Raw genomic sequence first — 55697 nt, 5'->3', positions numbered from 1 at the left:
TCCAGCCTCCGCAGTGACCTGATGCTCTCGCTCGCTCGGTCGGCAGACTCATGAGCCCCCTCTGTGACGCACAGAGGGGGCTCATGTTCAACGACGGAGCATGAGCCCCCTCGACGGGTTAGCTGTAACTGATACGGACCCAGCCATTGCCAGCCGTAACAACGGTGCCATTGGTTTGTGCTCCTGCGTTGTTGGCGAGAGAATCTGAGCTTGCCGCTGCATAGGTGGCATTGACGAACGAACCGCCACCGCCTCCACCGGCGGAATAACCCTCGTAAGCGAACGCCTGACCGCTATAGATCGCGGTTGCTCCCCCGGCTCCGCCACCGCCGTAGCCGCCCCCGCCGCCTCCGCTACTGGACGGATAGAACGTGCTACTAGATGGCGCTGGCTCGACACCGTCGCCGCCATTACGAGTATCACCGGCAGAGCCGGGCGCGATGCCAGACCCTCCCGCACCCCCCACGCCATTGGTTCCGGGCTGTCCGCCAGTGTTTGCAGGGTTTCCTGGATAGCTCCCCCGGAGCGCCTGCCCGCCAGGCATGCCAGCGTCTCCGCCTGGCGCGTTCTTCGGTTGCTCCGCCTGATACCCGGTTGCCACGCCCATACCTCCGCCACCCCCGGCGACAGCGAGCGGAGTATCGCCCAGCAGAATCGCAGAACCTCCTCCACCGGCGCCGCCACTCGAGCGGCGCGATGAGGAACTTCCCCCATTCCCATATCCCCTGCCACCGACAGAAGTCTGTTGCGGCAAGGGATACATCGCGCCGCTGCCGCCCCCGGCACCGGCGACCAAGGTGAGAGTCTGCCCCACGACTCCGATGAGCTCTCCCACGATCAACGCACCGGAACCACCGCGCGAACCGCCCCCGGTGATATCTGCTCCGCCGAGAGGCGCGCTTCCGCCGCCGCCAGCGATCTCGAAGGTCACCTTCTTCGCACAAGCCGGGATCGTGAACGTCTGCTCCGAGTAGCCGTCCAGGAAGATTTCCCCGGGGGCACAAGCCTCCGAAGCCGCGTAGGCCGGCACAGCGACGGCGGTCGCGATCACCGGGATCGACCATGCGGCTCCCCTGACGACCATCCGGCGTGTGACGCCGTCTGCTCCCGTGCTGACCGTGCCGGTCAAATGCTCGTCGTTGTTCAAAACATCCCCCTGTTCCGTGGCTGTGTACGCGGGACCACGTAGGTGCTCCGCTCGCCTGTTTGGCGTCATCCATGGGACCCCAGGAGGCGTCGTTTCTCGGTCGATCGCGGTGACTCTGGCCAGATCATGGCGGGGTTCAGGCCAGATCGTGCGTCGCGGATAAGAGGTCTGCGTGGAGGCGCTTCTCTCAGGCGCGAGGCTCTTCCGTAACTCCTCGCCGAACCCGATATGACGATGCCCCGAGTCCCCCCGCCTGGCGCGCCAGCGAGACAGCCGTCGCTGAGCTCGCTGGCTTGGGCTGTCCGCTCTGCGGACCCCGCCCGGTTCTCGGTGGAGATCGCACGAGGGATGACCTGGACGGTGGCGCGCCTGTGGACAACGCCCGTCATCGCGGAGGCACTGCCGCTTCCTCGTGACACGACCCGTGTCATCGTCGGCGTCGACGGGGTCGGGACCCTGCGCATCGGCATGGATGAGATGCAGGTCCGCCCCATGGACATGGTCCTGCTCCAGGGGGACGCTCGTGTCACCGCGGAATGCACCTCCCTGTGGGCGCGAACGGAGTGGCAGCTGGCGTCGCCCGCACTTCGGCAGGCGCGCTTCGCCGCGCATCTCTCCCGCTCCATCCCTCTCCGGGAGGAGCACTACACGCTTCTCACCGCGATGACCAACGTGATCAGCACGAGCGAGCGCATCGGTCACGGGAGCGGTGCGGGTGCGATGCTCGAGACGCTCGCCGGAGTGGCGATGGCGGCGGTCATCGACGCGACGGACGAGCACCCCTGGCTGCCGCCGTCCCGAGCTGCGATCGTCAGGCGTGCTCGCGAGGCGATCGACCGACGACACACGGACCCCGGCTTCGGCCTCACCGAGCTCGCCGCCGAGCTTCACGTCTCCGTCCGCAGTCTCACGCGAGCGTTCGCGGCGACGGGGACGACCGCGCGCGAGGCGATCGAGCGGCGCCGTCTGGCGACGGTCGACTCCCTCGCCGTCGTCAACGCGGGCTGGGCTCTCGGCGACAAGGACGCCCTGGCGCAGGCCGCGGGATTCTCGTCTGCCCGGCATCTCGAGCTCACGCAACGCCGGCATCGCTGACCGGAACGGCGTCGAGCGGGTCTCACGGGTCGGCGGCTCGTCGCCGGGCGGCCGCTCCGGCTGCTAGTGTGGCGCGGCCACGAAGGGGTACACCGATGGGGGATGCATGAAGAGGAGATCCGTCCGGCACATCGTCGCCGCTCTCGTCGCAGGATCGCTGGCGTTCGGCACCGCGCCTGTCGCGACGGCGGCGACCACGCCGGACCTCGGCGTGCCGACAGCGGGGCCGGTCGCAGCGCCAGGACGGATCGGCGCCACCCATCTCGATCCGTACTCGGTCTTCAATGCGTCGAGCGCTCGACTCGACGCCCTTTTCCGGGCGCAGAAGGCTGCCGGCATCGACACCGTCATCGTCCAGTGGACCGGTGCCCTGACCGCCTCGGGTGTGGTTACCACGTACCCCGCCAGCGCCTCCACGGGGTTCGGGGCGTGGGACACGGTTCTTCCTCGGCTGCTCGCATCGGCGAAGCAGAACGGGGTCACGGTGTGGCTCGGCCTCGTCCTGAAGTCGTCGCTGCTCGACCTTCCGGGGACACGGGCAGACGCCGCCCTGCTCGATCGGATCGCTCGCGACGACGTCACTCTCGCCGCCGATCTCCTGTCGAAGTACCCGGGTCAGTTCGCTGGCTGGTACATCCCCACCGAGCCGGGATATGCGACCATCGCGGATCCCGCTCTGACGGCACTGCACTCGCAGCACCTGAAGAAGATCGTCGACGGACTCGACGCGCTCCCCTCGACGCTCGATGTGATGGTCTCGCCCTCGGTGCCGCGTGCCATCGAAGGAGGTCTGTCCGGAGTGGAGTTCGTGTCGCGCCTGGCACCGCTCATCGAAGACACGGGTGTCGACGTGTGGAACCTCCAAGACGGGTACAAGATGACGGCATGGACGCCCGCGCAGAACAGGGCGCTCATCGAGAAGGGGAAGGAGCTCGCCGCTCCGGCGGGGGCCGAGGTCTGGGCCACGATCTACACCCCGGGGCCTGGCGAGGCGAACGGTCCCGTCGACCCTGTCGGGTTCTTCGAAGACCTGGACACCGTCTCCGCGACCGGCGCTCCCGTGACGATCTGGACCTTCGTCTCGGCGATGGATCCCGACCCGACGCGGTCTCATGCCGTGTCCCGCCAGATCCTCTACGGCCAGTACCGCACACACATCGATCCGCCCGCTCCGTAGACAGGGAGACGACCGGTTGAGCAGTCCGCGCCAGAAGACCAGGAAGCCGTCACGGGGAATCGTCGTGGTCGTCGTGACGGTGCTGATCGCGATCGTCGCCTATGTCACGACGGTCTCGCTGTATGCCGCCGACCTGTCGGCGGCGGAGACGCGATCGGTTCGTTTGGGCGACGGCGGCGCCGACCTCGCACTGGTCATCAAGCCTCGTGCCCTGGAGCCGGACAAGCAGGAGTTCGCTCTGCAGCTCGAGGTCGACGAAGGGAGCGTGCTGGTCGGCGCCGACGGCACGGGACTCGTCTCCGAGGTGCGCGTGCAGCTGCGCGATGGGAGGGAGGGCAACACCACCAAGACGATCTCGTTCGGTGCGGACTCGCTGTCGTCCGCCGTGGTCCTCAACCTGCTGACGCCGGAGAGGCGGCTGGAGACGTGGCCGTTCGATCGCTACGCAGCGGATCTGATCTTCTCCGTCGAGAAGGAGGAGGCGGACGGCGGATACATGCCCCTCTCGGTCGACCTGCTGGTCGACGGCGGCGTCCCCGGCTGGGAGATCGTGCCGGAGGGTGACGACGGAGACTCGACGAGTGCGGTCTTCGACACCTCGCTCACCATCACCCGCTCCTTCAGCACGCTCGCGTTCGGAGCCGTTCTCGTGGCCCTGATGATCGTGATGGCGACGATCGCGCTCACCGTCTCGATCAACGTCGTCCGGGGGCGCCGTCCCCTGGAGATGGCGTTCCTGTCCTGGATCGCCGGGATGCTGTTCGCCGTCCCCGCCCTGAGGAACTTCTTCCCCGGGCAGCCGCCGATCGGCTCCTGGGTGGACTTCCTCATCGTCCTCTGGGTCATCGTCGCGCTGGTGGTCTCGCTCGCCTTGCTCGTCATCTCCTGGCTCCACGACGCCCGCCCCATCAGGCGTTCCCCGGCGGCGCAATACACTCGAACGTAGATCGGCAGGACTAGGGGGGGCTGCGCACATCGACAGGAAGCGATGGCCGTCTCAGCGGCGGTCGTGGAATCCGTGGATCACCGACGGCCTCGTCGCCGGTGCCTACTTTCTTCTCGCCGCATTCCTGTTCACCCAGGCCGAGATCTTGGAGGCGCTTGACGACGCTGCTTCCGTTCTTCGTGCCGCGGCGGCCCTTATCGGCACGACGATCGCCGTGCTGCTGCGCCGGCGATGGACCGTGACGACGAGCATCGTCGTCCTGGTGGTGGGTCTGTTCTCGATGTTCCATGGGGCAAGCGCTGATTTCGTCGCGATCCCCATCATGCTGTTCAGTCTCGCCGTGTATCGCTCGATACGCCTCGCGGTGATGTTCTTCGCGCTTTTCATCGCTGAGGCCCTGGTGGTGTCCTTCCCGCCGTGGGCGCTTCCCGGGGCTGTCGACGATGAGTTCGATGTCCTCCTTCTGGCCTTCTGCGCGGCGATCGGACTGCTCATCGGCATCGCGACGCACAGCCGGCGAGCCCACATCGCCTCACTGCTGGAGCAAGCGGCACAGAGCGAGGAGCTCGCAGCGACATACGAGCGGACGAGGATCGCTCGCGAGATGCACGACATCGTCTCCCACACCCTCACCGTCGTGATCCTGCTGGCAGACGGCGCCGTCGCCTCCCCGGACGAGGCCCTCGCGCGGTCCGCGATGAAGAACGCCGCCGAGGCCGCTCGCGGAGCGCTCTCCGAACTGCGAATCCTGCTGGGAGCGCTCCGGGACGTGGGAAACGGATCGCCGTCTTCACAGCTGACGGCTCAGGAGCTGCCCGATCTCGTCGACGCCTTCGTCCAGGCGGGACTTCCTGCGCGTCTGAGGATCATCGGTGTGCCCAACGGCAACTCCGCCGTAAGATTGGCCATCCATCGGATCGTCCAGGAGGGTTTCACGAACGCACTTCGGTACAGCAGGGAGGCCACACGGGTCGAGGCCACCGTGAGCTATTCGGACGACGGTGTGGAGGTCGTCGTGGAGAACGACGGCGCGGTCGAGAACGCACCGTCCGTCGGAGCGAGGCAGGGGCTGCGTGGACTCCGGGAGCGGACCGACCTGCTCGGTGGACGGATTCAGAGCGCATTCGTCGGCGACGGCGTCTGGCGTCTGCGCGCATGGATGCCTTATGAGGCGGGGAGTGGGGGCGTGGAAGGATGACCGGCGAGCCGATCCGTGTCCTGATCGTGGATGATCAGGAGCTCGTTCGCATGGGGTTGCGACTCATAGTGGACGCCGAAGAGGACATGGAGGTGGTGGCGGAGGCCGAGAGCGGCGAGAAGGCGATCACCTGCGTCGACGAGGACAAGCCCGACATCGTCCTTATGGACGTGCACATGCCCGGCGTCGACGGCATCGCGGCGACACGAACCATCGTCGATACCCGTGCGGACACCCGCGTCCTTATTCTGACCACGTTCGACGTCGACAAGTACGCTTTCAGCGCGCTCAAGGCCGGCGCAAGCGGATTCCTTCTCAAGGACGCGGGTCCCCGACAGCTGACCGACGCCATCCGCGCGGTTCATGAGGGCGATGCCATCATCTCCCCGCGGGTGACCCGCCGCATGCTTGACCTGTTCGCGGACAAGATCCCGGATGACGTTGCCCGCCCGACCGTCGATGTCCTCACTCCCCGTGAGACCGAGATCCTCATTGCGATCGGGGAGGGGCTGAACAACGACGAGCTGTCCTCTCGCTTCTTTCTCACGGAGTCGACGGTCAAGACGCATATCGGTCGCATCCTCATGAAACTGCAACTGCGCGACCGGGTGCAGGCCGTGCTCTTCGCGCACCGCAACAACCTCATCTGAGGAGCGGATCCGTGGTTCAGGTCCGCGGGGGCGCTGGGCTGCCGGTCGGCTCATGACTCGGGGCAAAACGGATGGACGCCGCCCCCGTCTTGCGACGGGACGGCGTCCATCGGTCATCTGTCAGCGGTCAGCCGACCTTCTTCCAGAGGGAGAGGGCGGTGATCCAGGTGGGGTCGCCGTGGCCCTGGTAGGACTGGACGGCCTCGTAGATCGCACCGTTGTGGGAAACACGGTCGCCCTTGGCGTAGGCCGCCCTGGCGTCCCAGGGCTTGACCGAGGGGTCGACTGGACCGGAGTCGGCCTTCGTCGTGACGGTGAAGACCTCGCTGGGGGCGGAGGCGTTGCCGGCGGCGTCGAAAGCGATGACGCGGTACTCGTAGGCGGTGCTGGCGGTCAGACCGGTGTCGAGGTATGACGTCTTGGCGGTGGTGCCGACGGTCGCGAACTCGCCGCCCTTCAGGGCGCGCTGGACCTCATAGCGGTCCACTCCGACGTTGTCCTCGGACTCGGTCCACATCAGGTCGACGCTGTTCGCGGTCGTCTTCATGGAGTGCACGCCGCTCGGCGCGGTCGGAGCTTCGGTGTCAGGACCCACGGCCTCGTCCTTCGTGGTGACGGAGAAGGTGCCGGGTTCGGACGTGTTGCCCGCACCGTCGATGGCCACGACGCGGTAGTCATATGCCGTCGAAGCGGTCAGTCCGGTGTCCTTGAACGAGGTGCCGGCGGTCGTGCCGACCGTCTGGAACGGGCCGCCCTTCAGAGCGCGCTGGATCTCGTAGCGGTCCACGCCGACGTTGTCGGTCGACGCGTTCCACATCAGGTCGACCGAGTGGGAGGTCACCTTCATGGCGTGCACGTTCGAGGGGGCGGACGGTGCGACGGTGTCCGGCTTCTCCGGCTGCGCCTCGCCGTCGATGTGGATGTCGATCGCGTTGTAGAACGCATTGGCGGTGTCTGCGACGTCCCAGACGGCGAGGATCACATGATCGCCCGTGTGGTCCGCGGGCAGCTTGATCTTCTGGACGGCTCCGTTCGTGTTCGGCTTGGCAGCGGCAGCCGTGCCGTCCCACGTGACCGTCTGCAGCAGCTGGAGCTTGTCACGAGTGAGCGGGGAGTTCTGGTCCCAGCCGTTCTTGGTGATGTAGTAGTGCCACTTCGAGGTCTTGTGCGGGGCGGTGTAGTACCAGCTCAGGTCGATCGTCTGACCGACCTCGACCTCGTTCTCGATCCACCGGTCCGGGGACTGTGCGTCCAGCTCGCTGAACTGCTTGTTGCCGCCCGAGGCGAGCTGCCCGTCAGCGGGGCCGCCCGTTGCCGGGTCCAGGCTGAACCCCTTCGGGCCTTCGATGGACTGGGTGTCGTACTGGACCGCGCCGAGGTTCGCGTTCGGCATCGCCTGGCGTGCGGTCACCTCCGACACTCCGTCGCCGCCCTTGAGGCCGTTGCCCACGAGGCCGTGGGCGTTGGCCGCCACGGCGCCGCCGAAGACGATCGCGCCAACGAGGGCCGTGCAGGTGCTGAGCTTCGCAACCTTTCTCATAGAGATACTCCTAATCCGTTCTGCGAGTGGTCGTTGTCGGAACTTTGCCGATGACTCAATCCTCTGTGCATCGCAGGTCCTCGGAATCAGTCCACAGTGCGAACCTGTCCCTCGTACCAGGGTGCGACACCCAGATCTTCCAGGGTCGACCACCCCGCGGCGCTCTGGCCTCCTCTCCGTCCGGGAGCGCTCAGGCCTTCTGGGGGGCCCAGAGGTCAGGGCCGAAGATCTCGTAGTGGATCCGGTCGGCGGGGACGCCCCGGGCGAGGAGGGTGGAGCGCATCGTCTGCATGAACGGGAGCGGCCCGCACATGAAGACGCGGGCGTCGTCCGGAAGGTCGGCGTCGCTGAGGTCCATCCGTCCTGCGCGCGCGGGGTGCAGCGTCGGCGCGCTCTCGGCCCCGTGCTCATACCAGTTCTGTGCGCGGGCGTCCGGCATCGCCAGGACCTGACGGCGGAGGGAGGCGTAGAGCGGGTGGGTCTCGTGGGAGGAGTCTGCGTGGTAGAGCCGGACCGTTCGGGCGTGCTGGCGGCGGGAGACGTCCTCGAGGATCGCCGCGATCGGGGTGATGCCGATGCCGGCGGAGATGAGCACGAGCGGCTGGGCGGAGTCGTCCAGGACGACGTCGCCCGCGGGCTGCGAGAGGTCCAGCTCGGTGCCGGGGGCGGCGTGCGCGTGCAGCCATGTGGAGACCTGCCCCGCAGGCGTGGTGCCGGTTCCCCGCACGCGCTTGATCGTCACGCGCAGGGAGTCGCCGCGGGGGCCGGACGAGATCGTGTACTGGCGGGCCTGCCGGCGCCCGTCGGGGAGGTCCACGGCGATCGAGACGTACTGGCCCGTCGCGTGCTCCGGCGCGTTGCCCTCCGCCGGGGCGAGGACGAGGGAGAACACGTCCTCGGACTCCTCGAACCGTTCGACGACGCGGTAGCGTCGCCATGGCGTGGACGGGTCGGTGCCGCCTCGGCTGTAGAGCCTGGCCTCCTCGGCGATGAGCCCGCTGGCGAAGAGCCAGTAGACCTCGTCCCATGCGGAGCGGACCTCCGGCGTCACCGCGTCGCCGAGCACCGTGCCGATCGCGTCGAGAAGGTGGCGCTGGACGATGAGATAGTCCGCGGCGGCGATCCCCAGCGAGACGTGCTTGTGCGCGATGCGACGCAGGGTCGGCGTGAAGTCCGGTGCCGCCGGGTCGATGAGCTGCGTCGCGAACGCCACGATGGAGCGGGCGAGTGCCTTCGGCTGCTCGCCGACCGCCTGGTTCGCCTGGTTGAAGACGTCGAGGAGCTCGGGATGGGCCGCGAACATCGACGGGTAGAACACCTGAGTGATCTCGTCCGCATGGGCGGCGACGATCGAAGCCGTGCGGCGGACGACGGACTCGGACGCGGGAGACAGACGCATGATGATTCCCTTCGGGAGTGAGGACGGAGGACGGGTCGATCCTCGGCGATCGCTCGGCGTCTCGCCTGCGCGGTGACCGGTTCTATTCGTCGCCCGACCTTCGCGGAGCGTCGGCCCTCGCTCGGGGGAATCCCGTAGACGGGGCGGAGCGGGGCCTCGTGGAGACGCCGGCAAGGCCGCCATGCCAGCCCTCTTCCAGACTTCCCGCGCCAATCGCTGTCACTCTTCTCGCGCCCCCTGCGGGCCTGGCGACGCCGGGAGCACGGGGGCATGACCCTGACGAAGCCGACGCACACTCCTGGGGGAGACATGGGCAATCCGCGCTCACTGAACGTCCGACGGGGCGACATCTTCCACGGCGCTGACGGAAGCCTGTGGCGAGCGGCCAACGGGTACACGCTGTACGAGATCGACCGGCACGGCGGGCGGATGCCGCGGACGAGCCCGCTCACGGTCGCATTCGTCCAGGAGCGGTACGGGCCGTTGACGCCGGTCGGCTGAGGGCGTCGCCGAGCGCTTACACTGCTGGCGTGCCCCGCCGCGCTCATGCCTACCGCTCCATCTCCCAGCCGACTCGGCTGCGGCTGCTCCACGAGGTTCAGCGGCGCCCGGGCCTCTTCGCCCAGGATCTTGCTGCTCGACTCTCTGTCCCCCTCAACACCGTGCGCGATCATCTGGCCGTGCTCGCCGCGGAGGGGCTGATCGTCGGTGAGCCGCAGCACCGCGCGAGCCGCGGAAGGCCTGCGATCGCCTATCGTCCTGTCGTGGACAGGGACGAGAGCCCCAAGGCTGCGAAGAGGATCGCGGACGCGGAACGCCGTGGCGCGCTTCTGCGGGCGGCCATCGGCGAGCCTTCGCGTTCCTCGGCGAACGACGAAGGGGCCATCCGTCAGCTCGACGTCCTCTACGAGCATCTCGACGAGGTGGGTCTGCAGCCCCGCGTCGACGAGGACGCTCTCGCCATCGAGCTCGCTCCCTGTGCGCTCTACGCCGCCGGCGACGACTACGAGACGGCGTGTCAGGTCCACGCCTGCCTCGTGAAGGATCTCCTGCGCCAGACGTCCGGCCCTCTCTCCCTTGACAGGGTCGAGCCCTTCGTCACCCCGTCACAGTGTCGTCTCACTCTCCGACGCGCTGAGGCCGGGGGAGCCCCGACCTCAAGCGGACCTCGTGCCGGCGGAGGGATGCCGCACGACCAGCTCGTCGTTCAGCGGGGAGCCGGCGCGGAGGAGGCCACGGGCTGATCGAGCAGGTCGAGTGCGGTGTCGATGCTGCGCGCGGACTGCGCGGCATCGACACGCGCGAGCGAGAACGCGGCGATCACGAGACCGGTCATGGCCTCCGCCCGGCGGGACGCCCGGGATCCGTCCAGCTCGGGGTGACGGGCGCGGACACCGCGCTCCAGCGCGTCACGGAGCTCCGAGAGGTAATCCACGATGACGCGCGAGACATCCGGGTCGTAGGCGATGGGGGACTGCGCCGTGTTCACGAGAAGGCACCCGTGGGACGACGGCGTCGTGCGGTGCCCGCGGAACATCGTGCGCAGGCCGATGAGGTAGGCCTCGATCGCATCGGAGGCGACAGGTTCGGAGGTCAGCGGCCGCAGACGAGGGCGGACGACCTCGGTGAGGTAGCTCTGCACGGCCTCGTCGAACAGGCCCCGCTTGGAGCCGAACGTGTTGTAGACGCTCGAACGGCTCAGGCCCGTGGCTGCCTCGATCTCGGCGATGGAGGCATTCTCGAACCCCGTCGTCCAGAACAGGGTGCGGGCGGCGCGGACGGCCGCCTCGCGGTCGAAGCCCTGCGTGCGCGCCATGCTGCTCCTTGTATCTGGAACGACCTGTCCAGTATAGTTTGAAACGGTCATTACAGAATCGTCTCTGAGGGGAACATCACATCATGGTCATCGCGGGATTGGTCATCGCCGTCGTGGCGGCGCTCCTCCACGTCTACATCTTCTACATGGAGTCGATCGCCTGGACGAGCGCGCGGGTGCGCGCGACGTTCGGCACGACGGAGGAGGAAGCGCTCGCCACGAAGGAACTGGCCTTCAACCAGGGGTTCTACAACCTCTTCCTCGCGATCGCGGTCTTCGTCGGCGTGATCCTCTACGCCGTGGGGAGCACCGCCATCGGCGCGACGCTGATCCTCACGGGCATCGGTTCGATGGCTGCCGCTGCTCTGGTCCTCTTCGCCTCGAGCCCGGGCAAGCGAGGCGCGGCGCTGAAGCAGGGAGTGATCCCGGTGCTGGGCGTCATCGTTCTGGCGATCGGTCTCGTCCTCTGACGCCGATCGTCTGACGGGTGCCGGCGGCGTCGCGGGTTCGTCCCGTCGTGTCAGTCGGTGCCGCTGTCGAAAGCGGCGCCCTCGGAGGCGGCGTCGACGGCCTCGGCCAGCGCCTCGTCCGTCTCGGCGAGGGAGCCTTCGACCGTGCCGGCGATCTCGGACGCCTCGCCGGCGGTCACCCGGCCGACGAGCTCGCCGGTCGCGCCCCCCACGAGACCGAGCCCGGCGTACTGCTCCAGGCGGGAGCGCGAGTCCGCGATGTCGAGGTTGCGCATCGTGAGCTGGCCGATCCGGTCGACCGGGCCGAACGCGGCGTCGCCGACGCGCTCCATCGAGAGCTTCTCCGGGCCGTAGGAGAGGTTCGGCGAGACGGTGTCGAGGATCGTCCAGTCGTCTCCCCGGCGCAGACGGATCGTCACGGTGCCCGAGATGGTCGACCCGACCCAGCGCTGGATCGACTCGCGCAGCATGAGCGACTGCGGCTCGAGCCAGCGCCCTTCGTACATGAGGCGGCCGAGGCGGCGGCCCTGCTCGTGGTAGGTCGCCAGAGTGTCCTCGTTGAGGATGCCGTTGACGAGCCGTTCGTAGGCGATGAACAGCAGCGCCATGGCGGGCGCCTCGTAGATTCCGCGTGACTTGGCCTCGATGATGCGGTTCTCGATCTGATCGCTCATGCCGAGGCCGTGACGGCCGCCGATCGCGTTCGCCTCCTGCACGAGCGCGACGGGGTCGGCGTACTCCACCCCGTTGATCGCGACGGGGCGGCCGCCGTCGAACGTCACCGACACGTCCTCGGTCTCGATGGCGACGGAGGGGTCCCAGAACCGCACGCCCATGATCGGGTCGACGGTCTCGAGCGAGACGTCGAGGTGCTCCAGGGTCTTGGCCTCGTGCGTGGCCCCCCAGATGTTCGCGTCGGTCGAATAGGCCTTCTCGGCCGAGTCGCGGTACGGGAATCCGTGCGCGACCAGCCACTCGCTCATCTCCTGACGGCCGCCGAGCTCGGTGACGAAGTCGGCGTCGAGCCACGGCTTATAGATGCGCAGGCGGGGGTTGGCGAGCAGGCCATAGCGGTAGAACCGCTCGATGTCGTTGCCCTTGTAGGTGGAGCCGTCGCCCCAGATGTCGACCCCGTCCTCCTTCATCGCGCGTACCAGCAGCGTGCCGGTCACCGCGCGGCCGAGGGGCGTCGTGTTGAAGTACGTCTTGCCGCCCGAGCGGATGTGGAACGCGCCGCAGGAGAGCGCGACGAGCCCCTCCTCGACGAGAGCGGTCTTGCAGTCGATCAGTCGCGAGGCCTCGGCGCCGTACTCGAGCGCACGGCCGGGGATCGAGGCGATGTCGTCCTCGTCGTACTGCCCGAGATCGCCGGTGTAGGTGTACGGCACCGCGCCCTTGTCGCGCATCCAGGCGACGGCGACCGAGGTGTCGAGGCCACCGGAGAAGGCGATGCCGACGCGCTCGCCGACGGGGAGGGACTGGAGGACCTTGGACATGCTCTCAGCCTATCGGGACGGCACTCCGTCCCACGGCTGCGGACGGCCCAGACGGGTCGTGAAACCCTCGACCTCCGTCTAGGAGGAAGCGACGAAAGTCCGATGTCGGGAGGGGAGCTCGCTGGCTAGCTTGGCCGTGACAAACCGCGAGGCGTCATCGGCGTTCGCGGGAGACACACGGAGGAGGCACCTATGCGCAAGGAGCGCGGATGGTCGATCGCCCTCGGAGCTCTGCTTCTCGGGATCGCGGCGTTCACGATGATCCGGTCCGAGGGGCGCTTCGAGGCCTACGTCAGCGGCGGGGGCTGCCTCCTGGCCGGGATCGTCCTCCTCGTGGTCGCCGTGCGGCGCCCGACGCGGTGATCCCGGGAGGGGACATGGCGAACGAAACGATGACCGGCGTCGTCCCGGTCGAGGGGGCGGCCTCCCCGGCCCGTGAGATCTCCTCCGCCGTCTTCCACTGGGCGACGGGAACGCGCGGGACGGGGCAGGGGCGCGTCCTGTTCGGCGAGACCCGCGAGCATCTGCACGAGCTGACCCGGCTCTCGGCAAGGGGCGACGCCGTCCTCACCCCCGCCGCGGCAGAGCCCGGCGCGGAGGACCTCTCCTCCGGCGCCCGCCTGCTGACCTATCAGGGCGCCTTGACCGAGCCGGGGGACCTCATGCACATCGGTCGTGGCTACGAGATCGAGATGCAGGACTACCTCTCCCTCCCGTTCCTCCCGATCACCCGCCCCATGGTCGTCCGTTGCCTCTCGGAGCGGAGCTGGGACGCCTTCATCGCCGATGCCGACGAGGCCCGGTCGACGGGACGGTTCATCCCGCAGCTGGCCGGGTCGTCCGTCGCTCTCGCCGACCGGGCGGTCATCGAGGCGACCGTCGATCGCTCTCCGGTCGCTGTCACCGGTCTCACGGTGGACCGCGACGGGGAGGCCCGGTACGGCGCGGCTGCGCCCTCTGTCGGATCGGTCGCCGATCTGCACGCCCTTGCGACCGAGCTGGATGCCCTGACCTTTCTCGACGGTGTCGGGGGACGAAGGATCGAGGGGAGGCTGGCAGAGAGGGGGTGGCTGCGCGCCTATCTGACGGCGCTGCGGGTCGTCGGACGCGAGGGCGGCGAGACGTGGAGGATCTCTGGGTTCGGAGGCACGCTGACCGGCGAGGATCCCGCCCCGGACGCCCTCCGCACCGACAACCTGGTCATCTGGCGCGATGACGAGCATCAGTTCGTCGTGGGCGGGTCCGGACGCCGCTTCGCCCTCGGCCGCGACACGGCGATCGTCGTCGAGATCCTCCTCGCCTCGTCCTCTCTCGACGCGGCGAGGAGCGCCATCGTCGCCGCGGGTCTCGACCGCGTCGGTCTCGATCAGGACATCGCGGATCTCCTGCGTCGGTTCGCCGACCGTGGCGTCACGATCAGCCCCGGTGCGGTGACGGCATGACGAGGAGGATGCCGGAGAGGGCCTGGACCTCTCTCGTGCGGCCGAGCGAGAGCCCGGGGCGCGAGCGGTGGGCGCTTTCCGCCCAGGGGACCCGGGTGCGTTTCGCCGACGGTGTCGACGCGTACTGCGCGACCAGCGGCCTCTGGAACGTCCCCCTCGGCTACGGCCGCCAGGAGATCGCCGACGCCGTGGCCCGTGCGCTCCGCGACGCCTCCTATCTGACGCTCTTCCGGCGCAGCCATCCGTTGGCGGAGGCCGCCGCCGAGAGGGTGCTCGACTTCACAGGGATGCCGTTCTCCCGGCTGATCTACTCGACGTCCGGCAGCGCCGCGAACGACGTCGGGATGAAGCTCGTCCGTCAGTTCTGGGCCCTCTCGGGGCAGCCGCAGCGCCGGATCGTCGTCGGCCTCCGGGGCAGCTATCACGGGCTGACCTATGGTGCTCACGCGCTGAGCGGGGACGATCTCGGACAGGCCCTCTACGGGGTCGACCGGCGGGACATCCGCCACGTCCCCTTCGATGACGGGGGTGAGGCGTTGGCGACTCTGCTGGCGCGTGAGGGCGGACGTGTGGCGGCCATCGTCCTCGAGCCTGTGCTCGGCACGGGGGCGGTCGTCGTGCCCGCTCCATTCCTCGCCGCCGTCCGGACGCTCCGTGAGGAGCATGGCTTCCTCGTCGTCGCGGACGAGGTGGCGACGGGATTCGGGAGGACGGGGCGCAGGTTCGCCTCCGCGGGATGGGACCCTGACGCTCTGCTGCTGTCCAAGGCGCTCACCAACGGCACGTGCGCAGCGGCGGTCGTGGCCGTGGGGGAGCGGATCGCGTCGGCGTTCGACAGGGCCGACGCTCCCTTCGTCCACGGTGAGACGCAGGCCGGCGCTCCGGCGACCTGCGCGGCGATCCTCGCCACGATCGATCTCTACGAGTCCCTTGATCTCGACACCCGGTTTCGAGAGGTCGCCGCGCATCTGGATGCCGTGGTCTCGCGGCTCCGCACGCATCCGCGGATCTCTGGAGCGCGGGGTGCGGGCGCCTTTCGCGCGGTGACCGTGGCGCCGGATCCCACGGCAGGGCCGCTCGACGTGATCGACCTCGTCGAACGGATCAGGAGAAAGGGCGTCATCGTCCATCCGGCACCGTCCGGGATCCAGTTCATCCCGCCGGCCGTCTCGACGCCGGCGGACGTGGAGCTCATCGCCGTGGCCGTCGAGGGCGCGTTGGACGAGCAGGAGGCCTCATGAGGGGAACGCCTCCTCTTGCCGCCCTGGCCGTTCACGAGGGGACGAACCCGGTGGTGATCGGCGCGGGCGCAGCGACGAGCTCGCTGCCGCGGCTCGGCGTCGACAAGAGGTCCCTGATCATCGCCGACGGCCGGCTGCTCGACCTGCATCCGCTCCTGACGTCTCGCTTTCGCCACGTCGTCAGGGCGGATGTCGAGAAGGAGACGCAGGAGGGCCTGCTCGAGAGGGCGAGAGGTTCGATCGAGCGATCGGCGGAGGCGCCCAGCGCCGTCGTCGGCATCGGAGGCGGGTCCGTCATGGACGCGGCGAAGCTGACACGGCTTCTCCTGAGGGGAGACTCGGGGTTCCAGTCGATGAGGCGGAGCGCGGGGAGGCTCGGGGTGGCGTTGCTTCCTCCCACGTCTGGCGCCGACGTTCCTCCGCTCATCCTGGTCCCGACGACCCTGGGGACGGGATCGGAGGCGAGCTCTGTCGCCTGCCTCGACGGCGGAGGGTCGCGTCTTCTGGTCGCGGGGGCCGCGATGAAGGCCGACTTCGCCGTCCTCGACCCGGAGCTCACCCGCTCCCTCCCCGCCGCCGCCATCCTCGAAGGGGCTGCCGAGATCCTTCTCCGTGTCCTCGGCGTCTGGGCGGGAAGCAGGAGGGCTGAGCTTCAGGACGCCGTGGCCACGGACCTCGTCCGAACCGTGTGTCGGACGGTTCGGGACGCAGCGGCCGGACCGTTCGACGACCGTCATCGGCTCCGCCTGGCCGTGGCCAGCGCCGATACCCATCGAGGGTGGGCGCTCGTCGGCCGCAACCCGTACGGGGCGAAGCACTGGTACCTGGCGAACGAGCTCTCCGCGGCGTCAGGGCATCGGAAAGTGCCCGTCACCTTCCGGCTTCTCCCCGGCATCTGGAGGCGGGCGACGGAGGGGGATGCGCGGTTCGGCGACGGGCAGCGGCTCGTGCGGATCTGGCGCGTCGTCGCCGAGGAGCTGTCGCTGCCTTCCGAGCCTGTTCAGGGGTGCCGGGAATGGGCATCCGCCTGGGGTGTGCCCGAGCCGCCTTTCTCGCCCGCCGATGCGGCCGTCGCCGCCCGTCGCTGCGCCGCGCTCTGGGGCGGTGATCGCCCCGCGTTACGCGGCCTCTGGGAGACCGACATCGCGGAGGTCTACGCGGAGGCCTCGGAGGGGGCGAACGATGACGTTCCGATGACGGTGAGGAGGTGAGAAATGACCATGGCAGAGATGAGCGGATTCGCCTTTGAGGAGGTCGAGGCCGCGGATGCACCGGACGAGCAGTCCTTCTGGTGGGGGATGTGGCTGGGCGTCGGCTACGTGAGCACGGTCGTCGCGCTCGTCACCTGAGCCGGCCCGGCACGGAGAACAGGAAGGAGGTGACGGATGGAACTCTCACCGCAACTGCGTTTCGAGGAGATCGAGGGCATGGAAGCCCCCGACTCGGACATGTACGTGGGCTTCAAGCTCGCGGTCGTCCTCGGGCTCATCGCGCTCGCCGCGACGTGACCTGAGGCATCGAACAGCACCGGAAGGGGGTGAGGACATGCGCACGATCCACGGAGATCTCTGGTTCGAGGAGGTCGATCAGGCCGATGCGCCGATGAGCGCCGAGGAATGGCTGTTCAACATCGGCACGTTCGGGTTCGCTCTCGTCCTGCTCGCCACCTGAGCAGATGGGCGGTCAGGACCCTGACCGCCCATCTGTCGATACCCCGCCGTCCCCAACGAGAGAAGCACACCGTGTCATCGTCCACCCGCCCGACCGATCCGGCGCGTCCTGCCGCCGTTCTCGCCTCGCTCCTGGCGCCGGGCGATCCGGAGGACCTCTACTCGCCGGCGGGCGCCCGCCTCTACGAGAGGCTCGCCGCCTTCGACACCAGCGAGCAGGCGGCGCTGCTGCGGCTTCTCTCCGAGGACGACGGCGAGATCCTCGAGCTCGCCTGCGGAGGCGGGCGCCTCGCGCTTCCTTTGCTCTCGCTCGGCCGTCCGGTGACGGGCATCGACCTCTCGCCGGAGATGATACGACTCCTCCTCCGCCGGTACGACGGGCTGCCGACTTCGCGGAGGCCGGCGCCGCTGACGGCGATCGTCGGCGACATGCGGGACTTCTCCCTCGGGCGGACGTTCGGCTCGATCGTCCTCGGCACCACGTCCCTCCTGCTCTTGGACCGCAAGGACCGAGCACGCCTCTACGGTGTCGTCCGGCGGCACCTCGGACCGCAGGGGAGGTTTCTCGTGTCCGTCCACGCGTCGGCTCCTCGTCCCGGAGCGACCTCCACCAGGATCGTGCCTCTCGTCGATGGCGAGGCCGAGGCAGCCGTGATCAGCGACGAGGTCACCCGGGACGGGCGGACACGGCACGTCTCGATCCTGCACGTCGCTCGTGAGCGGGGCGGCGTCCTCGAAGCCGCCGAATACGCCTCCACCGTCGCGGTGCTGACCGCGGACGAGGTGGATCATGAACTGGTCGACGCGGGCTTCTCCCGTGTCGAGAGCGTCGCCGCCGGAGCCGGCGCAGCCGGATCCGAGGGGCTGCTGATCCGGGCGTACACGGCATGAACGGCCCGGCTGGCGTGCGCTCCTGGGAGGAGCAGCATCCGAAGCTGGGCGACCGCGTCGGCATCGATCCGCCGATGGGCGAGGGCGCACCGTGGATCATCTCCGTCGCCGGCGTACCTCGGGCCAGGGTCGGAGCGGATTTCGCCCTGATGGCGTCGTTCCTCGACGGGCGTCGTTCGCTGAAGGACGCGGTCCGGCTCGCCGGTCTCGACGTGGACGGACCACAGGCGCTCGCCGCCCTGGACGCGTTGGCCTCGGCGGGGCTGCTCGAGGTCGGCAAGGGGCGGAGCCCCTCCCGCCGACGGTTCGTCTATCGGCGGCCGCTGACGTTCCAATGGACGCTGTTCGACCCGTCCCCGCTCGCCGCTGTTCTCTCCCGACCCTTCCGAGGCAGGAGGGCGAGAGGCGGTGTGCTGCTGGCGACGCTCTCCGCTCTCGTCCTGCTGGCTGCCGTCTCGGTCGCGGCGAACGGCTCTCTCGTCCTCTCCCTGCTCAGCAGCCCGCTTCCCCTCGACATGACGGGCGCGCTCCTGCTCGCGATCCTCGTGACGGGGTGCGCGCATGAGATCGCCCACGCGGTGGCCCTCTCCGCGTTCGGCGGCAGGCCCACCCGGATGGGGTTCATGCTGCTGTACTTCCTCCCTGCCTTCTTCTGCGATGTGACGGACGGATGGCGCATACGCGAACGATCGCGGCGGGCGGTCGTGGCTCTGGCGGGACCTGCGCTGCACCTGGCCGTCGGATGCCTGGCGCTCGCGCTCGTGTCCCTTGTCGCCGGCGACGGGGCGCGTCGCTTCCTCATCGTCTTCGGGGCGGCCTGTCTGCTCGCCGTCGCCGCGAACCTCCTCCCCTTCCTCAAGCTCGACGGGTATCTGGCCCTCGTGGCCGTCACCGACACGCCCCACCTTCGTGCCCGTGCCATCGACAGGGCGGGAAGGATCCTCTCGCGCATCGCCTTCGGCGTCGTCCCCCGTCAGGCCGGCGGCTCTGATCGAGGGCCTGAGAGCGAGCCGCTCGGGTCCTCGTGGGCCCTCGGGCTCTTCGGAGCCCTCTGCGCGGTGTTCCCCGCCCTGCTCTTCCTCTGGGCCGCCGTACGGCTGCAGCCGGTCCTGATCGCCCTCGGCCCGTGGACGGCGACGCTCTTTCTCCTCCTCGTCCTCGCTTTCGTGGTCTCCGTCCTCCGCAAGGTCTTCCGCTTCCTCTTCGCTGTGTTCCGGGCGCGCCCGCGCGTCGGGCGGACCTTCGCGGCGCTGACGCTCGTCGCGCTCGGCGTCGCCGGGGCGATATCGGTGCCGGTGTCGTCATCCGTGCACGCGGGCTTCGTCGTCCTGGACGGACGAGTTCTCGTCGTCGCGTCGTCAGCGGACGGCGTCGGCGCCGGCGACCGCGTCGTCCTCCGAGCGAACGGTGTCGTGCTGCGGCCGGAGGTCGGCCGAGGCTCGATCGCGCAGAGTGCTCCGGAAGACGTGTCCGTGCCGATCGAGGCGCTCGCGCCCGTCTCCTCCCCCGGTGTCTCCGCCGCCGCACAGGGCGTCGCCGTCCTCGTCGACGGAGACCAAGGGCGGCTCCCCCCTTCCGGGATGGCCGAGGTCGAGTCGCGCGAACAGGAGCCGTTGGGCCGGCTCCTGTTCCGGGCCGTCGTCGAGGAGCCCTGGGCTGCGATCACCGGCGGGAGCGGGCGATGACGGAGGCTTTCGACGCTCGGACCCTCCCGGCGCATCTCGCTCAGGTGTTCTCGTCGGCGCTGACGAGGTTCGGGGCGGTGGGGGAGGGCCGCCCACAGGTGGGCTGGCACGGCCGCACCGCGGGGCTCCGGGTGTTCTCCTCGGAGCACGGAAGGGCCTGGCTCCGCATCGTCATGGCTCGTCCCGAGCTTGCCCGGGGCGACTGGTGGAACGGCAACCTCGAGGCACCGGATCCGGTCGCGATGCGTCGTCCGCGGGTGCTCGCCTGGGACGAATGGGCGCTCGGCTCCTCCGTCGTCCGGGCCGAGCTGATGGAGCTCCTGCCCGGCGCCGCGTGCTCGCCCTCGCCGGAGCTGCGCAACGCTCCAGGCCTGTCCGAGGAGTGGTGGGACGCCCTGGAGGACACGCTCCAGGCACTCGCCTCTCATCGCACGGGACGAGCCGTGACGACGCCGGAGTCGATCGTGCATCGGGCGCACGTCCTCTTCGGGGTCAAGCACGATCTGGCGGACGTCGTATGGACCACCTGTCACGGCGACCTGCACTGGGCCAACCTCTTCGCTCCCGCCTTCGCGCTCGTCGACTGGGAGTCGTGGGGGTGTGCCCCGGCGGGGAGCGACATCGTCACGCTCTACCTCCACTCCCTCCTCGTCCCCGACATCGCCGAGGGCATTCGTGACAGGTTTCCCGGCGTCTTCGCCTCGCGCTCCGGAGAGGTCGCGATCGTCTACGCCGGAAGTCGGATGCTGGCGAGGGCCATGAGCGGGGACTATCCGGATCTCATCGATCCGATCCACCGGACCATTCGCGAGCACGGCCCGTCGCGGGGCAGGAAGGCATGATCATGGGAGACGCAGCGGTCGAGTTCATCGACTTCAGCCGGGACTTCGGCGGACGCCGGGTCGTGGACTCCCTCACCTTCTCGGTGAGGAGAGGACGGATCATGGGGCTCCTCGGCCCGAACGGGGCGGGAAAGAGCACGGCGATGAGAGGGCTCGTCGGACTCCTCCGGCCGACCTCGGGGTCGGCGACGGTCTTCGGACGCCGATTCCGAGACCTCCCCGATCCGGCGCGGACGGTGGGCGTTCATATGGACGGGCTCGGCTTCGAGGCCGGCATCACCGGGCGTCGGCACCTGGAGATCCTCGCCGTCGCCACGGGCATGCCGAAAGGGCGAGCTGATGAGCTCCTCGACCTCGTCGGTCTGGAGGGCGAGGGACGGAAGCGGGTGAAGAACTACTCCACGGGCATGAGGCAACGCCTCGGCCTCGCCTCGGCGCTCATCGGGGATCCGGATCTCCTCGTCCTCGACGAGCCGGCGAACGGCCTGGACCCGGAGGGGGTCCGGTGGCTCCGGGCTCTCCTTCGCTCGGAGGCAGGCCGGGGGCGGACGATCCTCGTCTCCAGCCATCAGCTCGGTGAGCTGGAGCATGTCGTCGACGACGTGGCCGTGGTGCGGCGCTCGTTGCTCCATGTGGGCCCTCTGGAGTCGTTGACGCGACCGGGATGGTCTCTCGAGGACGGCTATTTCGCCCTCGTCGATGCGGCGGGGGTGCCGCGATGATCGGCGCCCCCTTCCCCCGCCTCCTTCGTGCCGAACTGCTCAAGGCGCGGTCGGCGCCGACTCTCGTCAGCATGTTCTCCCTCGTCGTGGCCCCGCCGCTGTTGCTCGTCTTCATGACGGGCGCCCTGGACTCCTTCGACGGAGGGGACGCCGCGGCGACCGGCGCGATGCTGGCCGCAGGGGCGACCGGGGCCGTCGGCTGCGCCTTCTTCGGCAGCTACCTGGTGACCAAGGACGACTACTACCGGGCGATGGACCGCTCGTTCCTGTCCGCCTCCCCCTCGGCGGTGGTGAGCGTGAGGGTCGTCGCCGCGGCGATCCTCGGCTTCTTCTTCGCGCTCGCCGGCGTCGTCGTCTGGACGATCGTCGTGGCCGTCGTCCTTGCGGTCAGAGGAGGAGATCTCGTCCTGGACGCCGATGCCGCGGCCATCGTGTCCGGCGCTGTCGTCGCGGGGACGCTCGCCGCCGTTCTCGGGTGCGGCGTCGGTTGGCTCGTTCGCAACTACTACGTCGCGGTCCTGGTGCTGCTCGTCCTCCCGCCGATCGTCGGTGTGCCGATGCTCAGCCGGGTTCGGGAGGTGGAGAGGTTCCTCCCGGTCGGCGCGGTCGCTGGCCTGAGCGGCGCTCCGATCGACGGCCTCCTGCCCCCGCCGTTGGCGGGGCTGGTCCTCCTCGGCTGGGCAACCCTGTCCGTGGCGGCGGGATGGACGGCGGTACGCAGGCGGGCGGAGGGGTGATCCGGGCCGTCGTCGTCGAGGGCGGGCGTCTTCTCCGCGATCGTCTCTTTCTCGCCTGTCTGATCCTTGCCGTGCTTCCGGCGGCCTCGCTCTTCGGGAGCCTGCCGGAGGCGAGGATGGACCCCAGCGCCATCGAGGCCCTGCGCGCCTCCTTCCCTACGACGCTGGCGGTGAACGTGGCGCTCCTCGCCGCGGCGTTCGGAGCCGTCAGGACGTCGACGGCCTTTGCGTGCGGTCTTGTCGCCCGCGACGAGCTCGTTCTCCGGGCGGGTGCGCCGTTCTGGACACGCGCCGCCGCATCGAGTCTCGGCGGCGCGTGTGTCGGAGTGGTCGCGCTGTGCGTCGCAGGTGCTGTCGGCGCAGGCCTCCAGGTCGATCTCGGCTGGTGGCCCCTGGCCGCCCCCGTGCTCGTCGTCGGTCTCTGGAGCGGGATATGGGGGTTCGCGGTCGGCGCGGTCGTGAGGGCTCCCCTCTCCGTACTGCTCGTGGTGGTGCTCACTCTGAGCCCTGCACTGCCTCTGGCGGAGATCGCCCCTGAGCTCGCGCGGGCCCTCCCGTTGGGAAGCGTGCTCGTCGCCGTGGGGGCGCCTTTCGCGGGATCCGCCGGGGGCGGGCAGGCGATGATGCCCGTCGTCCTCCTGCTGTGGGCGGTGACGGCGATGGCCATCTCCTTCCTCGTGTATCGCCTGCGCCCTCGTCTCCGGTGACGAGCGGGATCGACGGCTCCGGCCGTGAACCACACCCACGAGATGATTCGCTAGAGCAGCAGGAGATGTCCCCCGAAAAGGGGACAAGAACGCACGCATTCCCGGGATATCAGGCTGTTAGCGTGAGACACGGGGGCATAAATGAGATGTACTTTCATGAACGGTGTTCATGGTTCTGCGCGTCATGAGGCACAGCGGTGGTCCGGGCGGAGGTGGTCGCACGGCGACGACGGGGATGCGGGCACGGCTGCCAAAGGCGAGGCTAGCGGCGGAGGGCCGGGCCATGGCGTCGGCTGAGGTGCAGGAGGTGATCGTGGTGTCCCACGACGCCCTGGTCGCCTCTGCCCTCTCGGCCATCCTCGCCGCGGAGCCGGGGCTGCGGATCTCGGCGAGCACGTCTGTCGCCGAGACGGCGTCGACCGCGAGCGGCGAGACCCATGCGGTCGTCGTCTACGACGTGGGGAGCGATGAGCCGGAGCCGGCCGATCTCGCCGCCCTGGTCGCGGCCTGCCAGATGTCGCGATTGATCGCGGTCGCATCGTCCGCATCCTTCGCGCAGGTCGCGATCCTGCTCGGGGCGGGGGTCCGGGGGATCGTCGGGCGCAACGCCGGCGCAGAGGAACTGGGCAGGGCGGTCGCCGAGGTCTCGGTCGGGCACGTCTTCATCTCGCGGCTGATGCTTCGCGAGATCGTGGAGCACATCGCGCGTTGCCCGAGCCGGGCCGATGCCGGTCGACTCGCGGGCGACGGCCTCCTCGCCCCACGCGAGCGCGACGTGGTGCGGCTCCTCCTCCGGGGAATGACCAATCGCGAGATCGCGGGGGTGCTCCACCTCTCCGAGGCCACGGTCAAGGCGCATCTCGGGCGGGTGATGGCCAAATGGCAGGTGCGCGATCGGCTGCAGGTGGCCTTGTACGCGCTCGGCCTCACCGGCGCGGAAGAGAGGCGATCCGGCTGAGCCGGATCAACGGCCGCGCATACGGGAGGCGGCGATCACGCCAGCGCCGACCGTGAGTATCCCGGCGGCGATGCCGACCACGTACAGGGCGACGACGAGATAGCCGCTCGTGAAGTTGTGCGGGTTGAGGAAGGGATAGGGATACCACCAGGGCTCGCCCGTCGTCGGGGAGACGATCATGTTCGCGCGGACGAGGGTATACGCGGCCCAGGCGACCGGGAAGGCGGCGATCGTGCCGAGGGCTCCCCATCCCAATCGCCGGCGGGCGGGAGCGAAGAGCACGTCGACGAGGAGGATCAGGGGGCCGACCACATGGAGCATCTCGTTGGCCCAGGCCACGGTCGTCCCCTGTGAGAGGGGGATCCCGCGCAGCAGCGTGTTGTACACGACGCCGGTCACGATCATGTAGCTCGAGACGCAGGCGAGCAGGACGGCGATTCCGCGCGGCTCCCGTTCGGCGTCCCGATGCCGGAGCGACCAGACGGCGGCGATCGTCAACGCGACGGCGGCCGAGACGTTGGACTCGATCGTGAAGAAGCTGAAGAAGTTCGTCAGGACCGTGGGGAGGTGGGCCGCGTACGGCTCGCTCGCGGTGACGGCGCGGGCGAGCGTGGCGATCAGCTGATGTCCGACCGCGGCGAGGATCGCGGCGGCCCCGGCGAGGCGGAACACCGACCAGCCGGTGATCCTGGCGGGGGTGGCAGAGGTGCGCCGCGGCGTTGCGGAAGCGAGGGAGGTCACGAGTCTCACTCTAGGGTCGTGGCGGCCTGCGGGAATCGCCGACGCGATGCTCCCTTATTTTCTAGACGCAGTCAAAATATATCGAGACCTCGCCAGTCATGCCGAGCACGCTCGACCTCCGGAAAGGGAGCCGCGATGAGAGAACGTCCGCTGCGCGTCGCCGTCGTCTCCGGGGACGGTCTGCCGGTCAGCGGGATCCTCACGACGCTGAGGAACATGCTGGAGGAGGCCATCGGCCGTGGTCTGGTCGGCCCGTCGGTGCCGATCGACTTCGGGTACTCCTGGCGGTTCGACAAGCCGGGCTTCTACCCGGACGGCGGGCGCGCGCGGTACCCGTCCTGGCTCGTGCCGTCGGCCTCGGTCCCGCTCGGAGGGACGGTCGCGGCGGGCGAGGAGCTTCTCGCGGTGCGTTCGGCCGTGGCCAGGGCCCGGACGTCGTCCGCCGCTCAGCTCGCGGCCCTCGAGGCGAGGATCGAGCGTCTGACGGCGCCGTACGAGGAGCACTTCACCGCATGGCTCGCCGACACGGATCCGGACTACGTCCTCGCCCTCAACATGACGCTGTCGGACGCGGTTCCGGTCACCCGCGCCCTCCACAACGCGGCGCGGGCGCGGTGGGGGGAGGGGCGCCCCGGCGGAGTGGTGTTCTGGGATCACGATCTCTTCGGCAGCTATGCGGTTCGCGAAGGGGCGGAGCGCATCTACCCCGCGGAGCCGAATCCGTTCACGCCTCTGCCCAGGGAGCCGTTCCACCGGTGGGTGGTCGTCTCCCCGGCCCTCCAGGACGAGGCGTCGCGGTACCCGACACCCGTGCGACCGACGTATCTGCCCAACCTCCTTCCGGCGGAGAGGCCGCTCGACGAGGTCGAGGACCGTGTCGCGACGTTCCGGGATCAGCTCGACGTCGGCCCGGAGCGCCCGGTCGTCCTCGCCCCGGTGCGGATCTTCCCCGTCAAGGGCGTCGAGCGCAGCATCGCCCTCGTCGACGCGATGTGCACGTACGCCGAGGAACGGGGGGTGCCGAAGCCGTGCCTTCTGGTCTTCGGCGCCCTCGACGAGGACCCTGCGTACGCCGCCGTGCTCCGGCGTCACGTCGACGATGCCCGTCACCCCGAGGCCTTCCGGCTCCTCGACGGGGTTCCCCTGAGCAGCTTCCAGGACGAGCGAGGATCCTGGCGCCTCGATGAGGTCGATCTTCTGCGCTGGTGCGCCCAGAGCGGAGGAGGGGTCGTCTTCACGCCCCCGGTGGCCGACGTGGAGAGCGTCGGGCTGGGGCCGGCACTGGCAGGTCTGGCCGGAGTCCCCTGCGCGACGACGCCCTTCGCCGCCTTCGACGACGTCTACGGCCCCGGGTACCACCGGATACTCATCGCACCCGGCCAGGGCGTCAGGACCGCGGCGGCGGAGTTCATGGAGGCGATCGCCGGTCGGAGACGGGGCGATGCCGCGGTGCTCGCCGCTCTGCGGCACAACCAGCGGCTCGTCGCCGAACGCTTCCCTCCCGAGCCGTGGCTCCGGTTCCTGTGGGACCTGGTCGAGGATGTCCGTCGCTCCGCACAGTGAGCGCCAGGCCGCTTCCCGGGGAGCCCTTCCGGCGCCCGGAGCAGAAAGGGGCCACCGATAGGATGGGGTGGCCCGATCGGGTCAGCTCATCGGCCGGTGCAAACCCGGCGACGCAGCGACGGCGAAGTGCGGCCGTCACCAAGGGGGTTCTCCCATGCCAGGAATCGTGATCGTCGGCGTCCAGTGGGGCGACGAGGGCAAGGGCAAGGCGACCGATCTGCTCGGCGAGCGGACCGACTGGGTCGTCAAGTTCAACGGCGGCAACAACGCCGGTCACACGGTCGTCGTGGGAGACGAGAAGTACGCCCTGCATCTTCTCCCCTCCGGCATCCTCTCGCCAGGCGTCACCCCGGTCATCGGCAACGGCGTCGTGATCGACCTCGAGGTGCTCTTCAGCGAGCTCGAGGCCCTGGGGTCCCGTGGCATCGACGTGTCGCGCCTCAAGGTGAGTGCCAACGCCCACATCATCACGCAGTACCACCGCACGCTCGACAAGGTCACCGAGCGCTTCCTCGGCAAGCGCATGATCGGCACGACCGGCCGCGGGATCGGTCCGGCCTACGCCGACAAGATCAACCGCGTGGGAATCCGCGTGCAAGACCTGTTCGACGAGAACATCCTCCGCCAGAAGGTCGAAGGTGCCCTTGACCAGAAGAACCATCTGCTGGTGAAGGTCTTCAATCGCCGGGCGATCGCCGCGGAGGAGATCGTCGAGGACCTTCTGTCCTACGCCGATCGACTGCGCCCGATGGTCGCCGACACGAGCGCGCTGCTCGACGAGGCGCTGAACCGCGACGAGGTCGTGGTCTTCGAGGGCGGGCAGGCGACGATGCTCGACGTCGACCACGGCACCTACCCGTTCGTCACCTCCTCCTCGGCGACGGCCGGCGGCGCGGCGACCGGCTCCGGCGTGGGGCCTGGGCGCCTCGACCGGATCGTCGGGATCGTGAAGGCGTACACCACGCGCGTCGGCTCGGGCCCCTTCCCCACGGAGCTCTTCGACGAGCAGGGCGACTGGCTGCGCGCGCGCGGTTTCGAGTTCGGCACCACGACCGGCCGGCCGCGCCGGGTGGGGTGGTATGACGCGCCGATCACGCGGTACGCCACCCGCATCAACGGCATCACCGACCTCGTGCTCACCAAGCTCGACATCCTCACCGGCCTCGAACGGATCCCGGTGTGCGTCGCCTACGACGTCGACGGGACCCGCTTCGACGACGTGCCCGTGAACCAGAGCGACTTCCACCATGCGAAGCCGATCCTGGAGTACTTCCCGGGGTGGAGTGAGGACATCTCGTCCGCGCGCTCCTTCGAGGACCTGCCGCGGAACGCGCAGGACTATGTGCTCGCGTTGGAGAAGATGAGCAACACGAGGATCTCGGTGATCGGCGTCGGCCCCGAGCGCGACCAGGTGGTCGTGCGTCACGACCTCGTCGACTGACGTGACCCGCTTCTGGGTCGGCGGTTACGGGCCCGACGGCGGCGGTGCCGCGGTGGGCATCGGCCTGCTGTCCGGCGACGAGGGACGCGAGCCCACCACGCTCGCCTATCGGGGGGTCGCGACGGTCGCCGCCTCGCCGTCCTGGCTCGCCGCCCACCCCCGGCTCGACGTCGTCTACGCCGCTTTGGAGGGCGAGGGAAGCGTGGCCGCCTTCGTGCGCAGCGGCGATGCCGTGCTCGCACCGCTCGGCGCGCCGATCACGGTGGGGCAGGGGGTGTGTCACCTCGCGGTCGCCCCGGACGGCGGTTCGCTCGTCGCCAGCTGCTATGGCGACGGCCGCGTCGTGCGTCTCGGCCTTGCGGCGGACGGCGCGCTGCGTCCCGCCGTGGCGGACAGAGCCGCCGCGCTGCGGGCGGCGCTCCTCGGCGCGGACCAGGCTCCTGCCGCGGATGGCGGTCCCCGAGCCGCAGCGGAACACGGTGATCCCCGTGGCGCGGCCGGCTCACCGGAGGCGTCAGACGCTCGCCCCGCGCCGGACCCGCTCGCCGCGGCCGATCCCTACGCATCCGACCCCGACCGGACGGACCCGAACGGCGATCCACGGGCCTCCCACGCCCATGCGGCCGCTTTCCTGCCCGATGGACGGATCGCGACGACGGATCTGGGCTACGACCTCGTCCGGCTCTGGCGTTCGGGGAGGACAGGCCTCGTCCTCGATCACGAGGTCGTCCTGCCCCGCGGCACCGGTCCTCGCCATATGGTCGCGCACCCGAGCGGCCACCTGCACGTCGTGACGGAGTACTCGTGCGAGGTCTTCACCCTCGCCGAGGGAGCCGGAGGACGCTGGGGCGTCGTCGCGGCGACGATCGCGACGCCGCTTGCGCAGATCGGATCCGACTTCCCCGCCGAGCTGGCCCGATCTCGGGACGGCGCGACGCTCTACACGGCCCTCCGCGGCAGCGACACCGTCGCCGCGCTCCGCGTGCGCGGCGACGGGGCGACGGTCGAGCCGTTCGCCCTCGCCGAGGCCGGCGTCGACTGGCCCCGGCACCACCTGGTGTACGACGGCGCCCTGCTCGTGGCCGGTCAGCGGTCCGACGACGTCGCGGTGATCGACCTCGACGACCGCACGGGAGCTCCCGGACGAATCCGCCACCGGGCTCCTGCACCGAGCCCGACAGTGCTCCTTGCGATTCGATAGCCGTCTTCGACGTCGGCTCGATGTCATTCTGTCGGCCGGTTCTCGGTTTCTGATCCGACAAAGTCAGTATGGTCCGACGAGTCGACAGGAGATATCGGCCCCCGCGTCGGCGGGTTCTGTCAGGCTGGAATGCGGGGGAGCTCTCCGGAGAGGCGGCAGGACATGACGAAGGACGAATACGACCTCATCGTGCTGGGCGGAGGGCCGGTCGGCGAGAACGTCGCGGATCGCGCCGTCCAGGGCGGGCTGACGGCGGTGATCGTCGAGAGCGAGCTCGTCGGCGGCGAGTGCTCGTACTGGGCGTGCATGCCCTCCAAGGCGCTGCTCCGCCCGGCGCAGGCGCTGCGGGCGGCGCGAAAGGTCGCGGGCAGCGCCGAGGCCGTGACCGGAGACCTCGATGTGCGGGCGGTGCTCGCTCGTCGCGACGGCTTCGCGAGCGATTGGTCGGACGAGGGCCAGGTCGGCTGGCTGCGCAGCGCCGGGATCGACCTCGTGCGCGGTCACGGCCGGCTCACCGGTGAGCGCGAGGTCGTGGTCACGACCCCGGAGGGCGAGGAGCGTCGGCTCCGCGCCCGCCACGCCGTGGCGATCAGCACCGGGTCGGACGCGGCGATCCCGCCGATCGACGGCCTCCACGAGGCGCGCCCGTGGACCAGCCGCGAGGCCACGAGCGCCCGGGAGGTTCCGGAGTCTCTCGCGGTCATCGGCGGCGGTGTCGTCGCGGTCGAGATGGCCACCGCCTACGCAGCTCTCGGCTCGCGCGTCACCGTGATCGCACGCGGAGGGCTCCTCACCTCCGTCGAGCCGTTCGCCGGCGACCTCGTCGACGAGGGGCTCCGCGAGCTCGGCGTCGAGGTGCGCACCCACACGGCCACGGTGGGCGTCGACCGCGACGGCGACACCGTCACGGTCCGCACCGATGCAGGCGATGTCGTGGCGCAGGAGGTTCTCGTCGCGACGGGGCGGAGGCCCAGGTCAGCCGACATCGGGCTGGAGCTTGTGGGGGTGACGCCGGGCGAGTGGATCCGCACCGACGACACGCTCCTCGTGCCCGGCACCGACTGGCTGTACGCGGTCGGCGACGTGAACGGACGAGCGCTCCTCACCCATCAGGGCAAGTACCAGGCCCGCGCGGCGGGGGACGTCATCGCGGCCCGCGCACTCGGCGGAGACCTCGACGTCAGCCCCTGGGGCCGTCACGTCGCGACCGCCGACCACGGCGCCGTGCCTCAGGTCGTCTTCTCCTCTCCCGAGGTGGCGGCGGTGGGGCTCACCGCGGCGCAGGCCACGGAGGCGGGGCTCACCGTGCGGGCGGTCGACGTCGAGCTCTCCTCGGTCGCCGGCGCCGGCCTGTACGAGGACGGCTATCGCGGCCACGCCAGGATGGTCGTCGACGAGACGCGCGGGGTCGTCGTGGGCGTGACCCTGGCCGGCCCTGACGTCGCCGAGCTCATCCACGCGGCGAGCGTGGCGGTGGCGGCAGAGGTGCCCGTCGCCCGCCTCTGGCACGCAGTGCCGTCCTATCCGACGATCAGTGAGGTCTGGCTGCGTCTCCTCGAGGCCTACGGCAGGGATTCCGCCTGATCTCGGACAAATCTGGGCGAACGTCACCTGATTTCGGCTCGATGTCGGACTCGTGGCTTACGCTCGAACCGACCCGAGGAGGGACGACCATGAAGGCTGTGCATGAAGGGACCGCGATTGCCGAGGCCGAGGCGATCTGCATGGGCCCACGGATCGAGGTCGGCGCCTAGGGGCGCGGGGGACCCATGATCGAGTTCCGTTCGGTCACCAAGACCTTTCCCGACGGCACCCGCGCGGTCGACGAGTTCGACCTCGTGATCCCGTCGCGGCGTACGACGGTCTTCGTCGGATCCTCCGGCTGCGGCAAGACCACGCTGCTGCGCATGATCAACCGGATGGTCGACCCGTCTTCCGGCGCGGTCGAGATCGATGGCGAGAACGTGCTCGACGGAGATCCGGTCGCGCTGCGCCGTCGCATCGGCTACGTCATGCAGAACTCCGGGCTCATGCCGCACTTCACCGTCATCGACAACGTCGCGACCGTGCTGCGTCTGAACGGCGTCGGCCGCGCCGAGGCACACGAGCGTGCGCGCACGATGCTCGACACCGTCGGCCTCGACCGCTCGCTTGCCGACCGCTATCCGAGCCAGCTCTCCGGCGGCCAGCAGCAGCGTGTCGGCGTGGCCAGGGGCCTGGCGAACGACCCCAACATCCTGCTGATGGACGAGCCGTTCGGTGCGGTCGACCCGATCGTCCGCACCGAGCTGCAACAGGAGATGCTGCGGCTGCAGCGGGAGCTCGGCAAGACCGTGGTGTTCGTCACTCACGACATCGATGAGGCCTTCCTCCTGGGCGACCAGATCGTGATCCTCGACGTCGGTGCGCGGATCGTGCAGGCGGGCTCTCCGGAGGAGATCATGGCCGCTCCGGCCGACGACTTCGTCGCGGCGTTCATCGGCGCCGACCGGGGCAAGCGCTCCCTGCACCTCAAGACCACGCCGCGGGGCACGGTGGTCGTGGACGCCGACGGGCGTGCCCAGGGCACGCTGGCCGGCGAGATCCCCGCCGGTGCCGGCGAGGTCTCGGCCGGCATCGGCGAGAACGGCGGCTGATGCGCTGGATCGCCGAGAACATCGGGCTCATCCTCGAGCTCGCGGTCGTGCACGTGCGGCAGAGCCTTCTCGCGCTCGTGCTCGGCTTCGTCCTCGCCGTGCCCCTGGGCCGGATCGCCTGGCGGTACCGTCTGGTGCGCGGGCCGATCATCGCGCTCACGGGCCTGCTCTACACGATCCCGTCGCTCGCGCTGCTGATCCTGCTCCCTGCCGTCGCCGGCTATCCCGCGACGATCGAGGCGAACCTCGTGATCGCCCTGACGATCTACGCGGTAGCGATCCTCGTTCGCGCCGTCGCCGACGGCCTCGACTCCGTGGACCAGGGCGTGCGGCAGGCGGCGACCGCGATGGGCTACGGAGCGACCAGGAGGTTCTGGACGGTCGAGCTCCCCCTCGCCGGGCCCGTGATCCTCGCGGGTCTGCGCGTCGCCGCGGTCAGCACGATCTCTCTGGCCACGGTCGGGATCCTCATCGGCGTGACGAACCTCGGCTACCTGTTCACCGACGGTCTCCAGCGCCGCATCATCGAGGAGGTCTTCGCCGGGGTCGCGGCCGTCGTGGTCCTCGCTCTTCTCGTCGATCTGCTTCTGGTCCTCCTCGGGCGCCTGGTCATGCCGTGGCAGCGCACCGCTCGACGGAGACGGAAGACGAGAGCGGCGGTCGCCGCAGAGACCGCGGAGGCGGTCGCATGAACCTCTTCGTCGACGCCTTGCGGTGGCTGTTCTCCCCCGACCGGCTTGAGGGGGCGTACGCCCTGCCGGTCCTTCTGGGCCAGCACCTTCTGTTCACCGTCGTCTCGGTCCTCATCGCCGCGGCGATCGCCGTTCCGGCCGGGTGGGTCATCGGTCACACCGGGCGCGGCCGCGAGATCGCGGTGGCGGTCTCGGGCGCCGCTCGCGCGATCCCGTCGTTCGGGCTCCTCGTCCTGCTCGTCCTCCTGCTCGGAGTGCTGCGCACCCCCGAGGCCGCGATCATCACCTTCGTGCTCCTCGCGATCCCGTCGCTCCTCGCCGGCGCCTATACCGGGGTCGAGGCGATCGACCGTCGGGTGATCGACGCGGCGAGGGCGATGGGCATGACGCCGTGGCAGGTCTTCCGCAAGGTGGAGCTGCCTCTCGGGCTCCCGCTGCTGATCGGCGGTCTGCGCGCGGCCGTGCTGCAGGTCATCGCGACCGTGACGATCGCGGCCTACGTCAACCTCGGCGGTCTCGGCTGGCCGATCATCCAGGGGATCCCGCTGCGTCGCTTCGACCAGGTCCTCGCGGGAGCCGTCCTCGTCGCCCTTCTCGCCCTTCTCGCCGACCTCCTCCTGGCCCTCGCACAGCAGGCCGCGGTCCCCGCCGGCATCCGCGCCGCCGGCGGTCGTCCATCCTCCTCTTCTCGCCGTGACGTCCGAAAGGCCGCCACGGCGCGTGCCTGACCTTCCCCCTCCCCGCACCCCCGACCGCCACTGAGAGGAAACCCCATGTTCACCGCTCGCCTCACCCGCGCCGTGGCCGCTGTCGGCGCCGCCGCGGCGCTCGCGCTCGCCCTCAGCTCCTGCGGATCGAGCAACCCCCTCGCCGAGCCGTCCGGCTCGACGACGGACGGCTCCTCCGACGCCGTCGTCATCGGATCGCAGGCCTATTACTCGAACCAGATCATCGCCGAGATCTACGCTCAGGCCCTCGAGAAGAAGGGGGTGGAGGTCACCCGCCAGTTCAACATCGGTCAGCGCGACGCCTACATGCCCCAGGTCGAGTCCGGAGCGATCGACGTCTTCCCGGAGTACACCGGCAATCTGCTGGAGTACTTCGACCCGAAGGCCACGGCGACGAGCCCCGACGACGTCTACGCGGCGCTCACGAAGGCGCTGCCCGACGGCCTCGTCGCCCTCGACTATGCCCAGGCCACAGACCAGGACACCTACACCGTGACCAAGGCGTACGCCCAGGAGCACGGGCTGGAGAGCATCGCCGACCTCGCTAAGGTCCAGGGCACGGTCACGGTCGGCGCCGCGCCGGAGTTCGAGCAGCGCCCCTATGGGCCGGCCGCCGCCAAGGAGGCCTACGGTGTCACGCTCGGCTTCTCGGCCACGGGCCCCACGACGCTCGAGGCGCTGCTGGCCGGGACGGTCCAGGTCGCCGACATCTACTCCGCCGACCCCGCGTTCCAGACCGAGCAGATCGTGGCGCTCAAGGATCCGAAGAACATGATCCTGTCCTCCAACATCGTGCCGATCGTGAGCGCCAAGGCCGAGTCGAAGGTCGCCGACACCCTCAACGCGGTGAGCGCGAAGCTCACGACGGAGGAGCTCAGCAGGCTCAACGTGCAGAGCACGAAGGACAAGAAGGAGGCGGCCGACATCGCCAAGGCCTGGATCGCAGAGAAGGGTCTCAGCTGAGACGTCGCTTGCACGCCCACTGCGGCCGTCGGATCCTTCGGGAACGGCGGCCGCAGTCGTGCCGGAGGACGCCCCGCGCCATGACGGCACAGGTCTCGCGGAGAAAGGTCCCATGCAGACGCCCTGTTCCTCACGGATCCTCGTCCTTCCGTCAGATGAACGGGGCGCTCTCGTGTCCCTCAAGAAGGCGATGACCATGTCGCCTGGACGCGAAAGGACGAACACCTCATGCAGAGGACAGAAGCATCGGCAGGAGACCTCCGCCCGGAGTCGGCGGGACTCTCCCGCCGCTCCCTCGTGAAGGGCGCCGCGTGGTCGATGCCCGTCATCGCCGCGGCCGTGGCGGTGCCGGCCGCGTCGGCATCCGTCGCCTGCACCCCGGGCAGAGTCTCACTCGTGGCGGGCGCGACGGGTTCGGCGGTGGCCCGCCAGACGGTCATCGTCCCGGGGAACGCGCGGACGATCACCTTCATCGTCCGCGGTGGTGCGGGTGGCGGTCCGCAGGCTGCGGGGTCGGGGGCTCTCCTGACGGGGTCGATCTCGCCGACCGGGGCGCCGATGACCTTCGACATCATCGCCGGGCAGCAGGGGCACGGGCGGCTGGGAACCCCGATCGTCTCCCAAGGGTTCGGCAACGGTGGCATCGCGTCGATCCCCTCGCACACCCCCGATATCAGCACAGGCTTCGTCTACACCGGCACCGGCGGCGGCGCGGGCTCGGCCATCCTCCTCAACGGCGCCCCCCTGGTGGTCGCCGGCGGCGGCGGGGGCGCCGGTTCGGACAGGACGAACGGGTCCAAGCTCGCGCCGCAGCCGCCGGCGACGTTCTCCGGCGCGGGCGGCTCCGCGGGGCAAGGCGGAACAGACGGCCAAGGCGACATGTACGCGCCCGGCGGGAAGGGCGCGAACGGTTCGGCGCCGGGCGGCTTCTCGCGAGGCTTCGCCGTGCTGACCAACTACACCTGGGCGACCGGCTGGGGCGCGGCGGGCGGCGTTCCCGGATCCGGGGCGAACGGCGGCGGCGACGGCGGGAACGTCATCCCCGGCACCTCCAACTACGTCAACAACCAGGGGACGGATGGCTGGGGTGCCGGCGCCGGCGGCGGCGGTCTCGCCGGAGGCGGCGCGGGAACGGGATCCTTCTGGGCAGAGCCCACCACCGGGGGAGCACTCCCCCGGTTCCTCGGTCACTACGCGGGCGGGGGTGCGGGCTCGAGCGTCATCAACCCCGGCGCGTCCGGCACGTTCGCCGCGGGCGGCACCGGTCCGGGGATGGTCGAGATCAGCTGGACCTGCTGATACCGAGCGACGTCAGACTCGGGAGTCCTGACGCGGGATCCAGATCTGCTTCACGATGATGAGGATCGAGGCCGCGACCGGCACCGCGATCAGGGCCCCGAGCAGACCGAGGAGGGTGCCGCCGGCGAGCGCGCCGATCACGACGAGGGCGCCGGGGACCGAGACCGCCTTGTTCATCACGCGCGGCGTGATCACGTAGGCCTCGATCTGCATGTACGCGAGGTAGATCGCGGCGAAGACGAGCGCCGCCACAGGATCGGCGAACAGGGCGATGCTCGATCCGATGACCCAGAACAGCACGGGGCCGACGAGCGGGATCATGGTCACCAGGAAGGCGACCGTGGCCATGAGCGGCGGGAACGGAAGGCTGAGGACGGTGTAGAGCAGCAGGGTGATCATCGCGTTGATGAACGCGAGGATCACCATGCCCTGCACGTAGCCGCCGACGGAGTCGGTGATCTGGTCGGTGATGTCTCCGGCCCGCTCGCGGTCGCGTGCGGGGACCAGGCGCAGCAGGCCCGTCTTCATCGACGGCAGGGTCGCGACGAAATAGAGGGTCAGCACCAACACGACGATGAGTCCGGAGATCCCGGTCGCGATCGACGCACCGACCTGCAGCGCCCCGCCGCCGATGGCCGCGATGTTGTTCGGGTCGGTGAGGAACTTCTGGACCTCGGCGAACAGGTCCTGGAACTGGGCGCCGAACTGGCCTTCCAGCCAGCGGTAGACGTCGCTGTGCATGAAGTCCTGGATCATCGGCTGGATCGAGCGCGCGAAGATCGAGATCTGGTTGACGACGATCGGCACGATCAGCACCATGACCGCGATCAGCAGGACCAGCAGCGAGAGGATCACGATCAGCACGCTCACGCCGCGGGAGAGCCCGCGGCGCTCCAGGAATCGCACGGCCGGATCGAGTCCGAGAGCGGCGAAGAGGGCGAAGGCGATGTAGATGAGGACGGTCGAGAGGTTCGACAGCGTCAGGCCGAGGAGGATCGCGGCGAGTCCCCCGAGCGTGGCGAGGAAGCCGAAGACGAAGGGCTTGTCGATGCGCGTCCAGAACGAGGCGCGCGGTGCGACGGCCTCGACGTAGGAGCCTGTGCCGGACGCCGAGGGCGCGGAGCCTTCTGTCGGAGCGTCTGTGACTGTGCTCTCGGCCGCCGTGCCGGTGGTGCCCGCAGCGCTCCGGGCCATGGGGTCGGCCGTCTGTTCGTTCTCCGGGTCTGTGCCGGTCGCGCGGTCGTGGCTCATGGGTCTCACCCTAGGCGAGTGGTGCATCGCGGGCACGCTAGTGTCGGAGTGTCGAGTGCGAGGAGGGTGCCATGACCGCTGCGGAAGAACCGAAGGCCGAGCTCCTGCGTCTGCGGGCGAGCATCGACAACATCGATGCGGCGCTGGTGTTCATGCTCGCGGAGCGGTTCCGCTGCACGCAGCAGGTGGGGCGCCTCAAGGCCGAGCACGAGATGCCCGCCTCGGATCCGAAGCGCGAGGAGCAGCAGGTCGCCCGCCTGCGCGCTCTCGCGGAGGAGGCGCACCTGGATCCGGAGTTCGCCGAGAAGTGGTTCAACTTCGTCGTCGCCGAGGTCATCCGGCATCACACGGAGGCCGCCGAGGGGCGCTGAGGGACAGGCGCGGCCGTCCGGGCACGGGCATGTCCTTAGTCTCTTCCGTGTCGTCTTCGGCCCCGCGATAGCCTCGCCTCATGGGCCATCGCTCGTCGTCACTCCTCGTCCGTCTCGCGCTCGGCGGCGGGGCCGTCGCCGCGCTGCTCGGGCTTTCCGGATGCGCCGGATCGGTGTGGCCGACCGGCTCGACGGACTCCGCGGTCGTGACGTCGTCCGCGGCGGACTCGTGGGTCGGCGCATGGGCGGAGAAGGAGAGGGGCGCGTCGCTGGGCTGGGAGCCGTGCGACGACGACGAGGAGATGTCGTGCGCGCGGATGCGGGTCCCTGTGGACTGGTCCTCCCCCGAAGGGGCGACCATCGAGGTCCCGGTCCGGATGAAGAGATCGGCGACCCCTGACGCGCCCCTGCTGTTCCTCCTCGACGGCGGCCCGGGCGGCGACGGCGCGGGTTTCCTCTCCTCGGTCGTCGGCGGCGACAAGAACCGGCAGGTGCAGGCGGCGTTCTCCGCGGCGAGCCTCACCCCTCGCGGTGTGTACGGCGTCGATCTGGGCCCGGAGCCGCTGGACTGCCCGGAGTGGAGCATCGCGTGCGAGGAGTCGGACACTCTCCTCAGATATGCCAGCACCGCCGACCTGGCGATGGACTACGAATACCTCCGCCGCCTGACGGGCGGTCAGCCGTTCCGCGCGGTCGGTGCCTCGTATGGGACGTATGTCGGAGCCGTCTACGTCTCGCTCTTCCCGCAGCACGCGCAACGGATGGTCTTCGACGGCGCCGCGGTGGACTACAGCTTCGCGCCTCTGGGGTGGGAACGTCAGAGTCTCGCGCTCGAGGACGCTCTGGACCGGTTCCTCGCCCGATGCGTGAACGGAGAGCTGGGCCCGTGTCCCTTCTCGGGGGACCCGGCGGAGGCCAAAGAGCGACTGATCGCGCTCCGCGTGGACCTGGGCACGCGTCCGCTCGAGGACGGGGCCGGTTCGTCCGACTCCCCGGTCACGGCGTTCACGCTGACGAACGAGGTGATGTCCGCGCTCTACGGCGGGGAGTCCGAATGGCCGGACGCCGCCGCACGCCTGGGCGAGGTCGTGGCCGCCGTCGAGCAGGCGACCTCGGACGCGGCGGCGACGCCCGCGCCTCGGCGCGGCACGGGGTCCGCATCGGCGAAGGGGCAGGGAGCGAAGAGTGAGGACGAGGGGATGAGCGTCCCTCACCGGCTCTCGAACGCGGTGTTCTGCGCGATGCCGAACACCTCGGGGCTCGCGGCGCGGCCGAGCATCGCCCCGCTCCCCGACGACGACCTCTTCTTCGGACAGGACTCCGGAGGCTTCGTGGAGGACGCCGTGCATGTGCTCGGGTGTGCGGGCGACCGTCCCGTGCACCGGGATCCGCAGATCTCCTATGACGGGGAGGAGCGGTTCCTCGTGACATCCGTGACGGGAGACCCGGCGACGCCGTTCTCGGACGCGGCCTCCCTCGCGGATGCGCTGCATGCCGTGCTCCTGCCCGTGGACGGCGAAGGGCACGTCTCTGTCTTCTCGCGGTCGCAGTGCTCGACGGCGATCGCCGTCGACTACCTGAGGACCGGGGCGACACCGGGGGAGGAGGTCCGCTGCGCGACCGACCGGTGAGGGCGCTGGCTTCGTCACCATCGGATGATTATGATCTTTTTGAAAGATTTCAATCATAAGCACTCACAGAAGAGGGCCCGATGACCGATCAGCAGCCCGGCTCGCACATGCGCGCGGAACTCGACTCCCAGCCGGAGACCTGGGAGCGTGCCGCGGCGATGCGCGCCGAACAGTCCCTCCTGCCCGCCCACGGCATGCGCGTCGCCGTCGTCGGATGCGGCACCTCCTGGTTCATGGCCCAGTCCTATGCGGCGCTGCGGGAGTCCGGCGGCTTCGGGGTGACGGACGCCTTCGCGGCCTCCGAGGCCTTCGTCGACCGTGGCTACGACGCCGTCGTCGCCCTCACGCGCTCCGGCACCACGACCGAGGTGCTCGAGCTCGTCGCGGGCCTGCGGAAGACGGGATCCTCGGCCCGCGTGGTCGGCGTGATCGGCGATCCCGCCTCTCCTCTCGTCGACATCGTGGACGATGCGATCCTCCTCCCCTTCGCCGACGAGCGCTCGGTGGTGCAGACACGATTCGCCACGACGTCGCTGGCGCTGTTCCGCTCGGCGCTCGGCGAGGACATCTCCCGCGCGATCGCCGACGCCAGGAGTGCCTTGGCCGACATCGACCCGTCCCTCGCCGCCGCCGACCAGTACAGCTTCCTCGGCCGCGGCTGGACGATCGGTCTCGCGCACGAGGCGGCGCTCAAGCTGCGCGAGTCGTCGCAGTCCTGGACCGAGTCCTATCCGTCGATGGATTACCGTCACGGTCCGGTCGCGATCGCCGCGCCGGGGCGGATCACCTGGCAGTTCGGCGCCGCCCCGGAGGGGCTCGCGGCGCAGGTCGCGGCGACGGGCGCCCGTTTCGTCGAGCACCCCATCGACCCGATGGCGGATCTCGCGCGGCTGCATCGCGTCGCTCTGGACCGGGCGCTCGCCAAGGGACTCGACCCCGACCGGCCGCGCAACCTCACCCGCTCCGTGATCCTCGACGACTGAGGCGAGAGGAGTCGGCCGATGACGCCGGAGACCGGTCGGACCCCCGCGCCTGACGCCGCAGGCGGCACGGGTCCCGCCGACGCCGAGGGTGACGTCCTCACGCCGATCCGCGGGATCGGGGCGGGGACGGCGGTGCTGGCGTTCGACGTCGGCGGGACCGACATCAAGTCGGCGCTGTTCGACGCCGACGGCAGACCGCTCGGCCTGCGCCGCACGCCGACGCCTCCGGCCGGGAAGGACGCGCCAACGCGTCTGCTCATGCGGCTGCGTGGCCTCGCGGACGAGCTTCGGGAGGGGCATCCGGGGATCCGGCCTCGCGCGGTCGGGCTCATCGTCCCCGGGATCGTGGACGAGGTCGCGGGCGTCGGCGTCTTCTCGAGCAACCTGGACTGGCGCGACGCGCCGATCCGGGCGCAGGCGGAAGAGGCGTTCGGCCTTCCGGTGGCGTTCGACCACGACGTGCGGACGGCGGGCTGGGCCGAGCACGTCGTCGGCGCCGCCCAGCCGTACGCCGACTCGGTGGTGCTCGTGATCGGGACCGGCATCGCCGGTGCGCTGCTCGTCGGAGGGCGTCCCTACACGGCCGGAGGCTATGCGGGTGAGATCGGGCACGCTCCGATCGGCGACGAGCCGCTGTGCCCGTGCGGAGCGCGCGGCTGCCTGGAGGCCGTCGCCTCGGCCGGGGCGATCGCCCGCCGCTACACCGCCGCGACAGGCCGGGCGGTCGACGGCGCGAAAGAGGTCATCGCGCTCGCCGCTCGTGGCGACGCCGAGGCGGGCCGTGTCTGGGCCGAGGCCCTCGACGCGCTCGCCCTGTCGATCGCGCAGCTCACAGCGGTGATGGCGCCGCAGGCCGTCGTCATCGGCGGAGGGCTGTCCCGCGCGGGAGGCGCACTGTTCGACGAGCTGCGCCGCCGTCTGGAAGCCCGGTTGAGCTTTCACCGGATCCCCGTGCTCGTCCCCGCCGAGCTCCAGGGGAACGCAGGGATCCTCGGCGCGGCCCTCCGAGCCAGGGAGATCGCATGATCGTCACCGTCACGCCGAACCCGGCCGTCGATCTCACCTGGCGCGTCGACCGGCTCGTGCCCGGCGGCACGCATCGCGCGGACGCCGGCAGGTCGCGGGCCGGGGGCAAGGGGCTGAACGTGGCGCGGGTGGCGCATGCCCAGGGGGCGGCCGTCCACGCCATCACGACCGCGGGCGGAGCCACCGGCGACGAGGTCCGGCGCGAGCTCCGCGACAGCGGGGTGCCGCACACCGTCATCCCCGTCGAGGCGCCCACCCGGCGGAGCGTCGCGCTCGTCGACGAGAGCCTTGGCGACGCGACGATCGTGAACGAGCGCGGGATCGCTCCGACCGCTTCCGAATGGCGGGAGCTGCACGCCGCCGTCGGCGCCGCTCTCACCGCGGCCGTCTCTCGCGGCGCGCAGCCGGTCGGCCCGGTCGCGTCGGCGGGCAGGGCCGTCCAGGCCGCCCTGGCCGAGGCGGCGTCCGCCCGACCCGTCCTGGTCGTCGCCGGCAGCGTTCCGCCCGGGTCCCCCGACGACACGATCGAGGCGTTCGTCGCGCAGGGCAGGGCGGCGGGCGCCGTGGTGATCGCGGACACCTCGGGGCCGGCACTGCTGCGAGCCGCCGAGGCCGGGGCTTCGGTGCTCAAGCCGAACGCCGCCGAGCTCGCCGAGGCGACCGGGATCGACCGCCCGGTGGACGGCGCTCGCGAGCTGCTGCGGCGGGGCGCAGGGCTGGTCCTCCTCTCCCTGGGGTCTGCCGGGATGCTGGCCGTCTCCGCCGAGGGCATCGTCGGCGCGCGACTCGCGGAGCCGTTGGCCGGCAACCCCACCGGTGCCGGCGACGCCGCCGTCGCCGCGTGCGCGGTGCTGCGGGCCGAGGGCGAGGACGATCCGGAGACGATCATCCGCCGCGCGACCGCATGGTCGGCCGCGGCGGTGCTCATGCCGCTCGCGGGCGAGGTCCACGCGTCCTGGCCCGCCCTCGAGGCGGCTGTCCTCATCGAACGGAAGGAGCAGCGATGACCCATGCCTCCACCCGAGACCTCGTGGCGGACGCCGCCGCCCGCGGGGTCGGGATCGGCGCCTTCAACGTGATCCACCTGGAGACCGCCGAGGCCCTCGTCGCCGCCTCCGAGCGCGCAGGGCTGCCGGTGATCCTGCAGATCTCGCAGAACTGCGTCGACTACCACGGCGGCCTTGAGCCGATCGCCTTCGCCGCTCTCGCCGTCGCCCGCCGCGCGACGACGCCCGTGGCCGTCCATCTCGACCATGCCGAACGGCCCGAGCTCGTCGACGAGGCGATCTCCCTCGGCTTCAGCTCGGTGATGTTCGACGGAGGGCGGCTCGACTACGCCGACAACGTCGCACTCACGCGTGCGGTGGCTGCCCGAGCGCATGCGGCCGGCGTGTACGTGGAGGGCGAGCTGGGCGAGGTCGGCGGCAAGGACGGCGCGCACGCCCCCGGCGTCCGCACGGATCCGGAAGAGGCGAGGGCCTTCGTGGAGGAGACCGGCGTGGACGCGCTCGCGGTCGCGGTCGGCTCATCCCACGCGATGACGGATCGCGTGGCGACGCTCGACCTCGATCTCATCGTCCGGCTCCGGGCGATCCTCCGCGGCGCCGGAAGCCGGGGAGCCGATGTGCCGCTCGTGCTGCACGGCTCCTCCGGCGTCCCCGACGACCTGCTCGCCGCGGCTGTCCGCGCCGGTATGACCAAGGTCAACGTATCGACTCACCTCAACGGCTTCTTCACCCGGGCGATCAGGGAGCGGCTGGCGGCGGACGAGGGGCTGGTCGACTCCCGGCGGTACTTCGCCCCTGCTCGTGAGGCGGTCGTGGGTGAGGCGGCGCGCCTGCTGCGCCTCTTCGCAGGCGAGGCGTCATCGCCCGCGAACGGGGCGGAGGCGTGAACCGGGCGGCGCGCCTGGCCGCGATCCTCGACCTCCTCGCGGCGCAGGGCGAGGTCGGTGTGGAGGAACTGGTCGAGCGCTTCGGCACGTCGCCCGCCACGACCCGCCGCGACCTGGACAGCCTCGCCGAGCAGCGGCTGCTCACGCGCACGCACGGCGGAGCGGTGGCGCAGTCGGTCGCGTACGAGCTGCCGATCCGGTACAAGAGCCACCAGCGGACCGACGAGAAGGAGCGGATCGCGCGGGCCGCCTCCGCCCTCGTCGCTCCCGGCGCGGTCGTCGGCCTCTCCGGAGGCACGACCACCACTGCGATCGCGGCGGCGCTCGCCGCGCGCGAGGATCTCGCCGAGCGCGGTCTGACCGTGGTGACGAACGCCGTCAACATCGCGGCGCAGCTGGCGACGCGCACCGACATCAAGGTCGTCGTCACGGGCGGGGTGATCCACGCTCGCAGCTACGAGCTCGTGGGCCCCTTCGTGGATCAGCTGCTGAGTGGGATCCGTCTCGACCTCGCCTTCATCGGCGTGAACGGCATCGATGCCGTGGCCGGCGCGAGCACGCATGACGAGCGCGAGGCGGCGGTGAACCGGATGATGGCGCGGCGGGCGCGGCGGGCGATCGTCGCCGCGGACTCCGCCAAGATCGGCGTCACGGCCTTCGCCGCGGTGGGCGGCGTCGACCTGTTCCCGACGCTGCTGACGGATCGCGGGATCGCGGACGCCGACCATGCGGCGTTGAGCGATGCGGGCTACGAGGTCGTCGTCGCGGACTGACGCCTCGGCCGCTCGTCCGGTCTCGGCGGTGCCTGGCCGAGCCGCCGGCCCGTTCGATCGCCTCCGTTCCGGGCGGCTGGCGACTTCCCGGATGCCGGAGGATGCCGAACCGAGATCTCCGCCATCCGGAGATCTCTCAGCCATTCGGAGACCTCAGCCGCCCGGAGACGTCACGGTCACCCGCGCGCGAGCGGAGCCTGGCCGTTCTCGGGGCCATCCGGCGCGAGCGGGCGGGCGCCTGGGCTACAGCCGGCGACGACCGGTCGCGTGCGCGAAGATCAGGCTCGTGCTGGTGGCTGCGACCTCCGGGAGCACGGACAGGGTGTCCGAGACCAGTTCGCGGAGATCGCCGGCGTCGTGCACCGCGACGTGGACGAGGAAGTCTCGGTCTCCGGCGAGGAAGTACACCCGCTGGGTGGCCGGGATGTCTTCGAGGTAGGCCTGGAATCGGCGTAGATCCCCGCGTGCATGGGCGTGCAGCCGGAGCGAGATGAGCGCCTCCAGCCCGAGGCCCAGCGCGGCCGGCGAGATCTCGGCGTGGAATCCGGTGATCACCCCACGGGCCTGCAGGGAGCGGACGCGTTTGAGGCAGGTGGACTCGGCGATGCCGGCGCGCGCGGCGAGCTCGGTGTTGGAGATGCGTCCGTTACGGCCGAGCTCCGCGAGCAGTGTCAGGTCGGTCGCGTCGAGGGCGGCCGGTGCCGCGGCAGAGGGCGAAGATTCGGCTGCGGACATGAGCGTTCCTTTCTCCAGGAGAGGGATCTGCTCCTGATCTCGACCAGAGTACGAAGATTCTTCGTCGCATGCGAGAGAAGGCATCGAGATCTGCATGATGAGGAGGAGAGTATCGGGAGGGCGCAATGGTGCGAACGATCGTCGTCGGTGCCGGGATGGTGGGTCTCGCGACCGCCTGGCATCTGCAGGAACGCGGGATCGAGGTGACGGTGATCGACCGGGTGGGCGTCGCCGCCGGCTCGTCGTGGGGGAACGCGGGCTGGCTGACCCCGGGGAAGACCATCCCGCTGGCCGATCCGAGTCTGTGGTCGTACGGGCCCAAGGCGCTCCTCGACCCCGACGCCGCACTGCACGTGCCGCTCCGCGTGGACCCGGGGCTGTGGTCTTTCCTCTCCCGGTTCGCCGCGCACGGCACCGCGCGGGCGTGGGATCGGACGATGGCGGCCCTCACACCGATCGACCGGGTCGCGCTGGACTGCTTCGACGAGCTCGAGGCCGGAGGAGTGGACTCGTGGACCCGCGAGGGCCCGTTCGTCATCGGCTTCGCCGAGGAGGCGCACGCGAAGGGATTCCTGCACGAGATCGCCGGGGTGATCCGGCACGGCCAGGACGTCCCCTTCGAGCGGCTGGACGACCCGAGAGAGCTCGCGCCGCAGTTGTCGGAGCGGGTGACGGTCGGCTACCGCCTGGACGGTCAGCGCTTCATCGAGCCGGCTCCGTATGTCGAAGCGCTCGCCGCGGCGGTCCTGGGCCGCGGAGCACGGATGATCACCGGCCGCGAGGTCGTCGACGTCTCGTCCACGCGGCGGCCGGTCGTGGAGCTCTCCGACGGAGAGCGTCTGGAGGCCGACTCCGCCGTGATCGCGACGGGTGCGTGGATGCCCCGGCTGGCGCGACGGCTCGGGGTGCGCACCCGCGTGCAGGCCGGCCGCGGATACTCCTTCACGGTCGACAGCGAGCAGCCGGCGCGGCACCCCGTCTACCTGCCGTACCAGCGGATCGCCTGCACGCCCTACGAGGGGCGCTTCCGGATCGCCGGCACGATGGAGTTCCGCGGGCCCGACGAGCCGTTCCAGCCACGACGCGTCCAGGCGATCATCGCGCAGGCCCGGGAGCTGCTGACCGGGGTGGATCTCGAGCGCCGCCATGACGAGTGGGTCGGCTCTCGTCCGGTCACGCCGGACGGTCTGCCGCTGGTCGGCGCGACCAGGGCGCCGAACGTCTACGTCGCCGGCGGGCACGGGATGTGGGGGATCGTGCTCGGCCCCGCCACCGGCAAGCTCCTCGCGGAGCAGATCGTGACCGGACGGATCGATCCGATCATCGCCCCTTTCGACCCCCTGCGCTGAGGGCGACGCGAGCCGGCCGCGTCAGCGCACGCCGGACGGCGTGGCGATCGCGAACCGTTCGGCGTGCGCGACCCAGCCGGCCTCGGCGGGGAGCGAGCGCAGGCTCCGGTTCGTCAGTGCCAGGATCGCGGCGATGCCGCAGAGCCCTGCGCTGACGAGGATCGTCGCCTCGCGTCCGATCGTGGCGAGCCCGACGCCGGCGATGAGGGGGGCGAGTGGTGTCGCACCCATCCCGAACAGCATCGTCGCGCTGTTGGCGCGTCCCAGCATCGCGCTCGGCGTCGCGACCATGAAGTAGCCCATCATCGAGGCGTTGATGGCCGGAAGCAGGAGTCCAGGCACCGCGAGCATCAGGGCGATCGGCAGCGCGTCGGTCACGAGCGCCGTGGCGGCGGCGCCGACGGTGAGGATGAGAAGCCCCGAGCCCATGAGCGCGCCTGCACCCACGCGCGTGACCAGTGCGCCCGAGAACAGCGCGCCGACGAGCATCGCGCCCCCGATGCCGGCACTGAGCCAGCCGATCACCGTCGGCGAATGCCCGTCCTGCTGAAGGCCGTATACGACCGTGGTCATGGCGGCGTTGATCCCGAGGTTCACGACGGTCATGACGATCAGCACGCCGCGAAGGTCCACGCGGGAGAAGAGCCAGACGACGCCTTCGCGGATCTCCCTGGCGGCGTTGCGCGTCGCTGGCGCCTCACGGGCGTCCTCGGTCCCCTCGGTCCCGATCGGGAGGGAGGGCTCCGAGACAGAGGAGGCGGGCGCCGGCAGGCGAGGGATCAGCGCGGCCGTGAGGGCGGCGATCCCATGGCACACGGCCATCACCGCGCCGACGAGCCAGCCGCCGACGACGAGGAGCGCTCCGCCGAGCGGGCCGCCGCCGAGCTGCAGCACGGCCTCGCGCGCCTGGTTCGCCGCCTGCGCACGACCCATCGCGGGGGCGGGGACGACCTCCTTCAGCGCGCTCTCGCCGGCGACGTCGAAGAGCGCGCTCCGTGCGGCGAGGAGGACGTCGAGCACGAGGAGGACGATGAAGGTCAGCGCCCCCGCGGCCGAGAGCACCGTGAAAGCTCCCGCGATCAGCACGCCCAGGACCGAGCCGATCACCATGAGCGCGATCCGGGAGTGACGGTCGGCCAGGACGCCGCCGAGCATCACCAGGACGACGCGGACGGCCATCCCCGTCGCGCCGATGACACCGGCCTGCGCGGGGTCGTCCGTGATCATGAGCGCCAACAGCGGGACGGCGAAGGCGAACAGCGCTTGGGCGAGCCCTTTGGCTGTGTCGCTCACGAGCCAGGAGACATAGCGGGCGTTGCGCCAGAGTGAGGAGGAAGGAGCGGGGGAGGGGGCGTCCATGCCGATCACTGTAGAAGAGCAAGGGAAGTTGCGCAATAACCATTGCGCAACTTCCCTTGGGTAGAATTTCGGCATGGACGAGGGGGACGACCCGCAGGCGCCGACGACCGCAGCGTTGAAAGCCATCGCGCATCCGTTGCGCCGCCGGATCCTCCGGGAGTTCCAGTCGCGGCAGGCGCTGCGGGCGGCCGACCTCTCGAACACGCTCGAAGAGCCGGCCAACAAGATCAGCTTCCACCTGCGCGTCCTCGCCGATGCCGGGTTCCTCGCCGAGAGCCCCGAGCTCGCCCACGACCGGCGCGACCGGGTCTGGACGATCGTGCAGGACGGCGTGAACCTGGGCGGAGGGCGGCATCCGATCGCCGACCGGGCCCTCGGCGGCGTGGTGCTGCAAGGCATGGTCGACGATCACACCGAGATGGTGCGGCGGCTCGCGAGCTGGGCGTCCGACTACCTCTCCGGCGACGACGACAATGCACACGGCACGTTCTCTCGATTCGGGCTCGTGCTCGCGCCGGATGAGTTCGTCGCGATGCTGGCACGCATCGGCGAGGTCGTCGAGGAGGCCAAGGCCGCCCATGATCCGGACGCGCCGGACTCCCGCCTGTACGAGATGGACATCGTCGCGGTCGACGACCGCCTCTGAGCGGGAGCCGGAGCGCTCGCCGGGCCGAGGGCCGCTCGGCGACCGCTGGCACATGCGACGGTGGGGAGGAAGCCCGCTCCCTCCCCACCGGGGATCGCCTGGATCGAGGGCCGGCGACCCGGTCAGGGAGTCGCGCGGCGCAGGACCAGGTAGGAGATCGCCATGAGCACGGCGATCACGACCAGGGCCCAGAGGGTCAGGCCGAGAGCGCCGAGCCAGACGATGGTCTGTCCGACCTGCCCCCACAGCTCGAGCCTCGTGACCAGGAACGCCAGGGCCACCAGGATGAGCCCGCTGCCGACGCTGACGACGGTGGTCATCGCCGCACCCCAGCGCTTGTAGATCGTGGCTCCGGTGAAGCCGATCACGAAGAAGAACATCGCGAGCGCGAAGTAGAACAGCCCGGCGGCGAGCGGACCCGCCTCCCAGAGCCAGGGGAAGCGGAACACATATCCGTTCACACCCCAGCCGTTCGTCACATCCTCGATCCAGCCGCCGACGAGGAACGCCGCCGCCATCAGGAGCGCGCCGAGAGTCGCGGCGACCATCGTTCCGAGGAAGAAGTCGCGGCGGGTGATGCTCATCGCCTGCGAGAACGGGAAGGTCAGCGTGAGAGCCGACAGCCCCATCGCGAAGAAGTACCAGAGTGGCGCCTGGCCGCCTCCGCCGTACTTCGGGGTGTCCACCGGGATCATCGCGTAGATGGCGACCGAGATGGCCAGCGCGGAGCCGAGGACGATGAGCGGGACCCAGACGAACGTCTGCTTGTTGATCAGCTGAAGCCGAACCACCTTCAGGATGCGGGACATCAGCGCACCTCCTCCGTGCTCGGGGCGAGGGCGACCTCATCCGCGCCTCGCGTGCCTGCCGCCTTCTGGGTCAGGCGGACGATCAGCTGCTGCAGCGAGACCGGCGCGAGATCGAGGCCCTGTGCCTCCACCTCCGCCCGTTCGGCCGGCGACAGCACTCCTAGGGTCGTGACCGAGGCCACTCGCCCGAGCGCCTCGCGGTGCAGCACCTCGCGGCCGGCAGCCCAGGCGTCGACCCTCTCCGCGTCTCCGACCACCGTGACGGCACGGTCGCGGACGGCGTCGGTCTCTTCATCGAGGATGATCCGCCCGTCATCGATCACGAGCACGCGCTCGATGAGGTTGGCGACCTCGTCGATGAGGTGTGAGGACAGGATGATCGTGCGCGGCTGCTCGGCGTAGTCCTCGATCAGCCGGTCGTAGAAGATCTGCCGCGCGACCGCGTCCAGACCCAGGTACGGCTCGTCGAAGAAGGTGATCTCGGCGCGGGCCGCGAGGCCGATGATCACGCCGACCGCGGAGAGCTGCCCGCGGGAGAGCTTCTTGATCCGGCGATTCGTGGGGAGCTGGAACTCCGCGACCAGCCGGTCGGCGAGCTCCTGGCTCCAGTCCGGGAAGAACAGCCGTGCGGCGCGGAAGGCGTGCTCCGGGGTCGCGTCGTCCGGGTACTTCTGGCTCTCGCGCACGAAGCACACGCGGGAGAGCACTCGGGCGTTCTCATACGGTTCCTCGCCGAAGACCCGGACGGATCCCGAGGAGGCGAAGTTCTGCGCCGTGAGGATCGACATGAGGGTGGTCTTGCCGGCGCCGTTGCGTCCGAGGAGGCCGTAGATCCTCCCCGGCTCGATCGACAGCGACACGTGGTCGAGCGCGAGCTTGTCGCGGTACTTCTTGGTGAGGTTCGACACCTCGATGACGGCGGTCATGCGGGGTTCCCTTCGGTGGAGGCGCCTGTCGCACGTTCATGGAGCAGGGTGGCCAGGTCGTCGGGGCCGAGTCCGATCATGCGGGCCTCGGCCAGGAGCGGGTCGATGAAGCGATCGGCGAACGCGGCACGGCGCTCGCCGAGGAGGACGTCGCGGGCGCCGCCGGAGACGAACATTCCGACGCCGCGCCTCTTGTGCAGGATGCCTTTCTCGGTGAGCATGGCGACCCCCTTCGCTGCGGTGGCGGGATTGATGCGATAGAAAGCGGCGAGCTCGTTCGTCGACGGCGCCTGGGACTCCTCCGTGAGCGTGCCGTCGAGGATGGACTCTTCGATCGCCTCCGCGATCTGGAGGAAGAGGGCGCGGCCTTCGTCGATCACAGGCTCTCCTCGCTTCTTTCGTTAGTTACTGGACTAGGTAACCAGAGGAGTACCGATCTGTCAACGCCGGTGATGAACGGCAGCCGCCGGAGCGTGGACGGGTCCCCCAGGCGCGCGACGCGCCGCCTCGCCTCAGCCCCCGTTCCGGCGGAACGCCATGCGCATTTGGCGGCCCGAGGAGAAGCCAGTGACCCGTGCGACGTCCTCATACGCGCCGGGCGATTCCGGATTGGTCGTGTTCAGGAGCACCGAGGCCGCACGGATGCGGCGTGCCTCGATGGCGCGACGCGGCGTCGTGCCAGAGGCGGCGAAGAGCCGGTGCAGGTAGAACGTCGACACGGAGACATGCGCGGCCAGCGTCTGCACGGAGAAGGTGGCATCGGCGTAGTGCTCGTCGATCGCGGCATAGGCGTCCCGCAGGATCTTGACCTGCGCGGAGGAGAGCGAGGCGGACTCGTGAGCGGCGTTGATGACCCCTGACGTCACGACTCCGGTGAGGACGTCGAGCAGCAGTTCCGCACCCGGCGACTGCCCGAGGCTTGGCCGCGTGCTGATCACGTTCGTCATCGTGGTGAAGAGGTCGTAGTGGTCGGTGGGCAGCGGAAGGGGGCGGCCGTGGTGGGCGATGAAGCGGTCGAGCGTGAACGCCGGCGCACGCAGATGCCATTCGGCGCGTGCCCAGATGCCCCGATTGGCGGTCTCCAGCGGCACGACCCCGTCGACGAAGATGAGCTGGCGGGGGCGGAGCCGGTCGGCGCCCTGGACGCCGCGGATCTCCGCCTCCCCGTCCACGCCGACGATCACGCGAACGGTTCCGTGGGGCAGCGAGCGGGAGGACAGCACGCCGCCGGTGGACCAGACGCGTGACACGGTCCACGACCGGTGCTGGGTGAGCTCGACGGAGTAGCGGCCAGGGCCGGCGTCGTCATTTTCCCACCCGAGCACGCCGAACGACGATGAGCGTGCAGAGGCACGGGCATCGGGAACAAGCGGGGGCTCGACTGGGGGCATCGTTCGAAAAGGGCTTCTCCTCGGTGTGGCGGGCCGGTGTGCCCGTCATACCGAGGGCGGGGTAGACACAACGAGCCTCACATTCGGGCTTTGACACACCACTTGCACCGCGGCGCACGCACGAAGCTGTTCTCCAGCCGACACGAAGCTGCCCGGTCTTGTCGTCTCGCGGGTTCGGACTCGCCTCCCGGCGCGTAAATAGAGGGGCGCATCGTCGTGGAGACACCACGGTGCGCATGTCATGTGGAAGAAGACCGAGAGGAAGCGCTCGTGACTGAGAGTCCGATGCCCGAAGAGATGTCTGGTGTCTCGCGGCGAACGATCGTGAAGGGTGCTGCGTGGTCGGTGCCGGTGATCGCGACGGCGGCGGCCGTGCCTGGTGCGGCGGCGTCGGGGAGGTTGTCGGTGGGGTTGACGATCTCTGGTGATTGTGTGGCGCCGGGCGGTGCTCTGCCTGATGCGGCGGTGGCGGTGACGGATGAGTCGGGTCCTGTGACCGGTGCGACCGTGACGCTCATGTTCAGCAGCAGCAATGGTGGTGAGGTCACGATCGGCGGGAAGACGTATCCGACGGAGAGCTCGACTCTCACGCTCGCAGTGGGGGAGACCGCTCTCCGGGGCGTGGTGGCGAAGACGGCGGGGACCGTGCTGGTCACGGCGACGGCGAAGACGTCGGACGGGCGCTCGGCGACCAGCACCACACAGGCCTACGAGATCTGCGTGCCGCAGACCTCGACCCTGTACCAGAAGGGCCCGTCCGGAGAGGTTCTGAAGGGGAACCCGACCACGGCGGCCGGTCCGGTCCGGCTCTCTGGCGTCGGCGCGGTCGGCAACAACTACGCCTCGTTCCTCACCACCGAGGGCAAGGTGTACATCACCGGTGCGGCGAACGCCTCCGTCGGGTACATGGTGAACATCCCCACCGGGCTGCAGGTCAAGGCGGTGAAGTACCAGGAGGGCGGTGACTACGGCTGGGGGATCGGCAGCGACGGAAAGATCATCGCCTGGGGCTCTGACATCAACGACGTCAAGCCGAGCCTGGGAGGCGACGGATATACGTACTCTGCCGACCGGCCCTGGGTCGTCGGCCGGAACTACGTGACGGCTCTCTCCGAGTCGGGTGAGGTCCGACGCGGAAACAGCAACACGGCGTTCCAGACGACGACGATCCCGGGCGGCGATACCATCAAGCAGATCACCACCCAGCAGGACGGAGACAACGCCTGGATGGTCGGTGAGACCGGTGGCGTCTACTACACTACCGGTCTCGGCGGCAGCGCGGTGGCGACGAAACCTCATCCCGACGGGATCGAATCCATCGCCCCGGGCCGCGAGTACGTCCCCGGCATCACGAAGCGCGGAGAGGTCGTCATGCTGACCGGCTTCGACGCGTCCTGGACCTCGGTGACGGGACTCCCCGCCGGGGTGCAGGCAGTCTCTCTCACGACGAGGGAGAGCTCCGACTACTGGTACATCCTCGGCAGCGACCGGAACGTCTACGGCCTCGACCACGAGCGCAAGATCACGCAGATCACGACGTCAGGGGACATCGACAGCGTCACCCCGGCCACGACGTCCCTCTTCCTTCGGAAGAAGGACAACACCTGGTGGTGGCAGCCGGGCAACACCGGACAGATCCAGCCGCTCCTCGACGGCGGAACGCCCATCACCGCACGCTGGATCGGAGTCACTGAGGGCAACCAGTACGGATGGGCGCTCGCCTGACCGCATGACGCGTCCTGGGGAGGGCGCGAATGTGACCGCCGGCAGGGTGGACCTTTTGGGGAGGTCCATCCTGCCGGCGCATCTGTGCGATGCGGCCTTGGGCGCCGGTCCGGGTGTGGCTTCACCGTCGTCATCGGGAGGCGTATCCTGAGCGCATTCCATCCCATTGTCGGTACGGTTCTGCATATGGTCGCCGACAGCGCGGAAACCGGGTCGTGCATTGTCTTCGCAATTCGCCGCAGCGCTCCGAGGCGGGCATAGGCCGGCGCGATCGGAAGTCATTCGCATCTCGGCCCTCACCTAAGTGCTATCCCCTAGTGACTATCTGGCGGACGGTGGCTGGCGCCGAAGGGCGGCCTGCAGGGTGCGCACCGTGTTGAACCCGGATCGATGCGCGACCTCCAGCATCGCTCCGTGGCTGTGCGCGGGGGCGAGTTTGAGGAGCGCTCGTGCGGTCTCGACGCGCCGTGCCTCGATGGAGCGTCGGGGGGTGGTGCTGAGGACGGCGTATAGGCGGCTGAGGTAATACGGTGAGACAGCGAGCTCGGATGCGAGGGTGGCGACGCTGAACGTTGGGTCGACGTGACGCTCATCGATGACCTGCCGGGCCCGCTCGATAATGGCGGCCTGGCTCTTTGAGAGCTGGGGAGTCGTGTCGACGGCGTCCAGGACGGCGGCGGCGACCACGGACGCGAAGGAGTCGAGCAGGACGCCGGCGCCACGGCTTTCCCCGAACCCTGCTTCCGTGCTGACGACATTGGTCATGGTCGCCAGCAGTTGATAGTGGTCCCGTGACAGATGCAGCGGCTTCCCGTGATGAGCGGCAAGCAGCCCATGGCGGAGCATCGGTGTCCGCAGATGCCATTCGCAACGCGCCCAGAGCGTGGTGTTCGTGATCGAGAGGTTCACCTCGCCGGGCACGACCAGCATCGTGCGGGGGACGAGCGTGAAAGTGGCCTCTTCGACCTGGGCCTCGGCAGTGCCGTCAACGCTGAGGAGTATCCGGCTCGTGCCAGTGGTCAGTGTCTCTGCCTCGAGGGTTCCGACCGTGGACCAGACGCGCGCGATCGTCCATGTCGAGCCGCGGGTCAGCTCGACGGAAGACCGATCGATCCGGGTGGTCGCTCGCCACCCCAAGGAGGACAGCGAAGGCTGCGGCGCTTGTGAGCGAGCGTGGTCGGGGTATGCCGACGAGGAAGAGGGGGGCATCAGCGGGGGGAAGGAGCGGAGCGGGGTCGGGAGCAGCGGAGTTGGATTGACATGAGTCTCACCTCTCAGTGACGTGGGGGCGTCCGTGTCGTCACCGAGCATGTCGGAACTTGCCCGAGTCTCGTCGCAAACCTGCCTTCCGGTGGGGTTCCGGGGCCGCGCCAACGACCTTTCTGGGATGAATGGAGCAGTGCTCCTGCCGCCTACGGACGGGGCAGGCCGGTTTACGGGCCGGGCAAGACAGATCAACGATCTCCGATAGACAGATCAACGAATTGAGGAATGTTCATGAACGACGTGCGTCCCGAAGAGATCTCTGGTGTCTCGCGGCGAACGATTGTGAAGGGCGCTGCGTGGTCGGTGCCGGTGATCGCGGTGGCGGCGGCGGTGCCTGGCGCGGCGGCGTCGGGGAGGCTGGCGGCCGCGCTCACTATCCCGGGCGGCTGTGTGGCGCCGGGTGGGGGTCTGCCTGCGGCGACCGTGTCGGTGACAGACGAATCGGGTCCGGTAGTTGATGCGACGGTGACGTTCACGTTCGCCAGCAGCGATGGTGGTACGGTCACGATCGACGGGAAGGTGTATCCGACGCCGAACGCGACGTTGACGTTGGCACCGGGTGAGTATGCCCTGCAGGGAGTGACGGCGACGACGGCGGGAACTGTGCTGGTCACCGCCACGGCGAGTACACCCGATGGGCGCTCGGCGACCAGCACCGCACAGGGCTACGAGGTCTGCGCACCGCAGACGGCGACCTTGTACCAGAAAGGCGCTGGTGGGACGAACCAGGTGACTCGACAGGGGAACCCGGCCACGGCGGCTGGCCCGGTCCAGCTCTCTGGCGTAGGCGCTGTCGGAAAAGACTACGCCTCGTTCATCACGACGGCAGGGGGCGTGTACCTGACCAGCAGCGCAGACGGAGTCGGATCCCTGGTGCAGATCCCTGCCGGTCTCCGGATCAACGCAGTGAGGTACCAGGAGGGCGGCAATTACGGGTGGGGGATCGGCAGCGATGGAAAGCTCATCGCCTGGGGTGCATCGCCGGCCGACGTCAGGCCGGGCCTGGGCGGTGACGGGCATACGTACTCTGCTGACCTGCCCTGGATCGTGGGGTTGAACTACGTGACCGCTCTCTCCGAGTCGGGAGAGGTCAGGCGCGGAAACAGCACCACGGCTTTCCAGACGACGACGATCCCGGGCAACGATCCGATCACGCAGATCACCACACAGCAGAACGGTGACAACGCCTGGATGGTCGGCGAGAGCGGTCGCGTCTATTACGCCACTGGCCTCGGCGGCAGCGCCGTGGCGACGGCCGTCTCTCCTGAGCCGATCCGCTCCATCGCTCCGGGCACCGTGGTCGTCTCCGCCATCACGGAGAACGGAGGGATCGCCATGCTGGATGGCTTCGGCTCATCTTGGACCTCGGTGACAGGGCTTCCCTCCGGGGTGCAGGCCGTATCCATCACAGCGCGGGAGAGCTCCAACTACTGGTACATCACCGGCAGCGACGGGAACGTCTATGGCCTCGATGCGGCGCGCAACATCACGCAGATCACGACGTCGGGCGACATCGATAGCGTCACCCCGGGCACGGGAGCGGCTTACTTCAGGAAGAACGACGGGACCTGGTGGTGGCAGCCGGGCAACACCGGAGCGCTCCAGCAGCTCCTCACTATGGAGTCGGAACCGGTGGTCGCGCGCTGGATCGGCGTCACCGAGAACGACTTCTGGGGCTGGGCGCTCGCCTGACCATATGCGTGTCCGGTGAGGACGAGCATATGACCGCCGGCAGGGGTGGGTTCCATGTAGGACCCGCCTCTGCCGGCGTATCGATGGCGCGCCTCTGCCTCGAGGGTTCCGATCGTCTACCAGACGTGGGGGAGCGTCCGTGTCGTCACCGAGCATGTCGGAACTTGCCCGAGTCTCGTCCCGAACCTGCCCTCTGGCGGGGTTCCGGCTTCCTGCGCGTGTCCTTTCTGGATGAATGGAGCAGTGCTCCTGCCGCCTACGGACGGGGCAGGCCGGCTTACGGGCCGGGCAAGACAGATCAACGAATTGAGGAATGTTCATGGGGGATGTGCGTCCCGAAGAGATCTCTGGTGTCTCGCGGCGAACGATTGTGAAGGGCGCTGCGTGGTCGGTGCCGGTGATCGCGGTGGCGGCGGCGGTGCCTGGCGCGGCGGCGTCGGGGAGGCTGGCGGCCGCGCTCACTATCCCGGGCGGCTGTGTGGCGCCGGGTGGGGGTCTGCCTGCGGCGACCGTGTCGGTGACAGACGAATCGGGTCCGGTAGTTGATGCGACGGTGACGTTCACGTTCGCCAGCAGCGATGGTGGTACGGTCACGATCGACGGGAAGGTGTATCCGACGCCGAACGCGACGTTGACGTTGGCACCGGGTGAGTATGCCCTGCAGGGAGTGACGGCGACGACGGCGGGAACTGTGCTGGTCACCGCCACGGCGAGTACACCCGATGGGCGCTCGGCGACCAGCACCGCACAGGGCTACGAGGTCTGCGCACCGCAGAC

Annotated in this window: 56 protein-coding genes and 1 pseudogene (1 of these 57 running past the window's edge); 44 read left to right on the top strand and 13 right to left on the bottom strand. The window is 69.7% G+C overall.

What is annotated here, in order from left to right; genetic code table 11:
* The 6 genes from ACP15J_RS13830 to ACP15J_RS13805 form a co-directional block, all read left to right on the top strand.
* A protein-coding gene (locus ACP15J_RS13830) for a hypothetical protein (RefSeq protein ID WP_424980969.1) crosses the window boundary here: on the top strand, positions 1-17 show its final stretch. The gene continues 526 nt to the left of window position 1, outside the view; the window shows 17 of its 543 coding nt (coding positions 527-543); its start codon lies off the left edge, out of view; the stop codon is at positions 15-17.
* 1478 nt (positions 18-1495) lie between these two features.
* Positions 1496-2242: a hypothetical protein gene (locus tag ACP15J_RS13825; protein ID WP_424937741.1), complete on the top strand. Its 747-nt coding sequence runs from the start codon at positions 1496-1498 to the stop codon at positions 2240-2242.
* Positions 2243-2348: 106 nt separating this feature from the next.
* A complete protein-coding gene (locus ACP15J_RS13820; RefSeq protein WP_424937740.1) occupies positions 2349-3419 on the top strand; it encodes a DUF4434 domain-containing protein in 1071 nt (356 codons plus the stop codon).
* A 16-nt stretch (positions 3420-3435) separates the two neighbouring features.
* On the top strand, positions 3436-4365 hold the full coding sequence (locus tag ACP15J_RS13815; RefSeq protein ID WP_424937739.1) for a DUF4436 family protein: 930 nt from the start codon (positions 3436-3438) through the stop codon (positions 4363-4365).
* A gap of 145 nt (positions 4366-4510) precedes the next feature.
* Entirely contained in the window at positions 4511-5563 is a 1053-nt protein-coding gene (locus ACP15J_RS13810) for a sensor histidine kinase (protein WP_424937738.1), read from the top strand.
* A complete protein-coding gene (locus ACP15J_RS13805; RefSeq protein ID WP_197220424.1) occupies positions 5560-6213 on the top strand; it encodes a response regulator transcription factor in 654 nt (217 codons plus the stop codon). The genes ACP15J_RS13810 and ACP15J_RS13805 overlap by 4 nt, the downstream gene beginning before the upstream one ends.
* A 127-nt stretch (positions 6214-6340) precedes the next feature.
* On the opposite strand, the gene ACP15J_RS13800 is transcribed toward ACP15J_RS13805, so the two are convergent.
* Positions 6341-7753, bottom strand: coding sequence for a lytic polysaccharide monooxygenase (locus ACP15J_RS13800; RefSeq protein ID WP_424937737.1), 1413 nt, complete (start codon positions 7751-7753; stop codon positions 6341-6343).
* Between the two features lie 190 nt (positions 7754-7943).
* Entirely contained in the window at positions 7944-9152 is a 1209-nt protein-coding gene (locus ACP15J_RS13795; RefSeq protein ID WP_424937736.1) for a globin domain-containing protein, read from the bottom strand.
* 270 nt (positions 9153-9422) lie between these two features.
* On the opposite strand from ACP15J_RS13795, the gene ACP15J_RS13790 reads away from it, so the two are divergent.
* A complete protein-coding gene (locus ACP15J_RS13790; RefSeq protein ID WP_424937735.1) occupies positions 9423-9653 on the top strand; it encodes a hypothetical protein in 231 nt (76 codons plus the stop codon).
* A 29-nt stretch (positions 9654-9682) separates the two neighbouring features.
* Positions 9683-10396 (top strand): helix-turn-helix domain-containing protein, encoded by a 714-nt coding sequence (locus tag ACP15J_RS13785; protein ID WP_424937734.1) that lies wholly within the window; start codon positions 9683-9685, stop codon positions 10394-10396.
* On the opposite strand, the gene ACP15J_RS13780 is transcribed toward ACP15J_RS13785, so the two are convergent.
* A complete protein-coding gene (locus ACP15J_RS13780; protein WP_424937733.1) occupies positions 10360-10968 on the bottom strand; it encodes a TetR/AcrR family transcriptional regulator in 609 nt (202 codons plus the stop codon). The genes ACP15J_RS13785 and ACP15J_RS13780 overlap by 37 nt on opposite strands.
* A gap of 83 nt (positions 10969-11051) precedes the next feature.
* On the opposite strand from ACP15J_RS13780, the gene ACP15J_RS13775 reads away from it, so the two are divergent.
* Positions 11052-11438, top strand: a complete 387-nt coding sequence (locus tag ACP15J_RS13775; protein WP_424937732.1) for a DUF1304 domain-containing protein — start codon at positions 11052-11054, stop codon at positions 11436-11438.
* A gap of 50 nt (positions 11439-11488) precedes the next feature.
* On the opposite strand, the gene argG is transcribed toward ACP15J_RS13775, so the two are convergent.
* A complete protein-coding gene (argG, locus tag ACP15J_RS13770) occupies positions 11489-12934 on the bottom strand; it encodes an argininosuccinate synthase (protein WP_424937731.1) in 1446 nt (481 codons plus the stop codon).
* Positions 12935-13126: 192 nt separating this feature from the next.
* Between argG and ACP15J_RS13765 the strand changes: the two genes are divergently transcribed.
* The 14 genes from ACP15J_RS13765 to ACP15J_RS13700 all read left to right on the top strand — a co-directional run bounded on the left by ACP15J_RS13765 (position 13127) and on the right by ACP15J_RS13700 (position 23829).
* Positions 13127-13297 (top strand): hypothetical protein, encoded by a 171-nt coding sequence (locus tag ACP15J_RS13765; protein ID WP_424937730.1) that lies wholly within the window; start codon positions 13127-13129, stop codon positions 13295-13297.
* Positions 13298-13311: 14 nt separating this feature from the next.
* Positions 13312-14376 (top strand): daptide biosynthesis RiPP recognition protein, encoded by a 1065-nt coding sequence (mpaB, locus tag ACP15J_RS13760; RefSeq protein ID WP_424937729.1) that lies wholly within the window; start codon positions 13312-13314, stop codon positions 14374-14376.
* Between the two features lie 8 nt (positions 14377-14384).
* Positions 14385-15617, top strand: a complete 1233-nt coding sequence (gene mpaD / locus ACP15J_RS13755) for a daptide-type RiPP biosynthesis aminotransferase (protein WP_424937728.1) — start codon at positions 14385-14387, stop codon at positions 15615-15617.
* The gene (locus tag ACP15J_RS13750) at positions 15614-16828 is read left to right on the top strand and encodes an iron-containing alcohol dehydrogenase (RefSeq protein WP_424937727.1); all 1215 of its coding nucleotides are present in this window, start codon (positions 15614-15616) and stop codon (positions 16826-16828) included. The genes mpaD and ACP15J_RS13750 overlap by 4 nt, the downstream gene beginning before the upstream one ends.
* Positions 16829-16831: 3 nt before the next feature.
* Positions 16832-16966 carry a hypothetical protein gene (locus ACP15J_RS13745; protein WP_424937726.1) on the top strand — a complete coding sequence of 45 codons (135 nt, stop codon included), beginning with the start codon at positions 16832-16834 and terminating at the stop codon, positions 16964-16966.
* Between the two features lie 36 nt (positions 16967-17002).
* Positions 17003-17125, top strand: coding sequence for a daptide-type RiPP (locus ACP15J_RS13740; protein ID WP_424937725.1), 123 nt, complete (start codon positions 17003-17005; stop codon positions 17123-17125).
* 37 nt (positions 17126-17162) lie between these two features.
* Positions 17163-17288: a hypothetical protein gene (locus ACP15J_RS13735; RefSeq protein WP_424937724.1), complete on the top strand. Its 126-nt coding sequence runs from the start codon at positions 17163-17165 to the stop codon at positions 17286-17288.
* Between the two features lie 71 nt (positions 17289-17359).
* Entirely contained in the window at positions 17360-18178 is an 819-nt protein-coding gene (mpaM, locus tag ACP15J_RS13730) for a daptide-type RiPP biosynthesis methyltransferase (RefSeq protein WP_424937723.1), read from the top strand.
* Entirely contained in the window at positions 18175-19863 is a 1689-nt protein-coding gene (mpaP, locus tag ACP15J_RS13725; protein ID WP_424937722.1) for a daptide biosynthesis intramembrane metalloprotease, read from the top strand. Before mpaM ends, mpaP begins: the two co-directional genes overlap by 4 nt.
* Positions 19860-20705 carry a hypothetical protein gene (locus ACP15J_RS13720; RefSeq protein WP_424937721.1) on the top strand — a complete coding sequence of 282 codons (846 nt, stop codon included), beginning with the start codon at positions 19860-19862 and terminating at the stop codon, positions 20703-20705. The genes mpaP and ACP15J_RS13720 overlap by 4 nt, the downstream gene beginning before the upstream one ends.
* A 2-nt stretch (positions 20706-20707) precedes the next feature.
* Complete coding sequence (locus tag ACP15J_RS13715) at positions 20708-21427, top strand: ATP-binding cassette domain-containing protein (protein WP_424937720.1); 720 nt, start codon at positions 20708-20710, stop codon at positions 21425-21427.
* A complete protein-coding gene (locus ACP15J_RS13710) occupies positions 21424-22164 on the top strand; it encodes a hypothetical protein (RefSeq protein WP_424937719.1) in 741 nt (246 codons plus the stop codon). The genes ACP15J_RS13715 and ACP15J_RS13710 overlap by 4 nt, the downstream gene beginning before the upstream one ends.
* Positions 22131-22871, top strand: coding sequence for a hypothetical protein (locus tag ACP15J_RS13705; RefSeq protein WP_424937718.1), 741 nt, complete (start codon positions 22131-22133; stop codon positions 22869-22871). Before ACP15J_RS13710 ends, ACP15J_RS13705 begins: the two co-directional genes overlap by 34 nt.
* A 283-nt stretch (positions 22872-23154) precedes the next feature.
* Positions 23155-23829: a LuxR C-terminal-related transcriptional regulator gene (locus ACP15J_RS13700; protein WP_424937717.1), complete on the top strand. Its 675-nt coding sequence runs from the start codon at positions 23155-23157 to the stop codon at positions 23827-23829.
* A 6-nt stretch (positions 23830-23835) separates the two neighbouring features.
* On the opposite strand, the gene ACP15J_RS13695 is transcribed toward ACP15J_RS13700, so the two are convergent.
* Positions 23836-24570 carry a Pr6Pr family membrane protein gene (locus ACP15J_RS13695; RefSeq protein ID WP_424937716.1) on the bottom strand — a complete coding sequence of 245 codons (735 nt, stop codon included), beginning with the start codon at positions 24568-24570 and terminating at the stop codon, positions 23836-23838.
* Positions 24571-24705: 135 nt separating this feature from the next.
* On the opposite strand from ACP15J_RS13695, the gene ACP15J_RS13690 reads away from it, so the two are divergent.
* From ACP15J_RS13690 to ACP15J_RS13650, 9 genes are all read left to right on the top strand, one after another.
* Positions 24706-26133 (top strand): hypothetical protein, encoded by a 1428-nt coding sequence (locus ACP15J_RS13690; protein ID WP_424937715.1) that lies wholly within the window; start codon positions 24706-24708, stop codon positions 26131-26133.
* 154 nt (positions 26134-26287) lie between these two features.
* Positions 26288-27574 (top strand): adenylosuccinate synthase, encoded by a 1287-nt coding sequence (locus tag ACP15J_RS13685; protein ID WP_424937714.1) that lies wholly within the window; start codon positions 26288-26290, stop codon positions 27572-27574.
* 1 nt (position 27575) lies between these two features.
* A complete protein-coding gene (locus ACP15J_RS13680) occupies positions 27576-28775 on the top strand; it encodes a lactonase family protein (RefSeq protein ID WP_424937713.1) in 1200 nt (399 codons plus the stop codon).
* Between the two features lie 162 nt (positions 28776-28937).
* Positions 28938-30359, top strand: coding sequence for a dihydrolipoyl dehydrogenase family protein (locus ACP15J_RS13675; protein ID WP_424937712.1), 1422 nt, complete (start codon positions 28938-28940; stop codon positions 30357-30359).
* Positions 30360-30544: 185 nt separating this feature from the next.
* Positions 30545-31411 (top strand): ABC transporter ATP-binding protein, encoded by an 867-nt coding sequence (locus ACP15J_RS13670; RefSeq protein WP_424937711.1) that lies wholly within the window; start codon positions 30545-30547, stop codon positions 31409-31411.
* Entirely contained in the window at positions 31411-32103 is a 693-nt protein-coding gene (locus ACP15J_RS13665; protein WP_424937710.1) for an ABC transporter permease, read from the top strand. Before ACP15J_RS13670 ends, ACP15J_RS13665 begins: the two co-directional genes overlap by 1 nt.
* Complete coding sequence (locus ACP15J_RS13660) at positions 32100-32831, top strand: ABC transporter permease (RefSeq protein ID WP_424937709.1); 732 nt, start codon at positions 32100-32102, stop codon at positions 32829-32831. Before ACP15J_RS13665 ends, ACP15J_RS13660 begins: the two co-directional genes overlap by 4 nt.
* A 45-nt stretch (positions 32832-32876) precedes the next feature.
* Positions 32877-33794: an ABC transporter substrate-binding protein gene (locus tag ACP15J_RS13655; RefSeq protein WP_424937708.1), complete on the top strand. Its 918-nt coding sequence runs from the start codon at positions 32877-32879 to the stop codon at positions 33792-33794.
* Between the two features lie 228 nt (positions 33795-34022).
* Positions 34023-35093 carry a hypothetical protein gene (locus ACP15J_RS13650; protein WP_424937707.1) on the top strand — a complete coding sequence of 357 codons (1071 nt, stop codon included), beginning with the start codon at positions 34023-34025 and terminating at the stop codon, positions 35091-35093.
* A 12-nt stretch (positions 35094-35105) separates the two neighbouring features.
* Here ACP15J_RS13650 and ACP15J_RS13645 read toward each other — a convergent pair whose 3' ends face one another.
* Positions 35106-36344, bottom strand: coding sequence for an AI-2E family transporter (locus ACP15J_RS13645; protein ID WP_424937706.1), 1239 nt, complete (start codon positions 36342-36344; stop codon positions 35106-35108).
* Between the two features lie 71 nt (positions 36345-36415).
* On the opposite strand from ACP15J_RS13645, the gene ACP15J_RS13640 reads away from it, so the two are divergent.
* From ACP15J_RS13640 to ACP15J_RS13610, 7 genes are all read left to right on the top strand, one after another.
* Positions 36416-36715 (top strand): chorismate mutase, encoded by a 300-nt coding sequence (locus tag ACP15J_RS13640; RefSeq protein WP_424937705.1) that lies wholly within the window; start codon positions 36416-36418, stop codon positions 36713-36715.
* An 80-nt stretch (positions 36716-36795) separates the two neighbouring features.
* A complete protein-coding gene (locus ACP15J_RS13635; protein ID WP_424937704.1) occupies positions 36796-38346 on the top strand; it encodes an alpha/beta fold hydrolase in 1551 nt (516 codons plus the stop codon).
* 80 nt (positions 38347-38426) lie between these two features.
* Positions 38427-39329 carry an SIS domain-containing protein gene (locus ACP15J_RS13630; protein ID WP_424937703.1) on the top strand — a complete coding sequence of 301 codons (903 nt, stop codon included), beginning with the start codon at positions 38427-38429 and terminating at the stop codon, positions 39327-39329.
* A gap of 18 nt (positions 39330-39347) precedes the next feature.
* Positions 39348-40355 (top strand): ROK family protein, encoded by a 1008-nt coding sequence (locus ACP15J_RS13625; RefSeq protein WP_424937702.1) that lies wholly within the window; start codon positions 39348-39350, stop codon positions 40353-40355.
* Positions 40352-41362, top strand: a complete 1011-nt coding sequence (locus ACP15J_RS13620; protein ID WP_424937701.1) for a 1-phosphofructokinase family hexose kinase — start codon at positions 40352-40354, stop codon at positions 41360-41362. The genes ACP15J_RS13625 and ACP15J_RS13620 overlap by 4 nt, the downstream gene beginning before the upstream one ends.
* Entirely contained in the window at positions 41359-42249 is an 891-nt protein-coding gene (locus tag ACP15J_RS13615; RefSeq protein WP_424937700.1) for a class II fructose-bisphosphate aldolase, read from the top strand. The genes ACP15J_RS13620 and ACP15J_RS13615 overlap by 4 nt, the downstream gene beginning before the upstream one ends.
* Positions 42246-43022 carry a DeoR/GlpR family DNA-binding transcription regulator gene (locus tag ACP15J_RS13610; RefSeq protein WP_424937699.1) on the top strand — a complete coding sequence of 259 codons (777 nt, stop codon included), beginning with the start codon at positions 42246-42248 and terminating at the stop codon, positions 43020-43022. The genes ACP15J_RS13615 and ACP15J_RS13610 overlap by 4 nt, the downstream gene beginning before the upstream one ends.
* Before the next feature lie 243 nt (positions 43023-43265).
* Here the strand turns inward: ACP15J_RS13610 and ACP15J_RS13605 are convergent, their stop codons facing one another.
* Positions 43266-43757, bottom strand: a complete 492-nt coding sequence (locus ACP15J_RS13605; RefSeq protein ID WP_424937698.1) for an Lrp/AsnC family transcriptional regulator — start codon at positions 43755-43757, stop codon at positions 43266-43268.
* Between the two features lie 125 nt (positions 43758-43882).
* Here ACP15J_RS13605 and ACP15J_RS13600 point away from each other — a divergent pair, with 125 nt between their 5' ends.
* Positions 43883-45106, top strand: coding sequence for an NAD(P)/FAD-dependent oxidoreductase (locus ACP15J_RS13600; RefSeq protein WP_424937697.1), 1224 nt, complete (start codon positions 43883-43885; stop codon positions 45104-45106).
* A 21-nt stretch (positions 45107-45127) separates the two neighbouring features.
* Here ACP15J_RS13600 and ACP15J_RS13595 read toward each other — a convergent pair whose 3' ends face one another.
* Complete coding sequence (locus ACP15J_RS13595) at positions 45128-46465, bottom strand: MFS transporter (protein WP_424937696.1); 1338 nt, start codon at positions 46463-46465, stop codon at positions 45128-45130.
* Positions 46466-46538: 73 nt separating this feature from the next.
* Between ACP15J_RS13595 and ACP15J_RS13590 the strand changes: the two genes are divergently transcribed.
* Complete coding sequence (locus ACP15J_RS13590) at positions 46539-47111, top strand: winged helix-turn-helix domain-containing protein (RefSeq protein WP_424937695.1); 573 nt, start codon at positions 46539-46541, stop codon at positions 47109-47111.
* 122 nt (positions 47112-47233) lie between these two features.
* On the opposite strand, the gene ACP15J_RS13585 is transcribed toward ACP15J_RS13590, so the two are convergent.
* The 4 genes from ACP15J_RS13585 to ACP15J_RS13570 all read right to left on the bottom strand — a co-directional run bounded on the left by ACP15J_RS13585 (position 47234) and on the right by ACP15J_RS13570 (position 50171).
* Complete coding sequence (locus tag ACP15J_RS13585; protein ID WP_424937694.1) at positions 47234-47920, bottom strand: hypothetical protein; 687 nt, start codon at positions 47918-47920, stop codon at positions 47234-47236.
* A complete protein-coding gene (locus ACP15J_RS13580; RefSeq protein WP_424937693.1) occupies positions 47920-48846 on the bottom strand; it encodes an ABC transporter ATP-binding protein in 927 nt (308 codons plus the stop codon). The genes ACP15J_RS13585 and ACP15J_RS13580 overlap by 1 nt, the downstream gene beginning before the upstream one ends.
* Positions 48843-49226, bottom strand: a complete 384-nt coding sequence (locus ACP15J_RS13575; protein ID WP_424937692.1) for a GntR family transcriptional regulator — start codon at positions 49224-49226, stop codon at positions 48843-48845. Before ACP15J_RS13575 ends, ACP15J_RS13580 begins: the two co-directional genes overlap by 4 nt.
* 132 nt (positions 49227-49358) lie before the next feature.
* Positions 49359-50171: a helix-turn-helix domain-containing protein gene (locus tag ACP15J_RS13570; protein WP_424937691.1), complete on the bottom strand. Its 813-nt coding sequence runs from the start codon at positions 50169-50171 to the stop codon at positions 49359-49361.
* Between the two features lie 336 nt (positions 50172-50507).
* On the opposite strand from ACP15J_RS13570, the gene ACP15J_RS13565 reads away from it, so the two are divergent.
* Entirely contained in the window at positions 50508-51962 is a 1455-nt protein-coding gene (locus tag ACP15J_RS13565) for a hypothetical protein (protein WP_424937690.1), read from the top strand.
* 321 nt (positions 51963-52283) lie between these two features.
* Here ACP15J_RS13565 and ACP15J_RS13560 read toward each other — a convergent pair whose 3' ends face one another.
* Entirely contained in the window at positions 52284-53099 is an 816-nt protein-coding gene (locus ACP15J_RS13560) for a hypothetical protein (protein ID WP_424937689.1), read from the bottom strand.
* 360 nt (positions 53100-53459) lie between these two features.
* Here ACP15J_RS13560 and ACP15J_RS13555 point away from each other — a divergent pair, with 360 nt between their 5' ends.
* Both ACP15J_RS13555 and ACP15J_RS13550 read left to right on the top strand, forming a co-directional pair.
* The gene (locus ACP15J_RS13555) at positions 53460-54920 is read left to right on the top strand and encodes a hypothetical protein (protein WP_424937688.1); all 1461 of its coding nucleotides are present in this window, start codon (positions 53460-53462) and stop codon (positions 54918-54920) included.
* Positions 54921-55239: 319 nt separating this feature from the next.
* Positions 55240-55697 (top strand): annotated as a pseudogene (locus ACP15J_RS13550) (hypothetical protein); the annotation flags it as partial.

The sequence above is a fragment of the Microbacterium sp. S308A+ genome (assembly GCF_049800815.1).
In the GTDB taxonomy this organism is placed as follows: Bacteria; Actinomycetota; Actinomycetes; order Actinomycetales; family Microbacteriaceae; genus Microbacterium.
The sequence above is the reverse complement of the archived record's forward strand: the minus strand, read 5'-3'. Positions and strand labels throughout refer to the sequence as shown.

Bases quoted from the DNA above. Each gene is read 5' to 3' on its own strand.
- ACP15J_RS13825 (WP_424937741.1), top strand. From the start codon at position 1,496: ATGACCTGGACGGTGGCGCGCCTGTGGACAACGCCCGTCATCGCGGAG.
- ACP15J_RS13820 (WP_424937740.1), top strand. From the start codon at position 2,349: ATGAAGAGGAGATCCGTCCGGCACATCGTCGCCGCTCTCGTCGCAGGA.
- ACP15J_RS13805 (WP_197220424.1), top strand. From the start codon at position 5,560: ATGACCGGCGAGCCGATCCGTGTCCTGATCGTGGATGATCAGGAGCTC.
- ACP15J_RS13800 (WP_424937737.1), bottom strand. From the start codon at position 7,753: ATGAGAAAGGTTGCGAAGCTCAGCACCTGCACGGCCCTCGTTGGCGCG.
- ACP15J_RS13795 (WP_424937736.1), bottom strand. From the start codon at position 9,152: ATGCGTCTGTCTCCCGCGTCCGAGTCCGTCGTCCGCCGCACGGCTTCG.
- ACP15J_RS13790 (WP_424937735.1), top strand. From the start codon at position 9,423: ATGACCCTGACGAAGCCGACGCACACTCCTGGGGGAGACATGGGCAAT.
- ACP15J_RS13780 (WP_424937733.1), bottom strand. From the start codon at position 10,968: ATGGCGCGCACGCAGGGCTTCGACCGCGAGGCGGCCGTCCGCGCCGCC.
- ACP15J_RS13775 (WP_424937732.1), top strand. From the start codon at position 11,052: ATGGTCATCGCGGGATTGGTCATCGCCGTCGTGGCGGCGCTCCTCCAC.
- argG (WP_424937731.1), bottom strand. From the start codon at position 12,934: ATGTCCAAGGTCCTCCAGTCCCTCCCCGTCGGCGAGCGCGTCGGCATC.
- ACP15J_RS13765 (WP_424937730.1), top strand. From the start codon at position 13,127: ATGCGCAAGGAGCGCGGATGGTCGATCGCCCTCGGAGCTCTGCTTCTC.
- mpaB (WP_424937729.1), top strand. From the start codon at position 13,312: ATGGCGAACGAAACGATGACCGGCGTCGTCCCGGTCGAGGGGGCGGCC.
- mpaD (WP_424937728.1), top strand. From the start codon at position 14,385: ATGCCGGAGAGGGCCTGGACCTCTCTCGTGCGGCCGAGCGAGAGCCCG.
- ACP15J_RS13750 (WP_424937727.1), top strand. From the start codon at position 15,614: ATGAGGGGAACGCCTCCTCTTGCCGCCCTGGCCGTTCACGAGGGGACG.
- ACP15J_RS13745 (WP_424937726.1), top strand. From the start codon at position 16,832: ATGACCATGGCAGAGATGAGCGGATTCGCCTTTGAGGAGGTCGAGGCC.
- ACP15J_RS13740 (WP_424937725.1), top strand. From the start codon at position 17,003: ATGGAACTCTCACCGCAACTGCGTTTCGAGGAGATCGAGGGCATGGAA.
- ACP15J_RS13735 (WP_424937724.1), top strand. From the start codon at position 17,163: ATGCGCACGATCCACGGAGATCTCTGGTTCGAGGAGGTCGATCAGGCC.
- mpaP (WP_424937722.1), top strand. From the start codon at position 18,175: ATGAACGGCCCGGCTGGCGTGCGCTCCTGGGAGGAGCAGCATCCGAAG.
- ACP15J_RS13720 (WP_424937721.1), top strand. From the start codon at position 19,860: ATGACGGAGGCTTTCGACGCTCGGACCCTCCCGGCGCATCTCGCTCAG.
- ACP15J_RS13715 (WP_424937720.1), top strand. From the start codon at position 20,708: ATGGGAGACGCAGCGGTCGAGTTCATCGACTTCAGCCGGGACTTCGGC.
- ACP15J_RS13710 (WP_424937719.1), top strand. From the start codon at position 21,424: ATGATCGGCGCCCCCTTCCCCCGCCTCCTTCGTGCCGAACTGCTCAAG.
- ACP15J_RS13705 (WP_424937718.1), top strand. From the start codon at position 22,131: ATGGACGGCGGTACGCAGGCGGGCGGAGGGGTGATCCGGGCCGTCGTC.
- ACP15J_RS13700 (WP_424937717.1), top strand. From the start codon at position 23,155: ATGGCGTCGGCTGAGGTGCAGGAGGTGATCGTGGTGTCCCACGACGCC.
- ACP15J_RS13690 (WP_424937715.1), top strand. From the start codon at position 24,706: ATGAGAGAACGTCCGCTGCGCGTCGCCGTCGTCTCCGGGGACGGTCTG.
- ACP15J_RS13685 (WP_424937714.1), top strand. From the start codon at position 26,288: ATGCCAGGAATCGTGATCGTCGGCGTCCAGTGGGGCGACGAGGGCAAG.
- ACP15J_RS13675 (WP_424937712.1), top strand. From the start codon at position 28,938: ATGACGAAGGACGAATACGACCTCATCGTGCTGGGCGGAGGGCCGGTC.
- ACP15J_RS13670 (WP_424937711.1), top strand. From the start codon at position 30,545: ATGATCGAGTTCCGTTCGGTCACCAAGACCTTTCCCGACGGCACCCGC.
- ACP15J_RS13665 (WP_424937710.1), top strand. From the start codon at position 31,411: ATGCGCTGGATCGCCGAGAACATCGGGCTCATCCTCGAGCTCGCGGTC.
- ACP15J_RS13660 (WP_424937709.1), top strand. From the start codon at position 32,100: ATGAACCTCTTCGTCGACGCCTTGCGGTGGCTGTTCTCCCCCGACCGG.
- ACP15J_RS13655 (WP_424937708.1), top strand. From the start codon at position 32,877: ATGTTCACCGCTCGCCTCACCCGCGCCGTGGCCGCTGTCGGCGCCGCC.
- ACP15J_RS13650 (WP_424937707.1), top strand. From the start codon at position 34,023: ATGCAGAGGACAGAAGCATCGGCAGGAGACCTCCGCCCGGAGTCGGCG.
- ACP15J_RS13645 (WP_424937706.1), bottom strand. From the start codon at position 36,344: ATGAGCCACGACCGCGCGACCGGCACAGACCCGGAGAACGAACAGACG.
- ACP15J_RS13640 (WP_424937705.1), top strand. From the start codon at position 36,416: ATGACCGCTGCGGAAGAACCGAAGGCCGAGCTCCTGCGTCTGCGGGCG.
- ACP15J_RS13635 (WP_424937704.1), top strand. From the start codon at position 36,796: ATGGGCCATCGCTCGTCGTCACTCCTCGTCCGTCTCGCGCTCGGCGGC.
- ACP15J_RS13630 (WP_424937703.1), top strand. From the start codon at position 38,427: ATGACCGATCAGCAGCCCGGCTCGCACATGCGCGCGGAACTCGACTCC.
- ACP15J_RS13625 (WP_424937702.1), top strand. From the start codon at position 39,348: ATGACGCCGGAGACCGGTCGGACCCCCGCGCCTGACGCCGCAGGCGGC.
- ACP15J_RS13620 (WP_424937701.1), top strand. From the start codon at position 40,352: ATGATCGTCACCGTCACGCCGAACCCGGCCGTCGATCTCACCTGGCGC.
- ACP15J_RS13615 (WP_424937700.1), top strand. From the start codon at position 41,359: ATGACCCATGCCTCCACCCGAGACCTCGTGGCGGACGCCGCCGCCCGC.
- ACP15J_RS13605 (WP_424937698.1), bottom strand. From the start codon at position 43,757: ATGTCCGCAGCCGAATCTTCGCCCTCTGCCGCGGCACCGGCCGCCCTC.
- ACP15J_RS13600 (WP_424937697.1), top strand. From the start codon at position 43,883: ATGGTGCGAACGATCGTCGTCGGTGCCGGGATGGTGGGTCTCGCGACC.
- ACP15J_RS13595 (WP_424937696.1), bottom strand. From the start codon at position 46,465: ATGGACGCCCCCTCCCCCGCTCCTTCCTCCTCACTCTGGCGCAACGCC.
- ACP15J_RS13590 (WP_424937695.1), top strand. From the start codon at position 46,539: ATGGACGAGGGGGACGACCCGCAGGCGCCGACGACCGCAGCGTTGAAA.
- ACP15J_RS13585 (WP_424937694.1), bottom strand. From the start codon at position 47,920: ATGTCCCGCATCCTGAAGGTGGTTCGGCTTCAGCTGATCAACAAGCAG.
- ACP15J_RS13580 (WP_424937693.1), bottom strand. From the start codon at position 48,846: ATGACCGCCGTCATCGAGGTGTCGAACCTCACCAAGAAGTACCGCGAC.
- ACP15J_RS13555 (WP_424937688.1), top strand. From the start codon at position 53,460: ATGAACGACGTGCGTCCCGAAGAGATCTCTGGTGTCTCGCGGCGAACG.